The organism is Collinsella aerofaciens (assembly GCF_018785265.1).
Lineage (GTDB): Bacteria > Actinomycetota > Coriobacteriia > Coriobacteriales > Coriobacteriaceae > Collinsella > Collinsella aerofaciens_AI.
In genome coordinates this window covers 173,015-230,685 of record NZ_WQPK01000045.1, presented here as the reverse complement: position 1 = coordinate 230,685, position 57,671 = coordinate 173,015, and the positions used below count along the sequence as shown (strand labels likewise).

Below are 57,671 nucleotides of genomic sequence, written 5' to 3'. Positions count from 1 at the left end.
CCAACCCTTCGGCTTTGCCGAGACCTGGGTCTGCTTTGCCTTTGTGGGACTGTTCCTGAACATTGTCGATTCGTTCGTCAAACCGTTCCTCACGGTCATCTCGCTGCCGCTCACGATCATTACGCTGGGCATTTTCCAGCTTGTCGTCAACAGCTTTATGCTTGAGCTCGCGAGTTACCTGTCGGTCAACCTGCTGGGCGTCGGCATCTCCATCGCCAGCTTTGGATCGGCCTTTATGGGCAGCATCCTGGTGTCCATCACGCGCAGCATCCTCGACAGCATCGCCGAGGACTAAAACGGCCATTCCGGCCGTGTCCGTCTCAACAGCCCAAAACGAAGGCCGCCCATCGCAAAAATGGGCGGCCTTCTTATTTGCCAAGTCTCAAAGGGCGAGAAAATCTACCATTTCCACCCCGTCCCCAAATGCAGGTGTGGGTTAGATGACGTAGTCGTAGCCATGGTTGGGAGCGACAAGTTGATCGAGCGTCACACCGTCGAGGTAGTCGTTGATGAGCTTGTCCAGGTTCTTCCACACGTCGAGCGTGGGGCACTCATCCGAACGCGAGCAGCCCTTGCAGTCGCCATCCAGGCAGGCGACCGGCGCCAGACTGCCCTCGGTCAGGCGCAAGATCTCGCCCACCGTGTATTGCTCGGGCGGGCGCGTGAGCACATAGCCGCCGCCCTTGCCGCGCATGCCCGAGAGCATGTTGGCGCGCACGAGCGTAGCCAAAATGTTCTCGAGATATTTCTCGGAAATCCCCTGTCGCGCCGCGATCTCTTTGAGCGGGATGCGACCGGCTGCCTGGTGCTCGGCCAGATCGACCATAACGCGCAGGGCATATCTGCCCTTAGTAGAAACCAACATGTATAGTGCTGCCTTTCGGTCATTTAGTCCGTAGAAATTCTAGCCGAAATATTGGTTTTGAAAATACCCGTTCCGGTCAAGATGGTTAATCGACTCGTAATAATCTTCTATTTCCTATTGCGTTACTAGGCTTTACTGTCTACTATGCTTGCCAACAGCAAAACGAACAACCCATAAGGTTTGTGGGTTTCGCTGCTACACACACCGTAAAACCACACGGTATCCAGTCATTTGAACACTTTGGAGGTTCACCATGAGCAATGTTTACACGTCCATCGATCAGCTTATCGGCCACACTCCGCTTCTGGAGCTCACTCACTTTGAGGCCGATGAGGACCTCAAGGCCCGCGTGCTCGTCAAGCTGGAATACTTCAACCCCGCCGGCTCCGTCAAAGACCGCGTCGCCAAGAACATGATCGACGAGGCCGAGAAGGCCGGCAAGCTCGTGCGCGGCGGCGACTACACCATCATCGAGCCCACGAGTGGCAACACCGGCGTCGGCATCGCCTCGGTGGCGGCGGCTCGCGGCTACAAGGTGATCATCACCATGCCCGAGACTATGTCCGTCGAACGCCGCAAGCTTATGCAGGCATATGGCGCACAGCTCGTGCTCACCGACGGTTCCAAGGGCATGAAGGGCGCCATCGCCAAGGCCGAGGAACTGCAGAAGGAGACGCCAAACAGCATCATCGCCGGCCAGTTTGTGAACCCCGCCAACCCCGCCATCCACAAGGCCACGACCGGCCCCGAGATCTGGGATGACACCGACGGCGAGGTCGACATCTTCGTCGCCGGCGTTGGAACCGGCGGCACCGTGACCGGCGTGGGTGAGTTCCTTAAGGAGCAGAACCCCGAAATCAAGGTCGTCGCCGTCGAGCCCGCCACTTCCCCGGTGCTCTCCAAGGGCCAAGCCGGCCCGCACAAGATCCAGGGTATCGGCGCCGGTTTTGTGCCCGACGTCCTCGACACCCAGGTCTATGACGAGATCATCCCCGTCGAGAACGACGACGCCTTTGCGACCGGCCGCGCCGTGGGCCACAAGGAGGGCGTGCTCGTGGGCATTTCGTCCGGCGCCGCCGTGTGGGCCGCGCTGCAGCTGGCCAAGCGCCCCGAGAACGAGGGCAAGACCATCGTGGCCCTGCTCGCCGATACCGGTGAGCGCTACCTGTCCACGGCACTGTTCCAGGACTAGAGCCTGTCGCCCATAGGTTGAGCCCACGGACGAGCCGGTCTCCTCTCTCTCCCGGCAGTCTGAGCCCATCTCATTAGGGCGTCCCACAGGACGCCCGAACTTGCTACAATGTCTGCGGCGCGGAACCAGCCTCCCGCGCCGCTTTTCTTTTTTGGCCACATGCCACCAAGGAGAACCTCCCCATGCACAACAAGCGCGTGCTCGTCGCCATGAGTGGCGGCGTCGATTCCAGCGTGACCGCGTATCTGCTCAAAAGCCAGGGTTACGAATGTGTCGGCGCCACCATGCGCCTCACCTGCCCCGCGCCCGATCCCGTCACGAGCACGAGTAAGGTCGACCGCGACATCGCCGATGCAAAGGCCGTCGCCGAGCGCCTGGGGATACCCCACCATGTACTTAACCTGCAGCAGACCTTCGACCGCAATGTTATCGAGCGCTTCGTGACCGCCTATCAGGAGGGGCTGACGCCCAACCCATGCATCATCTGCAACCGCCACATTAAGTTTGGCGCATTGCTCGATGCAGCGCTCGATATGGGCTGCGACTACATCGCCACGGGCCACTATGCAAAGACGAGCCAGGCGCCCGACGGCACCTGGCAGCTGCATCGCGGCGAAGACCCCAAGAAGGACCAGAGCTACTTTTTGTATTCGCTCACGCAGGAGCGGCTGTCGCGCACAATCTTTCCGCTGGCCGGGCTGGACAAAGAGCGCGACGTGCGCCGCATTGCCGCCGAGCAGGGCTTCATCAACGCCAAGAAGGCCGAGAGCGAGGACATCTGCTTTATCGCGGACGGCGACTACGCGGGCTATATCGAGCGCCGCTGCGGACATGCCGCCGAGCCGGGCGATATTGTATGGCGCGACGGCAGCGTGGTCGGACGCCATAACGGTGCGTTGCGCTATACCATCGGCCAGCGCAAGGGCTTGGGCGTCGCGATGGCGCATCCCGTGTATGTGACGGGCGTCGACGCCGCCAACAACACCGTGCATCTGGGCGAGGCCGAGGACCTAACGGCCACAGCACTCACGGCCGACGACTGGATCTGGAGCGCCCCTGCCGACCGCATGGAGGCAGAACTCGATGCCGGCGGCATTCGCGTGGGCGCCAAGTACCGCTACCGTCAGAAAGACCAGGCAGCAACCCTTACGCGCGGCGAAGACGGGCAAATGCTGCTAACTTTTGACGAGCCGCAGCGCGCCATCGCCCCCGGCCAGGCTGTCGTCGTCTACCGCGGCGACGTCGTCCTCGGCGGCGGCACCGTTACGGCAGCCATCAGGTAGCCGCGGGATTATCGCCGCACGTGTCGAAGCACTCCAACAGCAGCATTCACCTCGATAACGCGACGCTCCAGGCCGCGGCGAATGGACTCGAGCCGACCCTCCGCCGTGGCCCACTTGCTCTGCGAAAGAATCATTATCGCTTCATCAACAAATCCGTTGAGCCGCGATGAGTCGAACCAATCGAGCGAGTCCGCAAGCGCCAGTTGGACGGAAGGATTGGGTCCAAACGGCTTAGCGGCAAACCCAAACTCCCCAGCTGCGAGCACAGCAGTTGGCACGTTATACCACAGACAGTTGCCGCTATCGAACAGCGGTGCATGCCTTATCTCCAAGGTATCGACATTGCGGATGATGCCGAAGTTTCGCCAATGGCGATCGCTGTTGGCCAAAAGGGCGTCGCAAACGATCATCTGCGACATAGACCTTCTCACGGCAACCTCGTCTGCTCCATGCTTACCAAGGAAGCGGCAGTACCGGTCGTACGTCGAGTTTCCTCGCTGGCCGCCAAGGGCGTTCTTAACGTAAACAGCCGGAACATATTCCTCGCGGCCGTCAAGAAAGTCGTCGCACAGACACACAGGGCCATCGAACATCCGCTCAACCGCATAAGGAACAAACTCACCCTCTGACAGCAAGCGACGATGTAGAGCCGTTGCAACCGCCTCGTTAAAGGGACGTTGATCGTCCATGCCGCATCCCTTGACCAGAACGCGAACGCCGTTGCGAATCATCCACGATTTAGGGAGCTCACCCTCGGACGTGTTATCCGGATTTTTAAGACCGATGCCTTCCAACCAACCCGAACGCTCTTCGGGCGCCGATCGCTCAAATTCGTTCTCGAAGTAATTGAGGTTTCGCCATTCGAGCCCGTCGCATTCTGCCGGCCGCAGCCAATAGCAATCCGAAAGCGAGAGGCCCAGGCACTGAACCGGCACCTCAACGCCGTTGACAATCCCCAGCTCGCGGTAGCGCGAGATAAGCCCAGGGCGAACATCGGGCACCGACCGATGCCCCCACCACGCGTTGAGCTCCCGCTTATTCACCGTTGGAGAAGAACTCGAGCATGTGCCAAACGGCATTCGTTGCGCATCGAGGACCTCGGCGATTTCGAAGGGAAACTCGCGCGTCGGATCAAATGAGACATGCGCGACCTCATGGTCGGCCGACATCAGCGTAAACTTGCGTCCCACATCGGCTGCAGGACGGCGCCCTCGTTTGCGGACCTTTTGATAGGCGATCGCAGAATTGTACTCGACCATCTTCCGACCGCCCACAATATCGCACGCAAGCGTCCCCGATGCGGCAAGTTGCGATATGCGGGCTTTTGTAACGCCCAGCAAGCGGGCCGCATCACCCATAGACAAGTACTCAGATGTATTCATATGCCGCATCACCTCGTTAAGTATTCCAAACGTAAAGTTAATTAGTTACATACAGCATAATACTAAACAGACTGAAGCGAAAAAAGGCCCGAGCAATCGGGCCTTAGAGCAATTGGTCAGCCGAGTCGCAAGCTGCTCCTCTAGCGTTGTACGTAGGCGCGGACCAGCTCGTAGGTATTGCGCACGCCGTCGATGTGGCTGCGCTCGTAGTTGTGGCTCGCGTACACGCCGGGGCCGATCAGACCATGGCGAATGTCGTAGCCGGCCGAGAGCGTGGCCTCAACGTCCGAGCCGTAATGCGGGTACACGTCGATGGCGTAATCGAGCTCCAGCTCGCGCGCGATATTGGACAGCGTGGTCACCAGATCGTAGTTGTAGGGGCCGCCCGAATCCTTGGCGCAAATCGACACCATGCGCTCGGTGCAGCCCAGGTCGTCGCCCACGCAGCCCATGTCCACGCTGATCATCTCGCGCGTGTCGGCCGGCACAAAGGCACCGCCATGGCCGACCTCCTCGTACACGGTAAAGAGCAGCGAAACCTTACGCGAAAGCGTCACCTCGCCAGCGGCGACGGCGCGGGCGAGACCCAGTAGAATCGCCGCGGACAGCTTGTCGTCAAGGAAGCGACTCTTGATGTAGCCGCTCTCCGTCACCGTGGTACGCGGATCCATAGCGATGATGTCGCCGGTCTGAATGCCCAGCTCAAGCACATCGTCCTTGCTGTCGACATTCTCATCGAGCAGGATTTCCATGTTCTTCTCGATGGTCTTGACCGGCTCGTCGGCCACATGCGCCGAAGGCTCGGTATTGAGGACCACGCCCGTGTACACATTGCCGTCGCGCGTGTAGACGGTGCAGTTCTCGCCATCGGCCGTAGACCACTGGTGCCCACCAAGCGTCGTGGGACGCAGGCGGCCATTGTCCTTAATGGAGCGCACCATGGCGCCCAGGGTGTCGACATGGCTCGCCAACACAAGCGGCTCGCCCTCGCCGCCAAGCTCAACGAGCACGTTACCCTTATTAGAACGCTCAGGCCCAAACCCCATATCGCGCAACGTTTCCATCAGATAATCAGTCGCCGCACGGGTATAGCCCGTCGGCGAAGCAATAGAAGTCAGTGTCTTAAGCTGTCCCGCGATATAGGAGAGCGTCTCCTCTAGAGAAGCATCGATTACAGAAGCCATGTGCATCCTTCCAAGCAAAACTAAGACCGAGTCCCGATTTTAACCGTTCTGCACGCGCAAGGCTCTGGGAGCCGAGCCACCTCCAGACGTCCTCGCGCCGATTTTGCGCACGCGCACGGCTTACAATCCCAATCTTGCATAAATCCTATCGGTATCTGCATAGAAATGAGGAGTCTTTTTGCTTCGTCTCAGGGTACCCCACCTTGGGCCGTGCAAAAAACGGAGTATTCAGCACCGTGGGCCCCAACGGCCCCATCACGAACGACAAAACGACGTGGTTACAGCAGTGTTGCAGGTCGTCGCAAAGCAAAAACTCAGTAACAACCCCCTCCACTCATCGATAGCCCGCCCACAATGGCTGTCGATGGGCGCCTGCGGGCCACTACGGGCCATTCAAAACGTTATGCATTTTTAAGAGCTTGCTGAATACTCCCAAAAATGCACGCTGGGAAGTGCACCACCTATCCGCAGCGGGCAGTACGCCTTGGTTTTGTCCGTCTCAGGGCATCGGCGCAGCACAAAAAGCCCCGCCGTGCGTAGCACGGCGGGGCCAGCGGCACGTCAAAAGACCATACACCTACGGGCGAAGGACCACCAAACTGGGCTAGGCAGCCGGGCAGATCTTCTTGAAGAGCTCGATGACGTCGTCGAGCGTTGCCTCGCGCGGGTTACCCGGGAAGCAGGCGTCGGCCATGGCGTCCTTGGCCAGAACCTCGATCTCGTCGGCCTTCATAGCCTCGCAGACGTGCGGGATATTCACGTCGGCGGAAAGCTGCTTGACGGCGGCGATAGCGGCGTCGGCAGCCTCGTCGGTGCTCATGCCCGTGGTGTCAACACCCATGGCAAGGGCAACCTTGGCCAGGCGCTCAGCGCAAACCGGCTTGTTGAACTCCATGGCGATCGGCAGCAGCATGGCGCAAGCGACGCCGTGCGGGGTGTCGTAGTGAGCAGACAGGGTGTGAGCCATTGCGTGGTCGATGCCCAGGCCAACGTTGGAGAAGCCCATGCCGGCGACATACTGGCCAAGGGCCATGCCCTCGCGGCCGGAGCCGGGCTGGCCGGACTTGGCCTCGGCGACGGAGTCACGCAGGTTCTCGCTGATCAGCTTAATAGCCTCAAAGTGGAACATGTCAGAGAGCTCCCAAGCACCCTTGGTGGTGTAGCCCTCGATGGCGTGGGTCAGAGCGTCCATACCAGTGGAAGCGGTCAGGCCGGCGGGCATGGAAGCCATCATGTCAGGATCGACGACGGCAACCTCGGGGGCGTCGTTGGTGTCGACGCACACGAACTTGCGGACGTTCTCGGGGTCGGTGATGACGTAGTTGATGGTCACCTCGGCGGCGGTACCGGCGGTCGTCGGCACGGCGATGGTGAACACGGCGTGGTTCTTAGTGGGAGCAACGCCCTCGAGGCTGCGGACATCGGCGAACTCGGGGTTGTTGATGATGATGCCGATGGCCTTGGCGGTGTCCATGGAGGAGCCACCACCGATGGTCACGATAGCGTCAGCATCGGCGGCCTTGAAGGCCTCGACGCCGTCCTTGACGTTCTGGATGGTGGGGTTGGGCTTAATCTCGGAGTAGAGGCTCCAAGCGATGCCGGCAGCGTCGAGCTCGTCGGTCACCTTGGCGGTAACGCCAAACTTGACCAGATCGGGGTCGGAGCAGACGAAGATCTTCTTGTAGCCGCGACGCTGGAGCTCGCCGGGGATCTCCTTAATGGCGCCGGAACCATGATAAGAGATGGTATTGAGAACGAAACGATTAGCCATTGATGGCCTCCCATCGTGTGCGGGGCACCCATTACGCCCCACGCTATGAGTCCCATCCTAACGCTTTTGAAACAAAAAACGCGTGAGAACGTCAAACTATTTAAAGCGTTTCAACAGATGATGAAAAATAATGCGGCAAAGGGACAGCCCCTTTGCCGCATTAGGTTACTTTCGGCAGCCCTCTTTCCAAGCCTCGGCCGCAACCTTCCAGCGTAAGCGCAAGTCGCGCTCGCGGTCGATGAACATGATGGCAAACGCGACAAACAGCAGCAAACTCGCCACGACGATGGCGTGCAGCCCCATGCGCTCAATACACCAGTTGCCCAACACGGCGCCAAACACAAAGATAAAGATCACGCCAAAGTACAGCAGGCCGTTTTCCAAAAAGCCACGCCTGTGGGTGATGATGTAATCGTCCACGTTTTGCAGCGCGTTGCGCAAGTTGCCGATGCACATGGTCGTAGCGATACCGTGACCGTGAATCTTGCGGAAGCTCTCGACCTGCATGCCGCAGGCAAACGAGGTGAGGCAGTTGGCGAGCAGGTTGAAATTGCCGCCCGGGATAAAGCTCACGCCCAGCAAGATGACGGCTTCAAAGAACACCGTCACTTGGCGCCAGTGAATCACGCTGCCAAACCGTTCGTGTACCAGGTCGGCAAGCATAATGCCCACGGCAAACGACACCACGGGGAAGAAATAGCGTCCCGCCAGCTGCCAGTTGCCCTCCGAGATGCTTACACCCACGAGCAGGATGTTGCCCGTCTGCGCGTTGGCGAAAACATGATCGCGCCCAATGTACGAATACACATCCATAAAGCCACCGGCAAGCGCCAAGATGATGCCCAGCTCAATAGACTCCGATATCTGTTTGGCACGCTGCATCGTCGTGCATCCTCCTTGTTGACGACTCTCTCGTGCGTTGGCGGAAACATAGCCGCCGTTCATACTGTAACCCATTGACAACATGGCGTGCGCGCGAGACGGGTTCTCCAACGCGCAGATACACAGTCTGGAAACAAACGGCGGGCGCGGCGACGCTCTCACTCACCAGCCCATGTACTCCCCCAGTCTTTTTAGCTCCGTCCCAAAAAGACTGGTTACAATTACGTGCAGCATACAGACACCGGGAGGGATCGTGGCAAAAAAGCCTCAGCACGCTCAGAACAGCCAACGCGGACAGCAGGGCAAACAGGGCCAGCAGCAAAAGCGCGGCGGCAAGGCGCAGGCCACGGTCACCCGCGCCAAGCATTCCCAAGCGACGCCCGCCCGCCCCTGGCGTCCGGGCCGCGATAAATTCCTCCCCGTCAGTCGTGCCGACATGGATGCGCGCGGCTGGGACCAGTGCGACTTTGTCTACATCTGCGGCGATGCCTATGTGGACCATCCCAGCTTTGGCATGGCCATCATCAGCCGCGTACTCGACGCGCACGGCTACAAGGTGGGCATCATCTGCCAACCCGACTGGACCGACCCCGCCAGCATCACTGTGCTCGGCGAGCCGCGCCTGGGCTTTTTGGTCAGTGCCGGCAACATGGACTCCATGGTCAACCACTATTCGGTGACCAAACACCGCCGCCACACCGACGCCTATACCCCCGGTGGCGAGGAGGGGCGCCGTCCCAACCGAGCCGTCACGGTCTACGGCAACCTCATCCGCCAGACGTTTAAGGACGCCCCCATCATCATCGGCGGCATCGAGGCAAGCCTGCGCCGCCTGGCCCACTACGACTACTGGCAGGATAAGCTCAAGCGCTCGGTGCTGCTCGACTCGGGCGCCGACATCCTCATCTACGGTATGGGCGAGCACGCGATTGTCGAGATTGCCGACGCGCTCGACGCGGGGCTGCCCATCGATCAAATCACCTATATCAACGGCACCGTCTACCGCACAGGCTCGCTCGACGAGGTCTACGACTACGACCTGCTACCCAGCTGGGACGACCTTACCGCCGACAAGCTCAACTACGCACGCAGCTTTAACGTGCAACAGCAGAATATGGACCCCATCACCGGACATCGCCTGGTAGAGCCCTATCCCAACAGCGTCTATGTGGTGCAGAACCCGCCGTCGGCGACGTTGACGACCGATGAGATGGACGAGGTGGCCGAGCTCCCCTACGCACGCGATTGGCATCCCGACTACGACGCGGCGGGCGGCGTGCCGGCCTTTGCCGAGATCAAGTTTTCAATCAGCTCCAACCGCGGGTGCTTTGGTGAATGCTCGTTTTGCGCCCTCACCTTCCACCAGGGCCGCGTACTGCAGATGCGCAGCCACGACTCGATCATGCGCGAGGCAGAGCTGCTCACGCGCGATCCCGAGTTTAAGGGCTACATCAACGACGTGGGTGGACCGACGGCCAACTTTAGCCGCCCCGCCTGCGACAAGCAGCTCAAGCACGGCGTGTGCAAGAACAAGCGCTGCCTGTGGCCGAGCGTGTGCAAGAACATGGTGGTCGACGAGAGCGGCTACACACAGTTGTTGCGCGACCTGCGCCAGCTGCCGGGCGTCAAGAAGGTCTTCGTGCGCAGCGGCATCCGCTTTGACTACACCATGGCCGATGCCTCGGACGAGTTTTTTCGCGAGCTGCTGGAACACCATGTCTCGGGCCAGCTGCGCGTAGCGCCCGAGCACGTGAGCGACGCGGTACTGTCCGTGATGGGCAAGCCGAGCCGAACCGTCTACGACGCGTTCTGCCGTAAATTTGAACGCCTGAACCGCGAATACGGACTCAAGCAGTATGTGGTGCCGTATCTGATCTCGAGCCACCCCGGCTCGACCATGAAGGAAGCCGTGGACCTTGCCGAAGCCGTGCGCGACATGGGCTACATGCCCGAGCAGGTGCAGGACTTCTACCCCACACCGTCCACCATGTCGACGTGCATGTACTACACCGGCGTGGATCCGCGCACCATGAAGCCAATCTACGTGGCGCGCGACCCGCATGAGAAGGCCATGCAGCGCGCGCTCATCCAGTATCGCAAGCCCGAGAACTACAAGCTGGTACGCGAGGCGCTGGAAAAGGCTGGCCGTCGCGACCTGATCGGCTACACCAAGCATTGCCTGATTCGCCCCGTGCCGCCACGCCCGGGCGAGACATCGGCCAGCGGCGGGCACGGCACTGGCAAGAAGGGCGGTAAGGCCCACGGCGGCGTCGCCGGCAAGGGACCCAAAGGCAGCAAGGGCCACGGCGGTATGTCCCGCGCGCAGAACACCGCAGGCCGCAACCGTGCAGCTCAGGGGCGTCAGGGCGCCAACGGCGGCGGCCGCCGCAACTAGGGCAGCGGTGCGCTCGCTGCGTCCATCCCACACGCGTGGCGCAGTGAGCGCATCGCCTCCACGAGGATGATGCCGGCGATGGCAACCGTGACCGCCACGTTGAACGGCGTGTTCACAAACCAGAGCAACGTCATGAGATACGACCCGGCGTTAAAGGCAAAATGCAGCAGGATCGTGTAGCGGAGCTTTCCGGTCGTCACGAGCACCCAACCAAAGATGAGGCCGGCGACACCCGCATAACAGCCCTGCACCCAGTTCATGTGCATAAAGCCGAAGACCGCCGCCTGCAGCACGATTGCCGCGGCGACACCCCAGGTGCTCGGAGCCGCCCAGGGCACCATGGCAGCGTCTTGCGCGTTTGCGCGGCGCCGGCGTTTCCAGAGCGGACGGCACTGTGGATTAAACGCGCGCAGCGAAAACTCAAAGATGACGCCGCGCACCAGGAGCTCTTCGCAAAACGGCGCGCCGAGCACCGTGGTCAGGACGGCAAGAAGGCTGGTATCGCCCATGCCTGTTTCCTCGACAAGCTCGCTGTAATCGGCCGCCGCCTCGGGCAACAGCGACAGCACAGCGTCGGTCACGTAGCCAACGACCACCTGCAGGGCAAGGCCGATCACGATAACGCAGGCGATGCGCCTCCATGCTTTGTCTGCTCCCCCGCCAAGCGGGCGCTCGCCCTGCCAGCGCGCCATGAAGGAGCGGGGCCACAGATAGCGCCACCACAGCAGCGCCATCAAAAACGATGCCGTCTGCGCGGCGGCTTGAAACCATTGAATATCGAGGTTGTCAATCGGGAAACCCGTCAGCTCCGACACGATGTCCAGCGCGGAGAACAAAACCATGCTCAGGGCAATATCGGCAGCAACAACACCAAAACAGGCAAGCGCCCACGCTATCGCATTGAGCATGCCAACCTCCTCCTTCGGTGGCTAGTCATTTAAGAACGTCCCCAACGACTAGTCATTGGGGACGTTCTTCAACGACTAGCTGTTGGGGACAGTCTTTGCCAAAGGCCCCGTTGGGCGAAATGTCGAACGGAAAGGTGCCGCAGCGATTGAACGCGGCGATAAACATGCGGATGGCGTTGGACGGCGTAGTGCCCACGAGCTGAGTTGCAGCCGCGAAGGCTGCCTTCTCCTCGGGCAAGACCTTCGCGACTACGGGGGTCATGTGTTCTGCCATGGCGCTTCCTTTTTGAAACGACGGTGGTGCGGATAGATGCGGGCCACGCGGCTGGGCGACGGGCTGTGAAGGCAACCCGATTGGCCCGCATCCGGAGTTTGTTTCTGCGGCGTTGGTATTACTTAGTAATCTTAAGTATTACCACGCAGATAGAATACCACACCCAACCCCATAGGGACGGAGAAAAACGAATCATTTTGTTGCTGAGTTAGTATTTAGAGCGTGATGATGTCCGAGATATTGAGGGCCTGAGCGTCGGCGCCGTCGTGTGTGGCGAGCAAGAGCGTACGGCTGTCGAGCAGGTCGAGCACGACCTTGGTCGTCGCATCGCGCGCAGCGGTATCTAGACCGGTAAAGGGCTCGTCAAGAATCACCGCGTCGCCCGGACACAGCAGGGCTCGGGCGATTTCGACGCGACGGCGCTGCCCACCCGAAAGCTCGGCCACGCACGCATTCGCATCGATTCCCGGCACCAGCAGGCGCAACAAGGCAGCGGCACTCGAGGCGTCCACGTGTGCATCGGCGCATACCAGCACGTTATCCAGCGCCGAGGCGGATTCGACCAAGCGTGCATCCTGAAACACCATCGAGCACGGCGCGCACTCCCCCGCTGCCAGGGCAAGCAGCGTCGACTTGCCCACACCCGAGGCCCCCATCACGCAGGCACGCCCACCGGCGGGCACGCGAAGCACCAGTCCGTCGAGTGCCGGCGCCCAGGGCGCGCGATCGCCCACGGCAAGCGCAAGCTCCGCTGCAGTGCCACCGCTCGCAGCCCCCGCACACCCGCGCAGTCCATGCCCATGCGCCCGCACGGCCGCGCGCCACGCCACGGGTCCCGAAACCCGCAGCAGCCACACCAGCACGCGCTCACACGCCCACGAGGCGGCAACGACCAGCACGGTCCACGCCAGCAGGTCAGCCGTCTCAATCAAAAGCTTTGCCTGATAGATGCGCTCGCCCACGGTGCCCGCCGCCATGCCGATCAGCTCGGCCGCCACGCCGGCCTTCCAGCTCATGCCAATCACGGCGCGGGCGCACGAAAGCACAAACGGCAGCACCTCGCGCCAGGTATGGACGCAAAACAGGCGCCAGCCGCGCACGCCATGCAGACGGAACATCTGCTCCAGCGGTTTATTCACCTGGGCCAGCCCCTCGGCCAGCGAGAAATACACGCCCGGCAGCGCCATCAAAAAGACGGCGGCGATGCTCACGCGCGCCGACCCCAGCCAAATAAGTAGCAGGACCACTACGCAGGCGACCGGCGTCGCCTTTACAAACGACAGCGCCGGAGCCACCAGGCGCGCAAACGCCCGCGAACGTGACGAAATCCCGGCAAGTACGCCACCACACACCGCGGCAAGCGCCAGCCCACCCAGTATCCGCGCGCCCGAGCCCGCCAAAATCGCCCAGGCACCGCCATCGCACACCAGGCGCAGCAGCGCCAAGGCAACAGCACCCGGCCCCGGCAAGATCAGCGGCTGCGCCACCAGCGCCGCCACCAGCATCCACACGGCAAGCCAAAAGGCGGCAACGGCACCTGCTGCCGCCACCGCCTTCATACGCTCTGTCATTTGTTGAGCAAACGCACGCACGAGCTACTCCATGTAGTAGAAATCGTCAGCCGGGAGCTTGCCGCCCACGGCACTCGCGTCCGCATCGGCCAGCACCTGCAGGTACCCACCGAGCGCCGCCTTCATATCCTTCCCCGTCTGGCACACAAGCATGCACCCGGGAATCGCCTTTTCGGCAATCGTGGCGTTATCCACGATGCCTGCATCGACCACGGCCTGCACCCAGTCCGCCGGCGCCGCGTTCACGGCCTTCACGCTCGCCGCATGGCAGCTCAAGAATTCCGCCACGGCCTCGGGATGCTCCTCGGCAAAGGCACGGCGTACCACGGTCACACCCGTCAGCAGGCGCGAGCCCGTGTCACCTGCCAGCTCGTCCCACGCATCGGTCAGGCTCACCGGTGCCGACAGCTTGCCCTCGCTCTTGGCGATGGCAGCGGTCTTGAACGGCTCGGGCAGCACGCCCACGGCGGACGGGTCGGCAAGCAGGGCCGACAGCACCTCGGTGGGCTCGCTCTTAAACTCGAGCGTCACCTGACCGGTCAGGCCCGCGCGCTCCAGCAGGTAGTTCATGACGTACTCCGGCGTGGTGCCCTTGCCCGTCATATAGACGGTGTGGCCCGCCAGATCGCCAAACGAGGCCACACTTGCGTCGCCCGTCACCACGCTCAGCACGCCAAGCGTATTGATATCAATGACCTGTACCGCACCCTCGGTCTTGTTGTAGAGAACGCTCGCCACGTTGGCGGGTACCAAGGCAATGTCGACATCGCCCTGAATCACCTTGGGCACGATCTCGTCGGCGGCAGTGTTGATCGCAAAGTCGAACTCATTGTCTGTCTCGCCATCGGCTGCCTGGTCCATAAACTGCACCAGACCGATCGACGTCGGACCCTTGAGCGAGGCGACGTGCACCTCGACCGGCTCTGCGGCAGCACCGGCGCCGTCCGTGGCAACCGAGCCCGCGGCGGACCCGGCACCGGCAGCCCCGCCGCCACAGCCCGCGAGCGCAAGTGACAGGGCGCCCGCGGCGAGCGCCGAGGCAAACCCCCGGCGCGACATCTCAACATCAAACGCGCGCATCGCTAGCATGTCCCCTCGTTAGGCATCGACCAGGCATGATGGTCGGTATGCAGCAACTCCTCGGCCAGCGGCGAGAGCGGCGCGCCCAAAAACTCGCGGTAGCACGCCTGGACATCGGGATTCTCGTGCGAGAAACGAATGTCCGCCTTCGCATCCAGGCTCCACAGCACCTGGCCACGCTCAGCCGCCAGCTCGCAGCCGTCGTGGATGGGCTGACCGCCGCCACCGACGCAGCCGCCCGGGCACGCCATGACCTCAACAAAGTCATATCTCACACGGCCGTCGCGAATCGCGTCGAGCAGACGGGCGGCGTTGCCCAGCCCGTGCGCCACGGCGACGCGCACCTTGGTACCGTCGATATCGGCCACGGCCTCCTTCCAGCCCTCGAGTCCGCGCACGTCAGTGAAGAAGTCGGCATCCGGGTTCTTGCCCGTCACCAGGTAATATGCCGAGCGCACGGCGGCCTCCATCACGCCGCCCGTGGCGCCAAAGATCACACCCGCGCCTGTGCCAAAGCCCAGCGGCGTATCGAGCGGCCCCTCAACCAGCGTGTCCACGCTCACGTGGCTCGCGCGGATCATGCGCACCATCTCGCGCACCGTCAGCGCAACGTCCACATCGGGTGCGCCGCCCTCGCCCACCATGCTCGGCAGCGCGCACTCGGCCTTCTTGGCCGTGCACGGCATAACGGACACCACGAACAGGCGCTCGGGCTCCACGCCCAGCACCTTGGCGTAGTAGGTCTTGGCAATAGCGCCGAACATCTGCTGCGGCGACTTGGACGTAGACAGGCTGTCGACAAACTCCGGATAGCGCGCCTTCACAAAGCGCACCCAACCCGGGCAGCAGCTCGTAAACATGGGCCAGCCGCGGCTGTCACCCTCGCCCTTGGCGGCGGCGCCCAAGCGCTCGAGCAGCTCGGAGCCCTCCTCCATAATGGTGAGATCGGCCGAGAAATCGGTGTCGAACACGTACTCAAAGCCAACGCGACGCAGCGCGCAAGCCAGGCGCTCAACGGTGGCCTCCTCGCGCGGAATGCCGAGTTCCTCGCCCCAGGCGCTGCGCACGGCAGGCGCGATCTGCACCAGCACGATCTTGTCGGGATTAGCGAGCGCGTCGAACACGGTCTCGGTATCGTCGCGCTCGCGCAGTGCGCCCGTCGGACAATGCGTAACGCACTGGCCGCACGCGACGCAATCGGTCTTGCCGATCGGCGCGCGCCCGCGGGTACCCACAGCGGTATGCGTGGCGCGGTTGGTCAGGTCCCAAATCCCTAGGCCCTGCACGCTCTCGCACACCTTGATGCAGCGCATGCATTTAATGCACTTGTCGTTTTCGCGGATGATGGGAAAATCGAAATCCCAGCCCTCGCCCGCCAAATGCCTTTGATACGGCAGATAGAAAATGCCCAGGTCGTTGGCGATGGTCTGTAGGTTGCAGTTGCCGCTGCGCACGCAGCTCGTGCACTGCGAATCGTGCTGAGACAGCAGCAGCTGCACGTTGGTGCGACGGGCCTCGCGGGCCTTGGGGCTGTTGGTGTGGACCACCATGCCGTCGAGCACGTAGTTGTTGCAGGCTGCGACCAGCTGATCGCAGCCCTCAACCTCGACCACGCACACGCGGCAGCCGCCAATCTCGTTTAGATCGCGCAGGTAGCACAGGGTGGGAATCTGAATGCCGACGGACTTGGCCGCATCCAGGATCGTGGTGTGCTCGGGCACCACGACTTCGCAGTTATCGATAATGAGCCTGACCATGTTGTGCGCTCCGTTTTCGCTGTAGTCGCCGACAGTGGTTTTGTTGAGCTCTACCATTCCAGGTTCCTCCCTCCGCGGAACGCACCAAAGCCAAAGTGGTCGCAACGCAGGCAGCGACTCGCCTCTTGGCGTGCCTCCTCCTCGGTAAGGCCCTGTTCGACCAGATTCCAATCGTGAATGCGCTCGCCGGCCTCGCGCTCGCCCAGCTCGCAGCGGCCGCACTCGTGCTTGCCCTTAAATTGCACGGTCGGCAGCTCCACGTCGAGCTTAATCTTGTGGTCGAAGCCCAGGTAGTGGTCGATATTTGCCGAAGCCACGCGGCCGGCGTTGATAGCACGGATGACGGTGGCGGGGCCGGTCTGGCAGTCGCCGCCGCTAAAGAGGCCATCGAAGTTGGGCACGGCGCCGTCCGAATCGGTGACGACGCGACCCCACTTGCAGGCGATGCCCATGTCCTCAAACGGCTTGGAGTCGATGTCCTGACCAATGGCCACGAACACGCGCTCGCAGGGGATGACCTGCTCGGGCGTGGCGGCGGCACGCGGGGCCGGGCGCCCACGGCGGGGCTCGCCGATAATCTGCGGCTGCACGCGCAGGCCCCTCACACGACCGTCCTCGCCCGTCTCGATGGCGAGCGGGGCCGTCAGCTCCAGCACCTCGCAGCCCTCGGCCTGGGCACCGGCGATCTCGGCGTCCTGGGCCGTCATATCGCAGATGCGGCGGCGGTAGACGATGCTTACCTTTTCGGCGCCGCAGCGCACGGCAGAGCGGGCCACGTCCATGGCCACGTTGCCGCCGCCGATAACGCACACGCGCTGGCCGCTCAGGTCGGGCAGCGCGTCGTCACCGATGGCGCGCAGCATCTTGACGGCCGACTCCACGCCGGGAGCCTCTTCGCCCGGAAGGCCGAGCTTCTTGTCGCTGTGGGCACCGATGGCCAGGTAGACGGCATCGAACTCGTCGCACAGGCGAGCGAGCTCCTCGCCGTTCACGGAGTGGTCGAGCTCCACGTCGATACCGACGCTCAAGATCCAGTCGATCTCGGCCTGCAGGCGCTCGCGCGGCAGACGGTAGCTGGGAATGCCATAGCGCAGCATGCCGCCCAGGTGGTGGCGCTGCTCAAAAATGGTCACCTTGTGGCCCATCACGGCCAGGTAGTAAGCGCAGGAAAGACCGGCCGGGCCGCCGCCGATCACAGCGACGCGCTTACCGGTGTTGTCCACTACATGCGGCTTGTGGTCGTTGAGGTCGCTGTGCTCAACGGCAAAGCGCTTAAGAGCAAGGATATTCATGGGGTCGTCGACCATACCGCGGCGGCAGTGCATCTCGCAGGGATGCTCGCACACCAAGCCGCAGACGAGCGGCAGCGGGTTGTTCTTGCGGATGACCTTGACGGCATCGGCATAGCGGCCGGCCTCGACGAGCGAGATATAACCGGGAATGTCGACGTGCGCCGGGCAGCCAGAAACGCACGGGACGCGGGCCTCGCGGTCAAAGCCGCAGGAGTGCTCGCGGATGTGATGCTCAAAATCGTCGCGGAAGCCGCGAATGGCCGTGAGCGCCATGGCGCCGGCCTCGTAGCCGATGGCGCAGTCGCTCGAAAGGTAGATGGTGCGGGCCGTGCGCTCAATCAGATTGAGCGTGGACTCATCGGCACGCCCTTCGAGCACATCAGCGAGCAGGTCGCTCAGCGCGCTCAGGCCCACGCGACAGGGCGTGCACTTGCCGCAGCTCTGGGTGGAGCACAGGTTGACGAGCGCTGCCGTAAACTCAACGGGACACGGAGCGAGCGAACTCACCGCCAGACGACGTCCGAGCGCATCGTGCAGGTCGTCCATGACGGCCTGAGCGTGGCTGCGTTCCATAACATGCAGTCGAGCCATAAGATCCCCTCTCACATGGCAACCCGGAGGCGAGGCCGGGCGAAATTGCTACACGCACAACACTGACCTAAAAAGTTGTGAGGTCTCCATACGGTTCGGCAGGCGGTATAAAATGTCACCCTCAGCGGTGAAAAAGAACATTACCGCAGATAAATGCCATATTTGATAAAACGCGTTACCAAATGACAATGCCCCGCCCACGCAATCACGTGGACGGGGCATTGATCATGGTATGCGGCCAGCGACCCTGTTGCTTTTACTTAAGCTCGGGCCAGTAACCCTTGTTGGCCTCGATCATGTCGTCGAGAACTTCCTTGGCGACCTTCATCGAAGGTACGGTCTTGTTCAGCGTAAAGGCCTTGAGCGCCTTCTCATACGAACCCTCGATCGTAGCCTCGACCACGAGCTTCTCGGAGTTCAGCTGCTGCATCATGAGGCCCTGCTGGAACAGAGGAATGTTGTCGCGGCTGATGACCTCGGGGCCGTTCTTGCCAATGTAGGCAGGCAGCTCGACCATAGCGTCGTAGGGCATGTTGGGGATAGCGCCCTTGTTCTCGCAAATGACCAGGAAGCGCTGCTTGGTGTCGTTCTTCAGAGCGATGGCCAGGTCGGCAATCCAGTCGCCGTGGCTGCCCGCATAGAACGTGCTCTCGTCGATCTCGCCCGTCTTCTCGTAGTGGTCGATGCCGTCGAAGAGGTTCTTCTCGCGCGTCTCCTCAACCTCGTTCGCGCGGGTGCGCTCGGGGTTGGAATGCTCGACGAACTCCTTCTGCTGCAGGTAGTAGTTCAGATACGTGTTGGGCAGGTACTCCGGGAAGCACTCCATGATCTCGTACTCGCCCTTCCAGACGTAGTACCAGCTGCCCTTGGTGTGACGGTTCTGCTCGGGGTGCTCGTCAGTGGCCTCCTCGGGCTTCTTTGCCATGAGCGAGCCCATACCCTTGAGGTAGGAATCGGGCAGCAGAATCTCATGCTCCTTGATGTACTCGCGCAGCTGCGGGAGCACCTCCTCGCCCTTGTGGCGGATCGAGGTGAACCAACCAAAGTGGTTGAGGCCAAAGTAATCGTACTCGACATCCTTCTTCTCGATATCGAGCGCGGCGCAAACCACGTCGATAATCGCGATCGGCATGTCGCAGATGTTGATGATGCGAGCGTTGGGGCGCAGCACGCGGCAGCCCTCGGAGACGATGGCGGCAGGGTTGGAGTAGTTGAGAATCCAGTAGTCCTTCTTGGCGTACTTCTCAACGTCATCGATCAGCTCGACCATGGGGAAGATGGTGCGCATGCCGTAGGCAAGACCGCCGCAACCGCAAGTCTCCTGACCCACGCAGCCGTGACGCAGCGGAATCTTCTCGTCCTGCTCGCGCATGGCGTAGCCGCCCACGCGCATCTGGGCAAACACGAAGCTCGCGTCGGTAAAAGCCGTCTTCTTGTCGGTGGTCACCGTGAGCTTGATGTCCAGGCCGAGGTCCTCGTGCAAAATCCAGTCCACGAGCACGCCGATCTTGCGCTGGCGCTCCTCGTTGATGTCGTACAGACGAATCTCGTCAACGTCGAGCTCGTCCTTGCGCAGGGCGATTGACTTGACGATGCCGGGGGTAAAGGTGGATCCGCCACCACACAGAGTAATGATCATTGTTTACTGCTCCTTCTCAATTGCGTTTTCGACCTTGTCGCGCATCTCGGCGACCTTCATGCCAAAGATGATCTGGATATTATTGCCGTTGCGGTTGATGCCGCTGTTGGGCACGTGGTTGATGAGGTCCTCATTGATGAGGTCCGGGTTCTTAACGTTCACGCGGAGACGCGTAAAGCAGTTCTCGAGCTCCTCGATGTTGTCCTTGCCACCAAGACCTGCGACCAGGTCGGCAATACCTGCATCGACGCCCTCTGCGGGAGCCGCGGCAACAGCGCCCTGCTTCACCGCAACAGATGCGGCGGCCTCGCCCTCGGCAACGGACTCGGCGAGCTCGGACTCCTCCTCGCGACCAGGCGTGTGGAGGTTGAGCTTCTTAATAAGGAAGGTGAAGAGGAAGAAGTACAGAGCGGCGTTAACGACTCCAAGCACCAGCATAACCGGCCAGTTGGTCTTGTCGACACCGAGGACCAGGTTGGAAACCACGATGTTGATGATGCCGCCTGCAGTCGAAGCGGGCACGGAGAGGACCTTGAGCAGGACCAGGAAGATGCCGGAAAGAACCGAGTGAACGACAAAGAGCACGGGAGCGGCAAAGACAAAGAGGAAGTCCATGGGCTCGGTCACGCAGGAGAGCACGGCGGTGATGATCAGCGGGATGATAACGGCCTTGGTCTTGTCCTTGTTCCCCTTGTAAGCAGTGAAGATAAAGGCGAGACCGATACCGATGTAGGGCCACAGGTTGTTGAAGGTATAGCTGTTGAAGTAGGTGCTATCGGAGAAGGGCTGACCCGTCATTGCCATCTCGGCAACACGGATGGGATAGGCGCCGGCGATAACCTGATCACCCAGTGTAAGGGTGCCGCCCACATCGGAGAACTGGAACGGGGTGTAGATGAGGTGGTGCAGATCGGTGGGAACGAGCAGCTTGTTGAGCATGCCGTAGATAAAGAGGCCGATGTTGCCCGACGCCTTAATGATGCCGGCAACTGAGGAGATGGCACCCTGAACCGGAGGCCAAACGATGCAGAAGCCAGCGCCCATGATCCAGGAGATGATGATCATGATCAGGAACGGGAAGCGAACGCCCGAGAACATCGAAAGGGCAATGGGGAACTGCTTATTCGAGTACTTGTTGAACACGGCACCGGTGATGCAACCGAGAATAATGCCGCCGAACACGCCGGTATCGAGCACCTGAATGCCCATAACGGTGGCCTGGCCGGTTCCGGTAAGACCGAGCATGCCGCTCGCATCGGCAAGAGAGCCGGTGGCGTTGAGCACGATGTTGTTAGCCTGCAGGAACAGGAAGAACGACATCAGGGCAATCAGCGAAGCATGGCCCTTGTTCTTCTTTGCCATGGCGCCGGCGATGCCCACGCAGAACAGAATCGAGAGGTTGTTGATGATAAACATCAGCGACTGATAGACAACGGCGCCCACAAGCTGGAACGGACCGGAGCCCAGTACGGGGACCAAAGCGCAGATGGTCTTGTTGGTCAGAATGATGCCCACGATGAGCAGGATGCCGGCAACCGAGAGATACATCATCGGCTGAACGATCGACTTCGCGAACACCTCCAACGGCGCTTTGAAATTGAACTTCTTTTTTGCGGTCATAGCGGTACTCCCCTTCCTTTTCCGCAAATTAAGACAGATGTGCCCTGGACAAGACCGTGAGCCTTGCCTTATATCAATCGATGTGTGGGCACGTTATGCCTAGAGACCAGGTTCTCCAAGCAGGTTAACAATGTGATATGCGAGATAACTCTTCTCAGCATCGGTAACGACAACGTTATAGGTAGACGACAAGTGGGCGGCTATGGCGTCCGCGCACGAGAATGCGCAGGGATACGCCGTTTCATCGATTCGGAACAGCGCGTCTCCGTTGATTTGCCCTGCCGTAGGATCGAGCGCTCGCTGTGCGAAAAACTGCAGGTGACGAACGAAACGTTCGTAAGGCAGCGAGGTGTCATCGAGAGTCGTAGCATAGCGCTTGGAAACAATCGCGAGCACGTCGCGAACAAGCTGGACCGAAACAATCAAACGATCGGAGCGTTGCGGCATGGTGGCGTTGACGATATGCAGCGTAATAAAACCCTGCTCTTCTTCGCTCATCTGGATGCCCATATACTCCTTGATAATCTGCAGCGCACGGCCCGCAAGCGCATACTCCTTGCGATAGAATTGCTGGATCTCGAGCAGCAACGGATTCTCACAGGAGACGCCCTTGCGCTCACGCTCCAAAGCAAGGCTGATATGGTCTGCGAGAGCAATGAGAATCTTGTCGTTGATATCAACATTGAGCTCTCGACGGAGCATCTGAACGATGTCCTCGGAAATCACGAGGTTGACGGTGGGGATGGACTCCAAAAGATGTGCCAAGCGGTCAATCGTACGCGAATCCTGAGAAGTTCCCTCCTGCAACGCGTAGGTCTTTTCGACCGACGTCTCATCGATGGCATCGCCGGCATGGCGACCAAAGCAGAGGCCTCGACCGATGACGATGAGCTCGGAGCCATCGTCCGAAGTGACCATTGCGACGTTGTTGTTAAAAACTCGCTTGATAACCACGGTACCCACCACAAGAATTTACTCGGAAAGCCAGACGACAGGCTCTTTAACAGCAACAGGGCCGGAAGCATGCTCGCGAAGAGTCGAGTTCTCCGAACGCTCGCACACGATAACGAAGACCGTGGGATCAAAGCCGGCAGCGCGAACCACGTCGAAATCGACCTCGACGAGGGGCTGGCCCGCGTCGACATGGTCACCCTGGGCAACAAGCGCATGGAAGCCCTTGCCCTCAAGTTTAACAGTGTCGATTCCGATATGCAGCATCACCTGAGCAGAGCTGTCGTCGGACATGATGCCCAGCGCGTGCTCAGTCGGAAACAGCGCCGCGACGGTGCCGGAAACAGGAGCGCACACCGTTCCCTCTTGGGGAACCACGGCAACGCCATCGCCCACCGCACGGCTGCTAAAAGCGGGGTCATTGGTATTTTCTAGATGAACAAGCTCGCCGGAAACGGGAGCGAGGATTTCGAACTCGGAAGCCGCAGTCGTCTGCTTATCCGAGCCACCCATTAGGCGAGAAAAGAAACCCATGGTGGCATGTCCCTTCATAATTATAGCCCAACCAAAATCAAGCGAATGCATCCATAGAGACACACCCGTTCAAAGACTTTGGTTAGGCCCACGTCCGAGGGACTCGGTAACCTTCCGCATTTCTTTTTACGTGAGCTATTGTAGACAAGCCCAAAGCCGGAACAATCATTATGACCGGCGAACGGTATTTTTTCTCCGATAAACGGTATTTATGCGGTACTTAGGGACGTTCCTTTTCTGCCGGCACTCGGGGACACTCCTCACTCTGGTGCATTGGGGACAGGTTTGTTTGCACCAGGTTGGTGCAGATTAACCTGGTCCCATTGCACCAATTTCGTATGCGCTAGATAAAGAGCTCGCATTCCTTCCGCACGACGCAAACCTTGCTCAGCATCTGGGAAACAGCGGATAGCTTGTTGGGATCAGCCTTACGAGCACCTCGCGGACATACGGCAATGCAGCGCATGCAGGAGATGCACGCCTCGCCAGCTGCTCGTTTGGGGTCACCCTTGTCGATAGCACAAACGGGGCACGCCGCGGCGCATGCACCGCAGGAAACGCAATCCTCTGTTGCCTCGGGTGCCATGCGGTGACCTCCAGCTTGTTTATAAGGACGATTGCCGGGGATAGAGGGCTCGGACGCATCCTCAGCCAACAGCTTTTGCTGAATTTGCTGAGCAAACTCAGCAAGCTGCGCCGCATCCTGCGCATCCGGACGACCGGCAGCAAACTGTCGCGCAATGGAATGTTCTGCAATGGCCGCAACTGCCGCGATCACCCGGAATCCCGCATGCTTCGCAACGTCCTCCAGCTCTACGAGCGTGTCCTCAAACGCGCGGTTTCCGTAGACGCACACCAGAACGGCCCGCGCTCCGTTGCCGTGAACCATGCCCAACCGGTCAGCCACCACAGCCGGGATTCTACCGGCATACGCCGGCACAGAGATTACGGCCACGTCGTCCTCAGTCATCGAGACAGCGCTGAAATCTAGCCCGCTATCGGTCAGATCGACGGTAACGGTATTCTTGTCCAGTGCCCCGGCCACAAGGCCAGACACCTTCTGCGTTCCACCCGTCGGACTAAACACAATTTCGAATACGCTCATCGAGACACCCTCCCCCTACGTCTGGCAACGCGTCAAGCCGTTTTCACATCCAGCCAGAGTATACGGCACGTGGGATCCCCATTTTGGTGCATCAAACACCCCAATGCACCAACCCTACGCTGTCTGCCTCTTCGTTTTGTATAAATTACGGTACAGATTGTATATATTTACGGGATACCGCTGTGTTCTCCTGAGGTACCCCATCCTAGCCCGTGCAAAAAACGGAGTATTCTGCAACGTAACCACGCCAGCACCGCCGCGGGTGGGCAAAACTGTAGGGCGCCGTATCATTCTAAGTCCCGATATGGCGAGAATGACGCGCCCCTGCTCCGGAAAACGGCGAAATCTGACTCAGAACGCTCGCCAGGGATATCCGAAGGCCACCGTTGGCGACGTCGGATCATATGCAGACAACTCGAACTGCAGAATACTCCAAAAAATGCACGGCGCACCCCATGGGACCCATTGCCGCATGGCAGAAAACAGGTCCACGGCATCCTCTAGATGCATTCCCGAGGAAATCACATTTGAACTAGCGATCGGATACGACAAACAAAAAGGGCCCCGAGCGTAGTTGCTCGGGACCCTTGGTTCACCTCGCTCTAGCGGGCGATGCGTATGTTACTTGCGCTTGCCGCCGCCGTCACCGGGGCGACGGGAGCTGCCGCCGCGCTTGCCGCCACGGCTGTTGCCATAGCTGCCACGGTTATCGCGACCGCCGGCACGGCCGCCACGGGAGCCGGCCTGGTTGCCACCACGAGCGCCACGATAGCCGCCACGACGCTCCTCGCGGGTATCGTCGTAGTTGCGCCAGTCATCGCGACGATCGCGGCTGGCACGCGGGTCACGACGATCGCGCGACTCGTTAGAACGACCAGCGCCGCCGCGGCCGCCATTGCCGCGAGCACCCTCGCGACGCTCGCCGCCGCGGCTACCGCGCTCTTCAAAGCGCTTGCCGCCACGGGACTCACCGCCACGGGCAGCACGCTCACCACGACCCTCGCCGCCGCGACGCTCATCACGGCCACCGCGCTCGCCATCACGACCGGAACGACAGCGGTCGCCCGAACCGCGCTTGCCACCGCGCGAACCGCGGCCCTCGTCCTCGCGCTCGACACGACGACGGCCACCGCGATCCTCATCCTCGCGACGACGGCGATGTGCCTCACCCTGGAACTGCTTGGCACGACGCTCGGCACGGTTACCGCGCGCAGGCTGCTCAGCGGCACCAGCACCAGCGCGCTCCTCGGCAGCCACCTCGCGAGCCACGCTCTCAACAGCCTCGTCCACGCGAGCCTGAACGCCCTCGCGCACGCGGGTCTTGCCGCTGCGCTTGGGACGGCTCGGACGCTCGCCGTCGCTGCGGCGCTCGTCGCGACCGCGGTTGGAACGGCCGGCCACGTCGCCGTAATCATCGCCGTTGCGCTTGCCGTCGCGACGCGCCTGCTCAAGCTTCTTCTTGCTCTTGGACTTGCCGCGCTTAGTCTTCTTCTTCACCTTAAAGGCCGCAGGGTCGCGCTCGGGATCAACCGCAGGCGGGTTGGGACCCACATGCAGGTCGCCGGCCTCGTAGATGTCGGCAGTCTTGTCCATGAGCTTCTCGATCTCGTAGAACTCGTCGACGTCCTGCTCAGTCACAAACGTAATGGCCCAGCCCAGCTCGCCGGCGCGGCCCGTACGGCCAATGCGGTGGATATAGTCGGTCGGCTCGGCCGGCACGTCAAAGTTCACGACGTAGCGCACGTCGCTAATGTCGATGCCGCGGGCGAGAACATCGGTTGCCACCAGCACGTCGACGGTGCCGTCGCGGAAGGCAGAAAGCGCGCGCTCGCGCTGGGCCTGGCTACGGTTGCCGTGAATCGCGGCGGCCTTGATGCCCTTGCGCTCCAGACGACGGCAGCAGCTGTCGGCGCGGTGCTTGGTGCGCATAAAGACGATGGTGCGCTCCGGGCCCTCCTTCTTGAGAAACTCGGGCAACAGGTTGTTCTTGGCCTCGATGGACACCGGGAACACAAACTGGTCGACGGTGTCGGCGGTCGACGTGGCCGGCGCGATCTCCACGCGGGCCGGGTCGCTCACCAGGTCGGTGATCTCGCCCACGGCCTCCTCGTCGAGGGTCGCCGAGAACAGCAGCGTCTGGCGCTCGGCCGGCGTCTCGCGCACAATGCGGCGGACGGCGGGCAAAAAGCCCATGTCGAGCATGCGGTCGGCCTCGTCGAGCACCAGCACCTTGACCTCGTTCAGGTGGCAGGCGCCCTGCTCGATCAGGTCGACCAGACGGCCCGGCGTGGCGACCAGGATATCGCAGCCGTACTTGAGTGCCGCGGTCTGCGGCTTGTAGCTCACGCCACCCACGACGGTCACGGCGACATGGCCGGTGACGTCGGCGATCTTGCTTGCGACCTCGTCGATCTGCTGGGCAAGCTCGCGCGTGGGGGTGATGACGAGCATCACGGGGCCGCGGCCGTTGCCCTCGGGCTTCTTGGCACCGCGACGGCGGTTGCGGCCGCCGCGCTCGCGCACGGGCTTGGGCGGAGCGATGTGCTCCAGATTGTTCATGGTCGGCAGCAAAAAGGCGGCCGTCTTGCCGGTGCCGGTCTGGGCGGCGGCAAGCAGGTCGCGGCCCTCGAGCACCACGGGGATCGAGCCGGCCTGCACGGGCGTCGGCGCCGTGTAGCCCAGGTTCTCGATAGCACGGAGCATCTCGTCGGAGAGGCCCAGTTCGTCAAAGGCGGGCAGGCTCTCGGTAGCGGACTCGACGGCCTGGGCAGCATTTGCCTCGTCGGCGGCATCGAAGGCAGCCTGGGTCATGACCTCGCGGGTCTCGTCCAGAATCTCGGCGTCGGTGACGTCGGATACAGAATTACGCATATGTTGTTGTTCCTTATCTGCACGCGTCATGAGCGCGGCATGCGGCCGCGCGGGCGTGCTTGGTAGTGCGCTAATACATACAAAAACGGGTGCGCACAGAGAGGACGTTGCTCAGCACGCTGGCGATCGCTTTGGCAGCCCTGTCACGCGCCGTCCAGACGCAGCAGCTCTAAGCGATGGAGCAGATTCGCCGCCGGTTAGTATACCCGTGCTTCGCATGCCCCCACGTAAACCACAGATGACGAGGCGGACGGGGTGGGCCCGGCTGATTGTCTCAATCTGTAACATCTACAGGGCAAATCTTCCTCTACGTGTTACAGATCGAGACAAACGGTCGACACGGTTCACGAGCGTCTCAATCTGTAACAGTTACCGAGTAAAATCGCTCCTAATTGTTATAGAACAAGACAGAGGGGGATTTCCGTTCAGTCCAAACCAAATCTCTCGCTCTTCCTGCAATTTCGAACATGTGGCCTATAATGTTGCTTTGGTTACGCTATATATTGCGCAGCCATTTAATACGTCGCCCACCGGGGGCCATTAATTCCTATCGCCATATTGGCTAGGAAGCAATCAAAGGAGGTATCCGTGGCAGCAGAGACGCCTTGCTCGGTCCTCTATAACGATATTCGCTCGTTCGGCGGTCTTAAACATCTCGAGATCGCCCGAATGCTCATCAATGGAAACTCTTATCTCGGCAGTACCCTGCTCGAGAAATGCTCTTCCAACCGCTCGTATCTCACCCGTTACATCGTCCATCGCAAGCCTGACCAGTGCGCGCCCTCCATCTACAGCGACTTTACCGTCACCACGCTCAACCTTTCCTCGGCAATCTGCAGCAAGCTCGGCGGCGGCGAGTCCGCCTATCGGGCAATCGCCGAGCACTATCGCGGTCCGGCCGCCAACGAAATGATGTCGGCTCTCACCAGCTACAAGCTGGACAGCCGCCTATATGCAAATGCCCTCAATCGCATCGACAACTTTGACGGCAATGCCGTGCGCGAGAAAAGCACGCTTTACCTTATGCTCTTTGTGGCAACGGGGGCGCTCGCCGATCCCGTTCAGGGCGTGGCCACCGTCGAGCGCTTTTGCGACAGCAAGACGGGCGAGCACTTTGGCACCACCGAAACTACCGTCGGACGTGGCTTTATGAGCAGCCTGGAGCAGCCGCGCACCGTCGCCCCCAACCTCGGTCTGCTCAGAACCCATGCCGACAACTGCGCCGACATGCAAATCCATCCCCTCACACGCGATCCGCACGGCACCGTGATTGGTTCTCTGCCCAAAACCTCGCCCAGCATCACCGATGTGGGCGCCGACGCATCGCGCGAGCATCTTCGCATTTGGCTTGAGGGTGAGCACTGGTACGCCCAGGGCCTTGGATCGACCAACGGCACGGTGCTCGAATCGGGCGCGCGCGACGGCGATATTGTGATTGAGCCGCCGCGCGACCAACGCGAGCCCGGCAAGATCTATCCCCCCGTGGAAATCGCCAACAGCGACAGACTTCATTTGGGTCTCTATACGACATTCCTTGTCATTGTGGACTAGCGCGGACGGCGATCGAAAGACGGTCGCCGTCCGTCTTTCGTCTTCTACCTTCTGCGTCGTAAACGACAATGCACAGCGGTATACGTGGGCAGTGCGGCTATCATGGTACTTTACCGATATCCGCACTGCTCACGTATACGTGCGGCAACCCATGCCAGACAAAGGAACGCCATGGATACTACCGATAGCGCCTATGGCGACAAACTCATCCGTCTCGATACGTTCGATACCGCCGTGGCGGTCGACCCCAGCGCCGAGGACGACGCCAAGCGTCGGTTTATGACGCTTATTCTCCAGACGGCCCACCGCAACAACGGCAACATCGGGCACGTGCTGCGCGCGACCAACACGAGCGGCGAGGTCTTTGCCGTCAAGCTACTCAAGGACAACGCCATCCTTTCCGGCCAAGCCCCCGACCGCTCCGCCGAGCAATCGGCAGCGCACCTGGCCAACACCGCTGCGCTGTTCGAGGAGTACCGTCATCTGTGTACCGTCTCGCACCTGCGCGGATTTCCGCGCGTCTATGGCTACGGATCGTGCGAGGATGACCCGCTCATCCTCATGGAGTGGGTCGAGGGCACCTCGCTCAAGCAGGCGCTGCCCCTGCTTCCGCACGACGCCTCGGGCGGGCTGACCACCCAGATGGTCGCCGCCGTCGGAAACGCCGTGCTTCGTGCGCTCTTGATGACCCAAGGCCTCGTGAATCCGGTCATTCATCGCGACCTGTCGCCTGCCAATATCATGTTCCGCACCACCAGCCGAACGCTCGAGCAGCAGATTGCCGATTGCTCCTTTGACCCCTGCCTCATCGACATGGGCTCCGCGACCATGGCTCTCGGCGACGACACGATCACCCGGCGCGCCGACATCTGGCGCCTTGCCACGCCCGCATACGCCGCGCCCGAGATGCTCACGCAGGATATCGAAGGCATCGCGGCCCTTCGCCGTTCGCCGGCAATCGACGTCTATGCGCTTTCGAGCATTTTGTACCAGCTCTACAGCGGTCGCAAACCGTTTGACTTTGAGTCGACGGACGCCGCTGCAACCGGCTCGTTCTATCTCGTAAAGACCAAGACCAAGCCGGCACCGCTCGAGCCGCGCTGCGAGGGCGATGAAGCGCTTGTCCAAATCATCATGAAAGGCATCTCGGTCGAACAGGGCGATCGCCCTACCGAGCAGCAGATGCTCGAGGTGCTCTCGACATACCTCCCCGCTGCAGAATCTGAGGACCGCGAGGGCGCGGGCAATGACGCCGTAATCGACATCGACTCCGGTACGCACCTTAAGGTCAACGTCGCCGGCGAGCGAGCGCGAGAGATTCTAGAGCAGGCCCGGCACGATGCCATGACCCGCCGCCGCTTTATTATCGGTGGCGTTGTCGCAGCCGTTGCGGGGCTCGGCGTTATCGGGGCGGCAACCCATGGCTTTGGCATCCCCGACTACCTGGACGGCATCCGCAGTTCACTTGACGACTACACTTGGGATCAGCTGCAGGAGATTTCGCTCAAGATTAAGGCCACCGAGACCCGTAGCGAGGCACGCGAGATTGCCAGGCGCTATCATCTGCTCGATGCCGATGGGCATATCCCCTATCCGTGTACCAAGCGTGTCACGCTCACCAACGGGCTGCAGGTTGGCGCGCAGCTTGTGGGCATCCGCCACGATGAGCTTCTGGACGGGACGGGCAAGGCCGGATTGACGTTTATGTTCGATGCGGGTATTGCCGAGCGCAACGCTGCGGCTGAACCGCCGAGCGCCGGCTGGGCAGATTGCGAGCTGCGAGAATGGCTCGACGGCGACGGCCTTAAGCTGCTGCCCAATGAGCTACGCGCGCTCATTAAAGGTGTCAAGAAGGTCTCGAACAATGTGGGCGCTGCCAACAGCGCGGCGTGTCTGAGCGAGTTGCCCGCGACCCTTTGGCTGCCCGCCATGGTCGAACTGTGCGGTGTGCAGCCGCCCGATTCGTTTGCCGAGGACTATCACTACCTGGCAGACATCTACAACGGCGAGGGCAAGGAGTATCAGCTCTTCCGCGAGCTCAAGGTGAGCCCGTATTCCACGAACGAGACGATGGTCCGCCAGTGGAAAGGCAAGGACACCTGTTGGTGGGAGCGCACGGTGAGCCCCGACACATCGGAGAGCGAAGGCACGCTCTATATGAACCGCGTGGGGCACGACGGCGACGTCTTTATGTACGCCACCCCCGCGGACAAGCCAAACAAACGAACCTGCGTGATCCCCGGATTCTGTATCTAGGCGGCGGGCGTCTTGCCATGACGGGACCCACCCCGGCAATTGTCTCGTTCTGTAACACTAGCTCGGCAGATGCAGGTCTAGATGTTACAAAACGAGACAAACCCCAACCCCGCGAGACAACATCTCAATCTGTAACAGTAAGGGGTCAAAAACCTCTCTAGATGTTACAAATCGAGACATTTGAGTTGACCACAGACGCTCTGTCTCGATCTGTAACAACTAGGGCCCAATTATCGGTCTTACTGTTACAGATCGAGATGTTCGGGTTGCCCTCTAATGGTTTGTCTCGATCTGTAACAGTTACTCGACAAAAACGGGTCTAGTTGTTACAGATTGAGACATTAGACCGGCTACGGTCCGCCGACCTGGCTATCACCTCGACCAATAATAGAATGACATACATTTCTTTCTGTACTGGACACCCCCAGGGGGTATGGGTGTATAGTATCAGCAGGTTAACAATTCCAACACCGAACCACAGAAAGGAGAAGCCATGGCTCAAGATAAGTTCGACGTGGGCGGCATGACATGCGCCGCTTGCCAGGCGCATGTGGATCGCGCCGTGAGCAAACTCGACGGCGTCCAAAGCGTCGCGGTCAATCTGCTCGCCGGTTCCATGATGGTGGACTATGACCCCGTGCAAGTCTCCCCCGACGATATCTGCACCGCCGTCGACCGTGCGGGTTACTCGGCCTCGCCCGTCGATGAGGGCACCGGCGCCGCCGGCTCAAACGGCAGCGCGCAAGCCAGGTCCGGCGCCGCCCATATGGAGTCGCCGACCAAAAAGCTGGAGGCCACTGCCTCCGCCATGCGCACCCGCCTCATCATCTCGATCATCTTCCTCATCCCGCTGTTCTACATAGGCATGGGGCACATGCTCGGTTGGCCACTGCCCGGCGTCTTCACCGACCACACCCACAGCATGACGCTCGCGCTCACCGAGCTCGTCTTGCTCATCCCCATCGTCTATGTCAACGACGCGTACTTTATCAACGGCTTCAAGTCGCTCGCGCACGGCGCGCCTACCATGGACGCCCTTATTGCCGTGGGCGCCACCGCCTCCATCGCCTGGTCGCTCTACGCCATGTTCATCATGGCCGACCAGCTGGCCGCCGGGCAGGTGCACGAGGCAATGATGACGAGCATGGACAACCTGTATTTTGAGAGCGCCGGCACGATCCTGTCGCTCGTCACCGTGGGCAAATATCTCGAGACACGCAGCAAATCCAAGACCGGCGGCGCCATCGAGGCGCTGATCGACCTGGCACCCAAGACCGCGACCGTCGTGGCAGAGGACGGCAGCGAGGCCACCGTCGACGTCGACAGTATCCTTCCCGGCCAGGTCCTGCGCGTGCGCCCCGGAGAGTCCATCCCCGTTGACGGCGTGGTGCTCGAGGGCAGCTCGGCTGTGGACGAGAGCGCGCTCACCGGCGAATCCATTCCCGTGGAGAAGACCGCCGGCGACACTGTCAACGCGGCCACGGTCAACCGCACGGGCTCGTTTACCTTCCGCGCCACGCGTGTGGGCGCCGACACGTCGCTCGCCAAGATTATCCAGCTCGTCGAGGATGCCAACGCCACCAAGGCGCCCATCGCCCGCATGGCCGACAAGGTCGCCGGTGTGTTTGTTCCCGTGGTGTTTGCGATCTCGGCCGTGACTTTTGTGGCATGGATGGTTTTGACTGGAAGTATCAACGAAGCGCTTACCTCCGCCGTCGCCGTGCTGGTGATCAGCTGCCCGTGCGCGCTGGGCCTGGCCACGCCCGTCGCCATTATGGTCGGCACCGGCAAGGGCGCCGAGATGGGCATTCTGTTTAAGAGCGCCGAGGCGCTGGAGAACCTGCGCAGCGTGGGCACCGTGGTGCTCGACAAGACGGGCACGGTCACCCGCGGCAAGCCTGCCGTGACCGATATCGTGGTAGCCACGCGCGCTGACGGATCGCCCGCCATGAGCGAAAAGGCGCTGCTCAAGCTGGCCGCTGCGCTGGAGCGCTCAAGCGAGCACCCGCTGGCCGAGGCGATTATGGCCGAGTGCGAGACACGCGGGATCGTCGCGCGCATGGTCGAGGACTTTGCCGCCGTGCCCGGACGAGGCGTTACGGCGCGCGAGGGGCAGAATGTCATCGCCGCCGGTAACGTGCACCTGATGAACGAGCTAGGCGCGAAGGTTCCCGCCGGCCTTGCCGAACAGTTCGCCGCCGAGGGCAAAACGCCGCTGTTCTTTGCCAAGAACAGCGAGCTTGTCGGTACCATCGCCGTGGCTGATGAGGTCAAAGAGACGAGCGCCGAGGCCATCGCCGCGCTCCGCAAGCTCGGCGTCGACGTGCGCATGCTCACCGGCGACAACCGCGTGACGGCCGAGGCCATCGCCCGCCGCGTGGGGCTGAGCCGCGAGCAGGTCATCGCGGACGTGCTGCCCGCCGACAAGGAGCGCCACGTGCGCGAACTGCAGGATGCGGGCGGCAAGGTCGCCATGGTGGGCGACGGCATCAATGACTCCCCCGCTCTGGCGCGCGCCGACGTGGGCCTTGCGATCGGCACCGGTGCCGACATCGCCAAAGAAGGGGCAGATGTGGTACTCATGCGCAGCGACCTTATGGACGTCGCCCGCGCCATCGAGCTTTCGCGCGCCACGATCCGCAACATCAAGCAGGACCTGTTCTGGGCACTGTTCTACAACGGCATCGGCATTCCGCTGGCGGCGGGCGTGTTCTTCCCGCTCACCGGCTGGCAACTCTCGCCGATGTTCGGCGCCGCAGCCATGAGCCTGTCGAGCGTATGCGTCGTAAGCAACGCGCTGCGCCTGAAATCCTTTAAGCCCAAAGTGGCAAAATAGGATCACTATTAAGTCCATTTAGAACGGGTTTTCCAGGTGCCCGAGATTGACCTGAAAGAGGAGCGACGCGTACTTTGGTACGCGAGCGACGGCTTGAAGGTCAAGGTCGGGTGCCTGGGAAAGCCGACACAACAGAGAGGAATACCCATGCGATACACAATCAAGACTTCCGGCCTTATGTGCGGCCACTGCGACGCTACCGTCGAGACGGCACTGCTCAACGTTGCCGGTGTGACCGACGCCGATGCCGATCACGAGACTCAGACCGTACAGGTGGAGTGCGCCGACACCGTAACCGCCGAGCAGCTCGCCGCCGCCGTCGAGGCTGCGGGCGAGAAGTTCCACGCCCTATCCGTGACCGCCGCGTAGCAGACGCCGCCTACTCAATCCTCAGAAGTTGCGGTGAAATACGGACTGTTGAGCCGCCCTAGGCCTTTAAACAGTCCGTATTTCACCGCAACTGACGGGGGCATCCGGAAGATCGACCAGAAACGAGGACCCGCCATGATGGCAGACCACAAATCGGTGACCCGCATGCTCAAGACGGCACGCGGCCAGATCGACGGCATCTTGCGGATGGTCGAGGAGGACCGCTACTGCGTCGATATTTCCACGCAACTCATGGCAACGCAGGCGCTCATCGCCCGCATCAACGCCGACGTGCTCAAGGCGCATATCGAGGGCTGCGTCGCCTCGGCCATCGAATCGGGCGACGAAGACCTCAAAGCCGCCAAGCTCGCCGAGATCGAACGCGTCGTCGACAAGCTATCCAAGTAATTGGGGCATTGGGGACAAACTTCTTTGCACCGTCTTGGTGTTCCGGGGACAGGCACGTTTGCATCACCTTGGTGCAGATTAACCTGTCCCCCTTGCTCTAAATCGGGTATAAAGGCGTGCAGCATATCGAACGAAAGGCAATTTGCATGAATGACTTTATGAAAGGCCGCAATGGCGCCGATGAGCTCACCATCGTGATGGGTTTTGCCGGCATCGTCATCGCAATGATCGGATCGATAGTCCGCATCCAGTGGCTCAGCTGGATTGCCATCGCCGTAATCGTGATTGGCGTGCTGCGCGGCCTGTCCAAAAACGTCGACGCCCGCCGCAAGGAGAACGCGGCCTTTGTCACCGCGACCGCGAACGTCCCCGGCCTGGGCAAGTTCGTCGCCAGCTTGGGCGGTGGAACTGCTGCTGCCAGCACCTCGCGCGCAGCTGGAACAAGCAAGGAAGACTTTGAGCGTGCCAAGCGCACGGCCAAGAAGATGTGGAAGGGCCGCAAAACCACGGCATATCTCAAGTGCCCCAACTGCGGCCAGATGCTCTCCGTCCCCAAGGGCAAAGGCAAGATTCGCGTCACCTGCCCCAAGTGCCACGCCAAGATGGAAACGCGCTCCTAGCCGCTACACCATAGGACAAAATAAAAGCCGAGACCTCGTATTGAGACCTCGGCTTTTTGTATGCGGCAACGGAGCTGTCCCTTTGTCACATCTACGCCACGCCGTCGCGGGCAAGCTCCTCGGCAAGCGCTTCGGCAGGCATGGCCATAATCGCGTCGAGCTCGGCGTCCACCTCGGGAATACGCTTCACCTTGAGCTTGCGTACCAGATCGCCACGACACATCACGTGTACCGGCTCACGCAGAGCGCACAGGTCATCGAGCGGGTTCTCACGCGTCACCAGGATATCGGCGGCCTTGCCGCACTCGATTGTGCCAGTCTCGCCGCCCAGCCCCAGCAGCTCGGCATTAACCTGCGTGGCTGTATGCAGTGCAAAGGCGTTGCTCACGCCGACATACTTGGCAAAATAGGCCACCTCGCGCCACATGTCGTACTGCGTCACGAACGGGCAGCTCGAGTCCGTACCCAGCCCCACCTTAACGCCAGCATCCAGCGCGGCGCGGGCGCTCTCGATGATGCCCGAGCACACGATGTCGCCGTTCTTCTTTTGCGTATCGGTCGAATGGGTCTTTTTCGGGTCGAGCAATACAAACGGCAGCGCCGGGCTGATAGTGCAGGTAACACTGGGCGCACGCCCCTCGAGCTGCGTGCCCGCGGCGCCACGGTACAGCTCCAGAATCTCGGGCGTCAACGGAGCGCCGTGCTCAATCGTATCAACGCCGGCCTCAAGCGCGGCCTTCACGCCCTCGGTACTCTCGACATGAGCCATAACCGGAAGGCCCATATCGTGCGCCGCCTTGCACGCCGCCGCGGCAACCTCCACCGGCATACGCAGCACGCCCGGCTCGCCCACCTCGGTCGCATCGAACACGCCGCCCGTCACGAACAGCTTAATGACGTCGGCACCGCGCGCATACAGGTCGCGCACCTGTTCGGCCGCCTCGGCGGGACTGTTGGCCACCTGGGCGAACAAGCCCGCACCATGGCCGCCCGGAACCGTGACGCCCGTTCCCGGCGCCACCAGACGCGGACCCTGATACTTGCCGGCATCGATAGCATCGCGCACTGCGATGTCGGCAAACAGCGGGTCGCCTGCACCGCGCACCGTGGTCACGCCGCTTGCCAGCTGCTGTTGGGCGCTGCCTTTGAGGATGTGGCGCACGATGGCGCGGCCCACGGGATTATCGAGCTTCTTCATCAGCGCGCCCGCATCGCCCGCCGAAACCGGCTTGCCCGAGCCGCACAGATGCACATGCATATTGATGAGGCCCGGCATGAGATACGCACCTGCCAGGTCGATGACCTCGGCGCCTGCAGGCGCCTGCGCCACAGCACTCGGCCCCATCCACGTGATGACACCGCGCTCAACGACCACGGCCATGTCGGGTTGCGGCTCCATATGCTCCGAACCGTCCAGAATGGTCGCATTGATAAACAACGTAGAACGATCAGCAGACGCCATATCGAGCTCCTTCCTCACGATTAACTTGAACATTTGTCCATTATCACCTAATGCAGCGACCTAAAGTCGAACATATCGGTTAACGGAGGGACGAGAGAGATGCGAGGGCAAACGGAGACAACGTGGCAATGCTCCGGCCGTGTCGACGAAACATCTCGATCTGCAACAGGTACGGGGGCTTTGGGTCCCTTACCGTTACAGATCAAGACATTCTTTCAACCCCGTCGGTCTATATCTCAATCTGTAACAGTTAGACCGTGTTTTGACGGCTAGATGTTACAGATTGAGACAAAGTCAGGGGCAGCAGAGCGACACCAGTCACATCCCCTACTCCCACTCCTGCTCGTAGATGTTGAGCGACTTTACGTACCGCCCCTGGGCGCCCATGATGTCGCGGACCAGACGCAAGAAGAAACTGATGCACGAGGTGTCAAAGCCATCCTGCAGGTCCTCCGGATGCACCGCACCAGGCCCATCGACCGCCGTGTCACTCAGGCGTGCGATGTCATACAGATAGAGTTGTCCCGCCGTCAGCCAGACATCGTCGACGCAGGCGAGGCGCACCGCAATCGCTCCGTCGCTCCAATGCTCCTTTTGCACGATATGCGGATCGTAGACGTCAAAGCGACGGTCGGTGCGTGTGTCCTTCAGCGCGACCATACCAGTCGCAGGATCCTTGTCCAAAATGCCAAAGCGCGAGAAATACTGCGTGTCGCATACCTGCTCGAGCCGCTTGAGCGAGGCAGGCGAAAGCGATGCCGGCGGCTCATCAACATACAGCTCGAGCAGCGTCTTGCCATGGCGATAGGGGCGCTCGAAGAGCAGCCAATCGGTAAATGCCATGTTGTAGGCCATGATTTCGTTTTGGGAAGGCTCGGTGCAATAGCCGAGCCACGGGTCGACAATGATCTCGAACTGCTCGCGCGCCGGCTCCAAAAATTGGAACTTCCGCAGCATCCAAAAATGGGCCATGTCGGCAATATCGTTGCCAACGGCTTCGGCCAGATGCGCTCGGTCTAAAACGTGGTCAGTCACGGCATCCTCCTCAAACTGATGAACCTCAATTTGAGCTTACGAGGAGGGTGGGCAGCCACTGTCAGCACGGACAAAATAGGCCTCCGGCTGCAAACCAACTGCTGACCAAACACTTGACGGGATGCTTGACCGAAAATGCGCACCGTAATAAAACCGCAGGTAAACATAGACGGCCAACCCGCCCTTTTGAGCCATATGCCCACAGCCACCACAGAAACAACAGGTGACCACAGCTCAAAAAGACGCCGAATGGACACTCGCGCGTCGACAAACGAACAAATCGGTCGCAAACCCGCAAGGGGTGTCCCTGGGTGCCGACACATAAGGAACGTCCCCGGCTGCCGGCACTTGGGGACGTTCCTTTTGGGCCGGCCGTTGGGGACAGCCCTTGACGATTCAATTGTGAACAGCCGCCTTACAGCTCCAGCGCCTCGGCGACTTCGGCTGCGCAGGCCAGGGCATCGGCCATGGCGTTCACAACGAGCGAGCTGCCGTTGCGGGCATCACCCGCCACATACACCGGCGCGGTATCCGCGGCGACACCCTCCGTGCGAGCCGCGAGGTGCGAGCCCTCGGCAGCCATCACCGGCAGCGGACGGCCAGCGGCAGCAACAGGCACGCCAACGGCGTTGAACACGCCATGCTCGGGACCCGTAAAGCCGCAGGCGATGAGCACCAGCTGCGCCGGCACCTCGTGCTCGGAGTCTGCGATGCGCTCGGGCTTACCGGCCGACCAGTCCAGATCGACCACGCGCAGACCCGCAGCCGCGCCCTTCTTGTCCAGCAGCACCTCGAGCGTATCCACGCCCCAGGCACGCATCTCGCCACCCATCGCAGCGATAGCCTCCTGCTGGCCGTAGTCGGTCTTCTTAACGTTGGGCCACTGCAGCCAGGGGTTGCTCGCCGCGCGCTTATCGGGCGCAGCCGGCAAGAACTCAAACTGGCGCACGCTGCGCGCGCCCTGGCGCACCGCGGTACCCACGCAGTCGTTGCCGGTATCGCCACCGCCAATGACCACAACGTCCAGGCCGTACGCGTTCACCGCGGGCTCGCCGCCATCGAGTACCGAGACGGTCGAAGCCGTCAGGTAGTCCACCGCGTACACCACGCCCGGAGCATCCACGTTCGCAGCCGAAAGACCGCGGGGCGCACGAGCGCCGGCAGCCACCACGACGGCATCAAAGTCATCGAGTTTGGCGGCAACCTTGGGATCGTTCACATCGGCACCCAGCTCAAACACAATGCCTAGCTCGCGCATGAGCGCCACGCGACGCTCGACCACGGACTTCTCGAGCTTCATGTTGGGAATGCCGTACATGAGCAGACCGCCCGGGCGGTCATCGCGCTCAAACACCGTCACGCGGGCGCCCCGACGCGCAAGCTCCCATGCCGCCACCAGGCCAGCAGGACCGGAGCCCACCACGGCGACCGTGGGCGCATCCTCCCCTGCCGGCTCAAAGCGATGCGGACCGCCGTTCGCCCATTCGTGGTCGCTAATCGCGCGTTCGTTATCGTGAATCGTCGTGGGCTGGCCGTCGACCGAACCCAGGTTGCACGCGGCCTCGCACAGCGCCGGGCACACGCGGCTCGTGAACTCGGGCATGGGCGAGGTAAGCGACAGACGCTCGGCAGCCTCGTCCCAGCGGCCGCGGTACACCAGCTCATTCCACTCGGGAATCAAGTTGTGCAGCGGGCAGCCGCTCGGACGCGCCTTGCCAAAGCTCGCGCCCATCTGGCAAAACGCCACGCCGCACATCATGCAGCGGCTCGCCTGGGCGCGACGTGCGTCGTCATCGAGCTCCACGTACAGCGGATCAAAATCATGGCTGCGCTCCTCCACGGGGCGCAGCTCGTGGGTCACGCGATCGATATCAAGAAAGGCACCGGGCTTACCCATGGCACTTACGCCTCCTTCTTGGTCGAAGCAACAGAGCTGGCGGTGGCGGGCGCAGTACCAGCGACACCACCCGCCACATCAAAGCGAGCGACATCCGCGGCGCTCGCGCGACCGGTCACGATGTCAAACGCCAACTCCTCGGCCTGCGCATGCGTCTTGCCCACGGCCTCGGCGGCGGCGACAATCGCCAGCACGCGCTCGTACTCGGTTGGAATGACCTTCACAAAGTGCTTGCTCATCGTCTCAAAGCTGTAGAGCAGCTTAATGCCGCGCGGGCTCTGCGTCGCGTCCACGTGCTCTTGGATGAGCGCACGAATCTGCGCCAGCTCGCCGGCCGTCGGGGCCTTGAGCTCAACGCTCTCGTGGTTCACGCGGGCATCGAGCGTGCCGTACTGATCGAAGACATAAGCCACGCCGCCCGTCATGCCGGCAGCGAAGTTCTGTCCGACCTCGCCCAAGATAAGCGCCAGACCGCCCGTCATGTACTCGCAGCCATGGTTGCCGCAGCCCTCAACCACCACGGTGGCACCGGAGTTGCGTACGCCAAAGCGCTGGCCTGCCAGGCCGTTAATGAAGCCGCGGCCGCTCGTGGCGCCAAAGAACGCAACGTTGCCCACGATGATGTTCTCATCGAACTTGTAGGTCGCATGCGGGTTGGGGCGCACCGACACCTCGCCGCCCGAAAGGCCCTTGCCAAAGTAGTCGTTGGCGTCGCCGCACACGTTGAGCGTAATGCCGCGCGGCAGGAAGGCGCCAAAGCTCTGACCGGCCGAACCATCGCAATCGATGGTGATGGAGCCGGCGGGCAGGCCCTCGGGATGCGCCTTGGTCACCGCGTTGCCCAAGATGGTGCCCACGCAGCGGTTGACGTTGGCGATATCGGCGCGGAAGCGAATCGGACGCAGGTGCGCACGGGCATCGGCCGTATAGGGCACAAACAACGTGGAGTCGAGCGTCTTTTCGAGCTCGCTGTCCGCAGCCATCTGGGGCAGGAAGTGACGGCCGTCGGCACCCGGGATGTGGGCACCAAACTCACAGGTCGCGCTCGCCAGCACGGGCGACAGATCCAGCAGGTTAGCCTTGCGGTTGCCCGGGACCTCAATCTGGCGCAAGCACTCGGGATGGCCGACCATCTCGTCGACGGTGCGGAAGCCCAGGCTCGCCATGACCTCGCGCAGTTGCTCGGCAACAAAGAGCATAAAGTGCTCAACGTGCTCGGGCTTGCCGCGGAAGCCGCGACGCAGGCGGCAGTTTTGCGTAGCGATGCCGGCCGGGCAGGTGTCCTGCTGGCAGTCGCGCTGCATGAGGCAGCCCATCGAGATGAGCGGCATGGTCGCAAAGCCAAACTCCTCGGCGCCCAACAGGCAGGCGACGGCAACATCGGTGCCGTCCATGAGCTTGCCGTCGGCCTCGAGCACCACGCGCGAGCGCAGGCCGTTTTGCAGCAGCGTCTGCTGGGCCTCGGCAAGGCCAAGCTCCAGCGGCAGGCCCGCATGCCAGATGGAATCGCGCGCCGCGGCACCCGAGCCGCCGTTATGGCCGCTGATCAAGATCTTGTCGGCAGCGCCCTTGGCCACACCGGTGGCGATGGTGCCGACACCGGCCTCGCTGACCAGCTTGACCGACACGCGTGCGCCGGGGTTGGCGTTCTTAAGGTCAAAGATCAGCTCTGCCAGGTCCTCGATAGAGTAAATATCGTGGTGCGGCGGGGGCGAGATCAGGCCGATGCCGGGCGTGGACTGACGGACCTCGGCGATCCAGGGGTAGACCTTCTTGCCGGGCAGGTGGCCGCCCTCGCCGGGCTTGGCGCCCTGGGCCATCTTGATCTGAATCTCGAAGGCGCTGCACAGGTAGCGGCTCGTCACGCCAAAGCGCGCGCTTGCCACCTGCTTGATGGCGGAGTTCTTGGAGTCACCGTTAGCCAGCGGGGTCTCGCGGCGCGGATCCTCGCCGCCCTCGCCGGAGTTGGAACGGCCGTGCAGGCGGTTCATGGCGATGGCCATGCACTCGTGTGCCTCTTTGCTGATGGAACCGTACGACATGGCGCCGGTGTTAAAGCGGCGGACGATGTTGAGCGCGGGCTCCACCTCGTCGAGCGAAACCGGCGTGCGACCGTTGGCATTAAAGTCCAGCAGGTCACGCAGACGCACGGCACGGCCGGTGCGGTGCAGGCGGGCGCTGTACTCCTTAAAGGTGTCGTAGTTGTCCTCACGGCAGGCGGTCTGCAGCAGGTAGACGGTCTGGGGGTCGATCAGGTGATCCTCGCCACCGAGCGGGCGCCACTTGGTCAGGCCCAGCGTAGGCAGTTGATCGGGAGCCGGACTCTTAAGGATGGCGAGTGCGGCATCATAGCGCTCATTTTGCTCGCGCTCAACGTCCTCGACACCCATACCGCCCACACGGCTCACCGTGCCGGCGAAGTACGCGTTGACGAACTCCGGCGTAAAGCCAACGGCCTCGAAGATCTGCGCGGAGTGGTAGCTCTGAACCGTAGAGATGCCCATTTTGGACATGATGGAGACGATACCGGCGGTCGCAGCCTTGTTGTAGTTGGCGATGCCCTGCTCGGCCGTCACGTCCAGGTCGCCGCGTGCCGCCAGATTGCGGATGCACGCATGCGCGTTGTACGGGTAGATGCCGCTTGCGGAGTAGCCCACCAGCGCCGCAAAGTCGTGCGGAGACACGGCATCGCCGCACTCCACCACGATATCGGCAAAGGTGCGCACGCCGGCACGGATCAGGTGGTTGTGCACGCAGCCCACGGCGAGCAGCGACGGCACGGGCACCTCGCCCGCCCCGGCGCGATCGCTCAGCACCACGATGTTCACACCGTCGCGGACCGTAGCCTCAACGTCCTCGGCAAGCTGCTTGAGCGCAGCCTGCAGCGCGCCCTCGCCGGCATCGCGGCGGTAGACGGCACGGAAGCGACGAGTCTTAAAGCCCACGCGGTCGATGGCGCAGATACGCTCGAACTCCTCCTCGTTGAGCAACGGGCGCTCCAGGCGCACCAGCTGGCAGGCCGTACGGGAGTCCTCGAGCAAGTTGCCGTGGTTGCCCAGGTAGAGCGTTGTCGAAGTGACCATATGCTCGCGCAGGGCGTCGATCGGCGGGTTCGTGACCTGGGCGAACAGCTGATAGAAGTAGTCAAAGAACGAGCGCGTCTTCTTGGACAGGCAGGCCAGCGGCGCATCGATACCCATCGAGGCGAGCGGCGCCTTGCCCTGCTGGGCCATGGGACGCACGACTTCGTCAACATCATCCCAGTGATACCCGAGCTTGGCCATGCGCACGGCGGCGGGCACCTCGGTATCCTCGGCGGGCGTTGCCGCGGCAGGCCTATCGAGCGCGTCGACGGTCAGCGTCTCCTCGGCAATCCAGTCGCGGTAAGGCTTTTCCTTGGCATAGCGGGCGCGCAGCTCGTCGTTGTAGATGACGCGGCCGCGGGCAAAGTCGACCTCGAGCATCTGGCCCGGCCCCAGGCAGCCGCTCGTCAGGATGTTCTCGGGGCTTACCTCGATGGTGCCCACCTCGCTTGCCAGCATAAAGCGACCGTCGCGCGTCACATAGTAGCGGGCGGGACGCAGGCCGTTACGGTCGAGGGCGGCACCCAGCGTGCGACCGTCGGTAAAGGCGATGGCCGCCGGGCCATCCCACGGCTCCATGAGCATGGACTGGTAGGCGTCGTAGGCGCGGCGCTCCTCACTCAGACTGTCGTTGTGGTCCCACGGCTCGGGCAGCAACATGGACGCGGCACGCGTGAGCGGGCGACCGTTCATGACCAGGAACTCAAGCACATTGTCCAGAATCGCGGAATCGGAGCCTTCGCGGTTGATGATGGGCATCACGCGCTCAAGATCGTGCTGCAGCACGGGGCTGTACAGGTTGGGTTCGCGGGCGCGGATCCAGTTGACGTTGCCCTTGAGGGTGTTGATCTCGCCGTTGTGGATGATAAAACGGTTGGGGTGCGCGCGTTCCCAGCTGGGCGTGGTGTTGGTGGAGTAGCGCGAGTGGACGAGCGCCACGGCCGTCTTGACGGCGGCGTCGTTGAGATCGATGAAGAAGCGGCGCATCTGCGTGGCGACCAGCATGCCCTTGTACACGATGGTGCGCGAGCTCATGGAGCACACGTAGAAGATCTTGTCGCGCAGGGCGAACTCGGCGTCGGCCTTCTTTTCGATGGTGCGGCGGCACACATACAGACGGCGCTCGAAGGCGTCGCCCGCCGGCGTGTCGTCGGGGCGGCCCAGAAAGGCCTGCAGGATGGTAGGCATGCAGGCGCGGGCCGTCTCACCCAGGTCGTGCGGGTCGACGGGCACCTCGCGCCAAAAGAGCAGCGGCACGCCGGCCTCGGCGCAGCCCTCCTCAAACGCGCGACGGGCATCCTCCACGCCCTTGTCGTCCTGCGGGAAGAACAGCATGGCCACGCCATAGTCGCCCTCTGCCGGCAGAATCTGGCCGCACTTTTGAGCCTCTTTACGGAAAAAGTGATGCGGAACCTGGAACAGGATGCCGGCGCCGTCGCCGGTGTTCTTCTCGAGTCCGGTGCCGCCGCGGTACTCCAAGTTGACCAGAATGGACAGCGCGTCGTCCAGAATCTGGTGATGGCGCTCGCCGTTGATATCGGCAAGCGCGCCGATGCCACACGCATCGTGGTCGAATTCGGGGCGATAAAGGCCCTGCTGCTGAGCGGAATCTGCCTGCATCGCGATCCTCCCCTAGGTGTTAGACAGTCAGTTGACTAGGCATACTAGGTGCATCGCCGGCCCGTTGTGTTTCCCGCCCGTTTCGAAACAATCGCGTAACGCACGCCCTACGAGTGGACACCGCCGACCTCAAGGACGACAACAAGGGCCCCAGGTTCGGCCCGTCAGCCCACCGCTTCAAACATCTCAATCTGTAACACGAAGGGCCGATTTTGGCGGTCAGCTGTTACAGATCGAGATTTCCCATAGGACCATTTCTTCCTGTCTTGATCTGTAACACCTAGACCCAATTTCCATCCCTAGTTGTTACAGATCAAGACATTTCGGCAACTCCCTTTCACCATCCTATTCAAATACAACAATTTTGTTAGTCTTGGTTAACTTTTTAGCCTAAAACGGGTATCCTTTGCGGCGTCAAGCAAACGGTACGCGCGTCGTGCCACATTAAGGAGGCCTCTATGGCAAACCAGACAGACCGGCAAACGATGAAACTCGTCCTTATCCGCCACGGAGAGTCGGAGTGGAACAAACTCAACCTGTTCACCGGCTGGACCGATGTCGAGCTCACCGACACGGGCCGCGAAGAGGCAGCGGCAGGCGGCCGCGCCCTCAAAGAAGCGGGCTTCGACTTTGACGTCTGCTACACTTCGCGCCTCAAGCGCGCGATCCACACCCTCAACATCGTGCTCGGCCAGATGGATCGCGAGTGGCTGCCCGTCATCAAATCCTGGAAGCTCAACGAGCGCCACTACGGAGCGTTGCAGGGTCTCAACAAGGCCGATGCCGCAGCGGAGCACGGCGACGAGCAGGTGCTCATCTGGCGCCGCTCCTTCGATGTCTGCCCGCCGGCGCTCGAGCCGGGCGACAGTCGCGATCCCCACACCCAGGAACAATACCGTGATGTCGCACCCGATCAGCTGCCCTATACCGAGTGCCTCAAGGACACGATAGCCCGCGCCTGGCCTTATTTCGAAGACAAGATTCGCCCCCAGATGCTCGCCGGCAAGCGCGTACTCATCGCCGCACACGGCAACTCCCTGCGCTCACTCGTCATGAAGCTCGAGCACCTCACGCCCGAGGAGATCCTCAAGGTCAACATCCCCACCGGCGTGCCGCTCGTTTACACCTTCGACACCGATTTCAACGTCCTCGACAAGCGCTACATCGGCGATCCGGCGACCATCGCCGCCAAGATCGACGCCGTGGCCAATCAGGGCAAAGCGCACAAGTAGCCTCAACCCAAACCCAGGGCGCAGCGCCGCGCAACCCAAGTGCAGTGCCGCGCCACCCCAACGTAGGAACCAGCCATGCTCAACCATCTCAAACAACAATTTGGCTCGCACCGCACCGGAGGCCACGGAGGCCTAGACATTGCGCGGCATATCGGCCCCGGGCTGCTCGTGACCGTCGGCTTTATCGATCCGGGCAACTGGGCCTCAAATATGGCCGCGGGCTCGCAATTTGGCTACGCGCTGCTGTGGGTGGTCACGCTGTCCACGATTATGCTCATCGTGTTGCAGCACAACGCTGCACACCTGGGTATCGCAACGGGCGCCTGTCTTGCCGAAGCCACGACACGTTACCTTCCCCGCTTCGTTGGGCGCACGGTGCTTGCCAGCGCCTATCTCGCGACCATCGCCACCGCCATGGCCGAAGTCCTGGGCGGTGCGATCGCGCTCCAGATGCTCTTTGGGCTGCCCGTGCGCGCGGGCTGCGTCATCGTGGCGGCAGTATCGATGGCGATGCTCATGACGAACTCCTACAAGCGTGCCGAGCGCTGGATCATCGCCTTCGTCGGCGTGGTAGGACTCTCGTTTTTGGCCGAGCTTGCGCTAGTCAAAGTCGACTGGCCGCAAGTCGCCGCAAGCTGGATCACGCCCAGTATGCCCACTGGCTCTGCCGCGATTATCGTGAGTGTCCTGGGTGCGGTCGTTATGCCCCACAACCTTTTTCTGCACTCCGAGGTCATCCAATCCATGCACTTCGAAGGCCAAGGCGAGCAAGTTATCGAGGAACGTCTGCGCTACGAGCTCTTCGACACGCTCTTTTCGATGGGCGTGGGCTGGGCAATCAACTCGGCCATGGTCATCCTGGCCGCAACGACCTTCTTTGCGCACAGCATTGTCGTAGACGACCTCGCCGTCGCAGCGGCCACGCTCTCCCCCATCTTGGGCCCGGCGAGCTCGACCATCTTTGCGGTAGCGCTGCTGTTCGCGGGACTATCGAGCAGCGTGACAGCGGGCATGGCGGCGGGAACCATCACCGCGGGCATGTTCGACGAGGAATACGACATCCACGACCGACATTCCTCGATCGGGGTAGCGGCCTGTTTCGCCGGCGCAGTGGCGGCGTGTCTGGTCATCCCAAATCCTTTTGAAGGTCTCATCTGGAGTCAGGCACTGCTGTCGCTTCAGCTGCCGATCACGGTCTTCGTACTTATACGACTCACCAGTTCGCGCCGCGTCATGGGCAAATACGCCAACTCGCGCCCGCTCAACGCGTTGCTCGTAGGGATCGGTGCCATCGTGACGGCGCTCGACATCGTGCTGCTAACGGGGATGTAATGGAACGGCGTGACTGTCCAGATATAACGTCTCGATCTGTAACATCTAGGCCCGCTTTTGATGTCTAGATGTTACAGATCGAGATCATTCCGAGGGAAAGCTCCGTTTGTCTCAATCTGTAACAAGTGGACCCAATTTCCGCGCCCAGATGTTACAGATCGAGATATTTCTTCAGCCCCAACCTTTTGTCTCAATCTGTAACAGATAGACCCGTTTTGAGCCGCCACATGTTACAGATTGAGACAAACAGTCGGCCGGACTCACAACAGACAGGAGCGGCTAACAGCAGCCGTGATCCCTTGGGGACGGAGGAAAAGGGCCCCGGCCGAGAATTCGACCGGGGCCCTTGGACAGAGCTATATTCGGCTTTCGCCGTGTGCCTGCGAGCTACTCCTCGACGAGCTCAAACTGATCGGGACCGACGCCGCACACCGGGCACACGTAGTCCTCGGGCAGCTCGGGCGTGTCGACCTCAACCTCGTAACCGCAAACGACGCACACAAACTTATACGTCTTCTTCTCCTCAGCCATGATGTTCTCCTCTCGAACGCGACTGGTGATGTACTTCGTTTATTAGTATAGGTTCTCAATAACATAATGCAAGTATTTTTAAAACATTTCTAGCCTTGATACGAGGACGCCTTCGGAGGCGTCTTGCCCTTCAGAACCTTATGGTAGTAATCGTAGGTGAGCGGCGTCTCGTCGCTCAGGCGCTCGGCATCCTCGACCTCGCCGATAAACAATAGATGCGTGCCCACATCCACAGTATCGATCAAACGGCAGCTAAACAGCGCTGCCGCGTGCTCGGGCACATAGGGCATGCCCAGAGTCGTCTCGCGGGTCTCGTATTTGGCAAACTTGTCATAATCGCTGCTGGTGCGGAACCCAAAGTTACCGATGTAGAGCATGTCGGCCGTCTGGTCGATCACGGTCAGCGCAAAGGCCTTGGCCGCGGTAATGACGTCCGAGGTGACGTTGTCCTTGTTCACGGCAACCGAAATTCGCGGCGGCATGGACGTCACCTGCACCGCAGTGTTGATGACGCAGCCGGCGCGCAGTCCGTCTGCCGCGGCGCTCACCACGTACAGACCGCTCGGCATGGTAAAGAACGCAGTTTTGTCCATAACGATCACTCCCCTAACCCGGGTTGGAACCTCATGAATGTATGTACCCACAAAAAAAGGCGGCACCCATAACGGACGCCGCCTTTGAGACATATGTGTCAGAACAGTAAGAAAGATGAGACGCCCGCAGTTGCGGTGAAATAGGGACTGAATAGCCCCTCAAACAGGCAAAACAGTCCGTATTCCACCGCAACTTATGAAGGGTGGTCAGCGATTGCGCTCTTTGAGGGCGCGGTCGATCTCGCGTTGGACATCACGCTTGGCCATGTCCTCGCGCTTGTCGTAGAGCTTCTTGCCGCGACCCAGACCCAGCAGCAGCTTTACGCGGCCGTCGGTATTAAAGTAGAGCTCCAACGGAACCAGCGCATAACCACGGTTGCGAAGTTTGCCGTCAAGAAAGTCGATCTCCTTGCGGTGCAGCAGCAGACGACGCCGACGGTCGGGATCGCGATTCCACACGCCACCATGGCTATAAGGGTGGATATGCAGTCCGACGAGCCAGCACTCGCCGCCACGAATCAGCGCAAAAGTGTCAGTGATCTGACAGGCGCGCTCGCGAATCGACTTGACCTCGGTGCCACTCAGTTCAATACCGCATTCGAACGTCTCATCGATAAAGTATTCGTGATGCGCCGAGCGATTCTTGGAAATGAGCTTGCGCTCGCGCTTACTGGGCATCGCCGGCCTCCTTGGCGCCATCGGCGTTTGAGCCCGCAGCCTCGCGCTTTGCCTTGCGCTCGGCATTGAGCTCGGCATCGCTCTCGCGCACCAGTTTAATAATCGCCGCGCAGGCCTCCTCGCCCACCAAGTCGCGAGCACGCACCGTCAGGCGCGTCGCCTCCTGCTTGTCGCCGTCGCTTGCAGCATCGGTCGCGCACATAATCAGGCAGATGGCAATCTCAGCCGAAGGCGAGGTCGGAACGCCTTGCAGGGCCAGTTCACCCATCACGTGCTCGTCGCTCTCATCAGCGGCATCCGGATAGGTGGTATGGATCTTGTTGAGCAGGCGCGTCGTATGCGCATCGTTGGGCGCCAGGCGCAGCGCCAGACGCGCGCAGCCCACGGCAGCCGAAACGTTCTCGGTCTCGGGCTCCAAGAAATACTGACCTAGATTGGCGTAAGCGCGGGCGGCGCACTTGCCATCGCTTGCACGCTCCAGCACCGAGAACGAGAGCGATGCCCATTCCTGCTTGTCCTCGAGTGCGCGGAACAGCTCGGCCAAATCCAAGCGATAGTTGCAGTTCATGGGGTCCCAACGCACAGCCTGCATCAGGGCATTACGAGCGCTCACATAATCCTGCTGGCGAATGTAGGCAAACGCCATATCAGAGTACAGGCGGTCAAACGGCACCTCGACCTGCACGAGCTCGCGCGGATCCTTCTCCACGCGGCGATAGGCCAAGCGCTCAAACTTGCTATCGAAGCTAAAGTATTGACGCTTCTCCTCCGTCTTGCACTCAGCATCAATATACTCCTCGGCGAGCTCCACCAGACGCTCCAGCAGCGGCGTCGCCGTAGCCAGGTCGCCCTGCGCCAGATAGTTCTCGGCATACGTGATGTCTTGCAAGCTGATGGGCAGATCCATGGCTACTCCTCGATCTGAGCGAAACACGGCAGGCGCCGTATATACGGTCAATACACAAAACCCGGGTCTCTTACGAGGCCCGGGCGTTCAATTTTGGTAGCCCGTACCAGATTCGAACTGGTGATCTCCGCCTTGAGAGGGCGGCGTCCTAAACCGCTAGACGAACGGGCCATATGTAGCAAATGCAATGGCTGGGATGGAGGGAGTCGAACCCCCATTGACGGAACCAGAATCCGCTGTCCTGCCATTAGACGACATCCCAATGACTGCATCGCTGCGCTCGGCTGTGCCTTTGCGCAAGAAAGAAATATACGGGAAGTCCCGCCGTGACGCAAGCCCTAATTTTGACTTTTTTGAAATTCAGTCAAATACGGCCAACACGTGAAGGACCTGTGAAGCACCAGCAACACCTACGGCGTCAAAGCCCGTAAAACATCCCACATCTACCGCTGGTAGATTACAACAATGCAGCGCTCACGGCTGATGGCACAATCGAACCGTCATCATTGCACGGATATCGAGGTGCCATGGACGAAGAGCTTGATTACCTATGGGAGACCCTGGGCCTCGAGATCACTGCCGACCTCTGGCCCGAACGGGACAAAATCCATCCCACACTGCGCCCCGCCATCACGGTGGTGCAGGCAAAATACCGCCGTGCATCCTTTTTGATCATGCGGATGTCATGGCACGCGGGACTCCCCGACCTTAAGCGAATCCAGGCAAGCCTCGTCGAGCTGTCCGGCATGCCGACCGTCATATCCGAGGCGCACCTGGAGCAGCGCCAGCGCGAGCGACTGCAACAGCAGCGGATTCCCTTTATCTGCCCCGGCGTTCAGGCATATCTGCCCTTTATGGACGAGGAGTACTGGAGCGGCAAGCCCAACAAGCACGTAAAGATCTACGATCCGCACGAATGGGCACAGCTTGAGGATTAGCGCATATGCCCGCCAACCGGAAAGCTCATCCCGAAATTTACGTCCAGAACGGGACGCGCTTTCCCCTAGAGGCCCCAAACGGAAACCGTATCCCAGATTTCGCGCCCAAACTGGGATACGGTTTCCGCTAGCCCCTTCAACCGGAAACTGCGTCCCGGAATCCGAGCTTAAAACGGGACGCACTTTCCGCAGCCACTACAGCAGCACCTCGGTCCAGGCCGCTTCCTTAAACCCGGGAATCACAAAGTCGTCGCCCACCAGCAGCGGACGCTTGACCAGCATGCCGTCGGTCGCCAGCAGCTCGTAGCACTCCCGATCCGTCATGCCCGCATCCAAACGCGCCTTCAGGCCCAGCTTTCGATATTTCATGCCCGACGAATTAAAGAAGCGCCGCACCGGCAGCCCCGAATGAGCAATCCAGGTCGCAAGCTCATCAGCCGCGGGATTGTCCAAAACGATATCGCGGTCGATATACTCTACCCCATGTTCGTCCAGCCATGCCTTGGCCTTCTTACAGGTCGAGCACTTGGGGTATTCAACAAACAGTACTGCCATGATGGTCTCCCTCCGTCGAGATGTCCTGCCGCGCCCGCATCACCCTACCGACGAAGCGCGTTCATGCCGATATTGTAGCCAGATGTCGAGCACAGGGCACACACCGCCTCAGACTGCTAGCCCCGTTTCGCGTGTGCACCGATGGGACGGGCAGACCGACGCGCCAGCGCGGCCACGAGCAATACCAACAGCATGGCGGTGACATAGCCCGCAGCATCGAATCCTAAATCGATAACGTCGAAATGCCTGCCGGGAACAAAGATCTTATGTACCTGATCGCCAACGGAGCAGGCGGCGCAAAAGAGCAATACGGGCACGCAACGGGAGCATACGCTCCACGGACGCCTGGAAAAGCAAACCACGACCACGGAGGCGAATAATCCGACGAAGAAAAACTCTACGGTATGGGCAACGCGACGGACGTTCGTGCCCACCCACATGCGAATGGAAGCAAGTCGGCCAGACCGGACATTCGAGGCAGCCGAATCGGTGCCCCCGGTCATTCCGTTCTCCGTCTGGGCTTCACCCGTGGCATCGGCAGCCTGAACGCCCGTAGCCTGACCCTCCACCACACGCGCGGTGGACTCGCTCAGCAACGACGTCTCCACCGCATTTTGCTCCGTCAGCACCCAGATGCCCACCAGCGTTGCAGCGAACAGAACGATCGCGGTCCATCCGATTATTTGTTTTACGCGCGCCAAGGGCCAACCTCCTTTTTTTGAATATCAGCGAGTGTAGCCCCAAATGACATCGTCACCGTATCAAAATTTGAATTGCAACAGGAAGCGACAAAGCGACGCAAACCCCTACCCCGCCTCGCGCATCCAGCGATCGAACGTCCCCACGCACACGCCCAGGCACTTTGCTGCCTGGCTGCGGGTAATATCGCCCGCCTCATAGCTATCGCGCACCAGCTCAAACTGAGGAGGGCACGGCTTGCGAGGTCGACCGAAACGGACCCCTCGCGCCCGCGCCGCTGCAATTCCCTCCGCCTGGCGGCGATGGATATTCTCGCGCTCCACCTGCGCCACGTAGCTCAGCAGTTGCAGCACAATATCGGCAATCAGGGTGTTGGTCACATCCGGCGCGCCGCTGGCCCTGACGCGCGTGTCAAGCAATGGCATGTCCAACACCACAATGGCAACCCCGAGCTCCTTGGTAATGCGTCGCCATTCCTCAAGAATCTCGGAGTAATTACGACCAAGTCGGTCGATAGAAAGCACCACCAGTACGTCCCCGTCTCCCAGGACGTGCAGCAGCTCGCGATAACGCGGTCGATCGAAGTCCTTGCCGCTCGCATGGTCGGCATAAATATTCGCCGAGCCCACGCCATAGGCGCCCAGCGCATCCAGCTGCCGATTAAGGTTCTGATCGCGCGAACTCACCCGCGCATAACCGTACACCGTCGCCATCTCATCCCCGCTTTCTTGTAAACCTGCCAAAAAGGGACAGGTTTATTTTGGTAGGTTTTACCTCTCAAATAGCAGGTAAGCGGGCGGCCGAGCAGACGGCAAGGTAGCCACGATTCAAATGCGGAGGGCGGTCCCAAAAGGCCGCCCTCCGCTCCCCCACCATCAGTCGGGATTTGGCTAATGGATAAGCTTGAAGTCCAAGTGCCCACGCGTGGTATTGACGCGCGAGACCTCGATGATCACGCGCTGCCCCAGCTCGTAACGGGTGCCCGTGTCGGCACCCGTGAGCGTTAGCGCGTCCTCGTCGAACTCGAACCACTCGTTGCCCAGGCTCTTGATCGAAACCAAGCCTTCGACCTGCGTCAGGTCCAAGCGCACAAAGAGGCCCATGCTGCTAACCCACGAGACGGTTCCGGCATAGCGCTCGCCTAGACGGTCCTCATAGTACTGGGCAATCTTGATCTTTTGCGTCGCATGGCTGGCGGCATCTGCCGCGCGCTCGGCATCGCTGCATGCGCGGCAGATCTGCGGCAGAATGCGCGGCAGCGACTCGCGTCCCTTGCCGATCAGCCGCGACGTACGGACCAAGGCGTCCTTGCCGCCGAGCTGCTCATAGGCCAACTGCAGCTTGAGTACGCGGTGCACCACCAGATCGGGGTAGCGACGGATGGGACTCGTAAAGTGGCAGTAGCACGGCGCGGCGAGCGCAAAGTGGCCCTCGTTGCGCGGCTTGTACAGCGCGCGCTGCATGCTGCGCAGAAGCAGCGTGTTGACGAGCGGTGCGTTTGCCGTACCGGCGGCAGCATCAACTGCAGCCTGCAGCTCATCGGGACTCCCCAGGGCAATACCGGCAGCACGGCGATCGTCGATGATGCCTAGCTGCGCCAGCGCAACGGCGGCACCGTGCAGGCTATCGGGGCTCGGATCCTCATGCACGCGATAGCAGGCCTCGATATCACGGTCCGCCAGCCACTCTGCAACGCACTCGTTGGCGAGCAGCATGGCTTCCTCGATAAGCGACGTGGCACACGAACGCTCACGCGCCACAATCTGCACGGGCACTCCGTCCTCATCCAATAGAGCGCGAATCTCGGCCGTGTCAAAATCGACTGAGCCGCGGGCGCGACGAATACGACGGCGAAGTTCGGCGAGTTCGTTGGCGGCGACAAGGAAATCGCCGAGGTCGATGTTGTAGCCGCGGGCAGTCTCCTCGCACGCAAGACCGCGCTCAAGCGCTTCCTCGCGCGAGGCCTCGGCAGCCGCAACATCCTCGGCTGCACCCTCCAGCACCGAATACTCAACCGCGCCGGCACGCACCAGCAGCGCCTCGGCGCCGTCATAGTCCATACGCACACGCGAGCGAATCACGCTGGGATACGGATCGTAATGCCGCACGCGACCCTGCGCATCGAGCTCGATATCGACGGTAAACGCAAGACGGTCCTCGTCAGGGCGAAGCGAGCACAGGTCACAGGACAGGCGTTCGGGCAGCATGGGAAGCACGCGATCGGCCAGATACACCGATGTCGTACGATGGCGAGCCTCAAGATCGATATGCCCGTCCCAAGCCACATAGTGTGAAACGTCGGCGATATGCACACCCAGCTTGTAGCCACCCTCGGGCGTGCGCTCCAACGAAATGGCATCGTCAAAGTCGCGCGCGTCGACCGGGTCGATCGTGATGACAAAGCGGTCGCGCAGATCACGTCGGAGCGGATCTTTGAGCGCCGCGGTCACATCGAGCGAAAGGCCCTCGGCCTCGGCCAGCGCTGCCTCGGGATAACTATCGGTATAGCCATAACGCGCCATTACGTATTGAACGCCCAGGTCGGGCGCGTCATCGCCGCCAATGCGGCGCTCAATCGTCACGGTGCCCGATTCCAGGCGCGTCGGATAGGTCAGAATGCGTGCGACAACGGCGTCACCCGGGTGGACACCCAGGCGCTCAGCCGAGGTATCCTCGGGCAGAATGAAGAAGTCTGCCTTCAGGCGCGAATCGAGCGGCTCGATAACACCGAGCGGACCGGCGGTCTGGTACGTGCCCACCACGCTTATGGCTGCGCGCTCAACTACGCCCTCGATCACGGCGCGACGCTCGCCATGCGGGCTGTTCTTAATGCTCACGGCAACGGTATCGCCGTCCATGATCTCACGCTTGCCGCGACCCATGACCTTGTAGTCGCCATTCTCGGTTATGACATAGGCACTGTGCTCATGGAGCTGCACGCGCCCGGTCAGGCTCGGACGGCGTTCGCTGCGCACCGGCCCGCGCTTATTGCGAGCTCCACGCTTATGCTTGTTATTGCGCCCCATGGCGCCTCCTTGCTATCGATTGCGAACTCCAAAGAGTCTACCCAAATGATTCGCTTTCCTGCCGTCCCCTAGGAATCAAAAAACGGGCCGCCCCATAAGAGACGACCCGTTGGAAGGGATGAATTCCAGGCATGCCTACACGCGCAGGTAGCGACGCATGGCGATGGCAGAACCAAAGAGGCCGATAATCACGCCGACCAGAATCAGCGCAGCATAGGTCACCAGGTAGTACTGCATCGGCAGGGCAAACGACATCCAGCCGATGCTCTCCTGCAGACGCGGAATCATCAGGTTGCGCAGCAGCTCCAGAACGCCGATGGAAAGCAGCGAGCCCAAAATGGCCTGCAGCACGCCCTCGGTGATAAACGGGCCGCGAATGAAGCCGTTGCTGGCGCCGACCAGACGCATAATCGCAATCTCACGACGACGCGCCGTGATGGACAGGCGAATCGTGTTGTTGATGAAGATGAATGCGATAAAGGTCAGAAGGCCAACGAGCACCACGGCGGCGATGCGGATGTAGTTGGTCACCTGGAACAGGCGGCTCACTTCCTCCTGGCCGTACAGCACGCTCGCGTTGACGTCGCCGTCATCCGCGATCTTCTGGAAATCGGCATCCTTCTTGAGCTTCTCTGCCGTGCTCTCGACCTTGGACGGATCGTCCATCTCAATAGCAAAGGAAGCCGGCAGCGGGTTCTGGCCATCGAGCGCGCTCATGGTGGCGTCGGCGTTGCCCGACATCTTGCTCGTATACTCGGCCAGCGCGTCATCCTTGTCCTTATAGGTCACGGACTTGACGTTATTCCACGTCTTAAGTTCGGCCTCAAAAGCCTGAACATCGGCCTGATCGGCATCATCACTAATGAACGCGTTGATGACAACCTGATCCTCGACGGTGCCGATCACGGAGTTCAGCATCGCGGAGCCCATGATAAACAGGCCGATGATAAACAGCGAAAGGAAGATCGTGATGACGGCGCCGAGCGAGGTAGTCCAGTTACGGAAGAAGTGGCTGATTGCCTCTTTGAAGGAGTAGCCCACGTTAGTTGGTGCCATAGTTGCCGTAACCTCCCCTCTCCTGGTCGCGGATAACGTGGCCGCCCTCGAGGGCGATCACGCGACGGTGCATGCTATCGACCATCTCGCGGTCGTGCGTGGCGACGATCACGGTAGTGCCGGTGCGGTTAATACGCTCGAGCAGCTTCATGATGCCCAGCGAGATCGCCGGGTCGAGGTTACCCGTGGGCTCGTCGCAGATCAGCAGCGGCGGACGGTTGACCATAGCGCGGGCGACGGCAACGCGCTGCTGCTCGCCACCGGAAAGCTGGTCGGGCAGCGAGTCCATCTGATCGGCCAGACCGACCAGACGCAGCACCTCGGGCACCTGGCTGCGAATGACGCCCTTGGGCTTGCCGATGCACTGCAGGGCAAACGCCACGTTTTCGTAGGCGGTCTTTTGCGGCAGAAGCTTAAAGTCCTGGAACACAGCGCCAATCTGGCGGCGCAGGAACGGAACCTTGCGGTTCTTGATCTTCATGAGGTCCTGACCGGCAACCAGGATGCGGCCGCTCGTCGGCTTGACGTCGCGGTTGAGCGTCGACAGCAGCGTGGTCTTACCCGAGCCGGAGTGACCGACCAGGAAGACGAACTCGCCCGGATAGATCTCGATGTTGATGTCGTCGAGTGCAGGCTTGTTGGGCTGTGCCGGATAGATCTTGGTGACATGCTCCATAAGGATGACGGGCTCGACACCGGCCTGCTTGGCCATCTTCTTGCGGCTGGCCTGCGGATCGATGGGCGCAAACACCGACGTAAAATCGGGGTTGTTGAGCGCGTTATCGAGGCTTGCGACCTCGGCTGCCTGATCGCTCTCGACCACCGGGGCAGCAGGCTGCGTGGGGTCGGGAATAGCGGCAAAGAGACCAGACTGCGCAGGCTGAGGAGCCGGCGTCGCAGGGGCCATGGGGTCGGGAATGCCGGCCATGGTAGGCTGCGGCGCGGCGGCGCCAGCCTGAGGCTGCTCCACGCGAGCGGTCACGGCCTGAACGGGCTCAAAACCCGCCGCGCCGGAAAGTGCGACATCGCTGGTTGGATTGTAGGCAAAGGGATCGGATGCCGGCTGTGCCTGATCTGCCGGCTGAGCGGGGGCCTGAGCAACAGGCTGGCCCTCTGAATCCGGAGTGGCGAAACGACTGCCCTGGACGTCTGCCTGCGTCTTGGGGGCATCATCGCCCGCACCGGAGGTACGGAAGTGGTTACCCACTGGTGCTCCTTATCGTCGTGCGTTTAAACTACATGAGCGCTTTATATTTTAGCAGTATTAGCTTTGCTGCACATAAGAAGCATGGCGTGCTTAGGGATCCCGTCGGCCGGGCACAGGGTTACTCTCCAAATCGTCCTCGGACATGTCGGAGCCCCCGCTGCGCGCTTCGCGCGGCAGGGGCTCCTCCGTCCTGCGGAAAGATTTGGAGAGTAACCCTGTGCCCGGCCTGCGATAACTAAGGGGTCGCCGCGTTTATCTTGGGGTGCTGCATATACAACGCTGGAAGGGTCTGAATTGCGCTTTGTCGATATATGCCCTTTTCCCTGATGGGACCGTGCTTGAGGGGCGTCTTCATGAGTTGCGGTGAAATAGGGACTGTTGAGCCTTTAAGCTGGCAAAACAGTCCTTATTTCACCGCGACTGAAACAGGGGCGCTCTCCAAGAGAGCGCCCCTGCCGGGCTTCCATAGTACTGGCGAAACAGTTTTATAGTTCTGGCAAAGCAGTCCTTGAGATCCGCCTTGCCTTATGCCAAGAACTCCTTGGTGGTCGCCACGATGTTGGCGGCGTCCAGGCCGTACTTGTGCAGGAGCTCGGCACCCGGGCCGGACTCACCGAAGGTGTCGTTGACGCC

At 61.2% G+C, this 57,671-nt stretch carries 44 protein-coding genes, 2 tRNA genes and 1 pseudogene (2 of these 47 running past the window's edge); 13 read left to right on the top strand and 34 right to left on the bottom strand.

From position 1 onward, the window contains the following. A protein-coding gene (locus GPK42_RS08455) for a phage holin family protein (RefSeq protein WP_035137358.1) crosses the window boundary here: on the top strand, positions 1-295 show its 3' portion. The gene continues 71 nt to the left of window position 1, outside the view; the window shows 295 of its 366 coding nt (coding positions 72-366); its start codon lies off the left edge, out of view; it ends in the stop codon at positions 293-295. 141 nt (positions 296-436) lie between these two features. Here GPK42_RS08455 and GPK42_RS08450 read toward each other — a convergent pair whose 3' ends face one another. Beyond that, entirely contained in the window at positions 437-865 is a 429-nt protein-coding gene (locus GPK42_RS08450; protein WP_022094857.1) for an RrF2 family transcriptional regulator, read from the bottom strand. Positions 866-1,118: 253 nt separating this feature from the next. Here GPK42_RS08450 and cysK point away from each other — a divergent pair, with 253 nt between their 5' ends. After that, entirely contained in the window at positions 1,119-2,057 is a 939-nt protein-coding gene (gene cysK / locus GPK42_RS08445) for a cysteine synthase A (RefSeq protein WP_055310201.1), read from the top strand. Between the two features lie 179 nt (positions 2,058-2,236). Beyond that, positions 2,237-3,340, top strand: a pseudogene (gene mnmA, locus GPK42_RS08440) (tRNA 2-thiouridine(34) synthase MnmA); the annotation flags it as partial. An 8-nt stretch (positions 3,341-3,348) separates the two neighbouring features. Here the strand turns inward: mnmA and GPK42_RS08435 are convergent. The 4 genes from GPK42_RS08435 to GPK42_RS08420 form a co-directional block, all read right to left on the bottom strand. Then, entirely contained in the window at positions 3,349-4,722 is a 1,374-nt protein-coding gene (locus tag GPK42_RS08435; protein WP_215694773.1) for a HipA domain-containing protein, read from the bottom strand. Between the two features lie 140 nt (positions 4,723-4,862). Next, positions 4,863-5,906 (bottom strand): M42 family metallopeptidase, encoded by a 1,044-nt coding sequence (locus tag GPK42_RS08430; protein ID WP_215694772.1) that lies wholly within the window; start codon positions 5,904-5,906, stop codon positions 4,863-4,865. Positions 5,907-6,510: 604 nt separating this feature from the next. Beyond that, positions 6,511-7,677 (bottom strand): lactaldehyde reductase, encoded by a 1,167-nt coding sequence (gene fucO, locus GPK42_RS08425; protein WP_215694771.1) that lies wholly within the window; start codon positions 7,675-7,677, stop codon positions 6,511-6,513. 165 nt (positions 7,678-7,842) lie between these two features. Continuing rightward, entirely contained in the window at positions 7,843-8,559 is a 717-nt protein-coding gene (locus tag GPK42_RS08420) for a YoaK family protein (RefSeq protein ID WP_215694770.1), read from the bottom strand. A gap of 253 nt (positions 8,560-8,812) precedes the next feature. Here GPK42_RS08420 and GPK42_RS08415 point away from each other — a divergent pair, with 253 nt between their 5' ends. Next, complete coding sequence (locus GPK42_RS08415; RefSeq protein WP_338404352.1) at positions 8,813-10,954, top strand: YgiQ family radical SAM protein; 2,142 nt, start codon at positions 8,813-8,815, stop codon at positions 10,952-10,954. On the opposite strand, the gene GPK42_RS08410 is transcribed toward GPK42_RS08415, so the two are convergent. From GPK42_RS08410 to GPK42_RS08355, 12 genes are all read right to left on the bottom strand, one after another. Beyond that, positions 10,951-11,862 (bottom strand): CPBP family intramembrane glutamic endopeptidase, encoded by a 912-nt coding sequence (locus GPK42_RS08410; protein WP_215694768.1) that lies wholly within the window; start codon positions 11,860-11,862, stop codon positions 10,951-10,953. The genes GPK42_RS08415 and GPK42_RS08410 overlap by 4 nt on opposite strands. 52 nt (positions 11,863-11,914) lie before the next feature. Further along, positions 11,915-12,136, bottom strand: coding sequence for a type II toxin-antitoxin system RelB/DinJ family antitoxin (locus tag GPK42_RS08405; protein ID WP_117757910.1), 222 nt, complete (start codon positions 12,134-12,136; stop codon positions 11,915-11,917). A gap of 215 nt (positions 12,137-12,351) precedes the next feature. Then, positions 12,352-13,728 carry an ATP-binding cassette domain-containing protein gene (locus tag GPK42_RS08400; protein ID WP_215694767.1) on the bottom strand — a complete coding sequence of 459 codons (1,377 nt, stop codon included), beginning with the start codon at positions 13,726-13,728 and terminating at the stop codon, positions 12,352-12,354. A 3-nt stretch (positions 13,729-13,731) separates the two neighbouring features. Further along, entirely contained in the window at positions 13,732-14,796 is a 1,065-nt protein-coding gene (locus tag GPK42_RS08395) for an ABC transporter substrate-binding protein (RefSeq protein WP_252200218.1), read from the bottom strand. Next, positions 14,790-16,601: a [FeFe] hydrogenase, group A gene (locus GPK42_RS08390; RefSeq protein ID WP_275950437.1), complete on the bottom strand. Its 1,812-nt coding sequence runs from the start codon at positions 16,599-16,601 to the stop codon at positions 14,790-14,792. The genes GPK42_RS08395 and GPK42_RS08390 overlap by 7 nt, the downstream gene beginning before the upstream one ends. Beyond that, positions 16,595-18,427: an NAD(P)-binding protein gene (locus GPK42_RS08385; protein ID WP_215694766.1), complete on the bottom strand. Its 1,833-nt coding sequence runs from the start codon at positions 18,425-18,427 to the stop codon at positions 16,595-16,597. Before GPK42_RS08385 ends, GPK42_RS08390 begins: the two co-directional genes overlap by 7 nt. Before the next feature lie 256 nt (positions 18,428-18,683). Then, positions 18,684-20,066 carry a 6-phospho-alpha-glucosidase gene (locus GPK42_RS08380; RefSeq protein WP_215694765.1) on the bottom strand — a complete coding sequence of 461 codons (1,383 nt, stop codon included), beginning with the start codon at positions 20,064-20,066 and terminating at the stop codon, positions 18,684-18,686. 3 nt (positions 20,067-20,069) lie between these two features. Next, complete coding sequence (locus GPK42_RS08375; protein ID WP_215694764.1) at positions 20,070-21,686, bottom strand: PTS transporter subunit EIIC; 1,617 nt, start codon at positions 21,684-21,686, stop codon at positions 20,070-20,072. A 99-nt stretch (positions 21,687-21,785) separates the two neighbouring features. Then, the gene (locus GPK42_RS10180) at positions 21,786-22,640 is read right to left on the bottom strand and encodes a PRD domain-containing protein (protein WP_338404351.1); all 855 of its coding nucleotides are present in this window, start codon (positions 22,638-22,640) and stop codon (positions 21,786-21,788) included. Positions 22,641-22,658: 18 nt separating this feature from the next. Next, positions 22,659-23,171, bottom strand: a complete 513-nt coding sequence (locus tag GPK42_RS08365) for a PTS sugar transporter subunit IIA (RefSeq protein WP_215694763.1) — start codon at positions 23,169-23,171, stop codon at positions 22,659-22,661. A gap of 343 nt (positions 23,172-23,514) precedes the next feature. Next, positions 23,515-24,276, bottom strand: a complete 762-nt coding sequence (locus tag GPK42_RS08360; protein ID WP_215694762.1) for a ferredoxin family protein — start codon at positions 24,274-24,276, stop codon at positions 23,515-23,517. A gap of 621 nt (positions 24,277-24,897) precedes the next feature. Then, on the bottom strand, positions 24,898-27,147 hold the full coding sequence (locus tag GPK42_RS08355; RefSeq protein WP_215694761.1) for a DEAD/DEAH box helicase: 2,250 nt from the start codon (positions 27,145-27,147) through the stop codon (positions 24,898-24,900). Positions 27,148-27,735: 588 nt separating this feature from the next. Between GPK42_RS08355 and GPK42_RS10175 the strand changes: the two genes are divergently transcribed. The 6 genes from GPK42_RS10175 to GPK42_RS08325 all read left to right on the top strand — a co-directional run bounded on the left by GPK42_RS10175 (position 27,736) and on the right by GPK42_RS08325 (position 35,187). Beyond that, entirely contained in the window at positions 27,736-28,698 is a 963-nt protein-coding gene (locus GPK42_RS10175; RefSeq protein ID WP_195544336.1) for an FHA domain-containing protein, read from the top strand. Positions 28,699-28,869: 171 nt separating this feature from the next. Next, positions 28,870-30,954 carry a protein kinase domain-containing protein gene (locus GPK42_RS08345; protein ID WP_215694760.1) on the top strand — a complete coding sequence of 695 codons (2,085 nt, stop codon included), beginning with the start codon at positions 28,870-28,872 and terminating at the stop codon, positions 30,952-30,954. A gap of 493 nt (positions 30,955-31,447) precedes the next feature. Continuing rightward, the gene (locus tag GPK42_RS08340) at positions 31,448-33,790 is read left to right on the top strand and encodes a heavy metal translocating P-type ATPase (protein ID WP_215694759.1); all 2,343 of its coding nucleotides are present in this window, start codon (positions 31,448-31,450) and stop codon (positions 33,788-33,790) included. A gap of 147 nt (positions 33,791-33,937) precedes the next feature. Then, positions 33,938-34,159, top strand: coding sequence for a heavy-metal-associated domain-containing protein (locus GPK42_RS08335; RefSeq protein WP_055310331.1), 222 nt, complete (start codon positions 33,938-33,940; stop codon positions 34,157-34,159). A 135-nt stretch (positions 34,160-34,294) separates the two neighbouring features. After that, positions 34,295-34,567, top strand: coding sequence for a metal-sensing transcriptional repressor (locus tag GPK42_RS08330; protein WP_215694758.1), 273 nt, complete (start codon positions 34,295-34,297; stop codon positions 34,565-34,567). A 146-nt stretch (positions 34,568-34,713) separates the two neighbouring features. Then, complete coding sequence (locus tag GPK42_RS08325; protein ID WP_215694757.1) at positions 34,714-35,187, top strand: hypothetical protein; 474 nt, start codon at positions 34,714-34,716, stop codon at positions 35,185-35,187. Positions 35,188-35,278: 91 nt separating this feature from the next. Here GPK42_RS08325 and GPK42_RS08320 read toward each other — a convergent pair whose 3' ends face one another. From GPK42_RS08320 to gltB, 4 genes are all read right to left on the bottom strand, one after another. After that, a complete protein-coding gene (locus GPK42_RS08320; RefSeq protein ID WP_252200216.1) occupies positions 35,279-36,649 on the bottom strand; it encodes an amidohydrolase family protein in 1,371 nt (456 codons plus the stop codon). Between the two features lie 327 nt (positions 36,650-36,976). Next, the gene (locus tag GPK42_RS08315; RefSeq protein ID WP_148332042.1) at positions 36,977-37,684 is read right to left on the bottom strand and encodes a hypothetical protein; all 708 of its coding nucleotides are present in this window, start codon (positions 37,682-37,684) and stop codon (positions 36,977-36,979) included. A 415-nt stretch (positions 37,685-38,099) separates the two neighbouring features. After that, positions 38,100-39,581 (bottom strand): glutamate synthase subunit beta, encoded by a 1,482-nt coding sequence (locus tag GPK42_RS08310; protein ID WP_215694755.1) that lies wholly within the window; start codon positions 39,579-39,581, stop codon positions 38,100-38,102. A gap of 5 nt (positions 39,582-39,586) precedes the next feature. Continuing rightward, a complete protein-coding gene (gltB, locus tag GPK42_RS08305; RefSeq protein ID WP_215694754.1) occupies positions 39,587-44,284 on the bottom strand; it encodes a glutamate synthase large subunit in 4,698 nt (1,565 codons plus the stop codon). Between the two features lie 458 nt (positions 44,285-44,742). Between gltB and gpmA the strand changes: the two genes are divergently transcribed. Together gpmA and GPK42_RS08295 are read left to right on the top strand one after the other, a co-directional pair. Then, positions 44,743-45,516: a 2,3-diphosphoglycerate-dependent phosphoglycerate mutase gene (gene gpmA, locus GPK42_RS08300; RefSeq protein ID WP_215694753.1), complete on the top strand. Its 774-nt coding sequence runs from the start codon at positions 44,743-44,745 to the stop codon at positions 45,514-45,516. Positions 45,517-45,591: 75 nt separating this feature from the next. After that, the gene (locus tag GPK42_RS08295) at positions 45,592-46,848 is read left to right on the top strand and encodes an Nramp family divalent metal transporter (protein ID WP_215694752.1); all 1,257 of its coding nucleotides are present in this window, start codon (positions 45,592-45,594) and stop codon (positions 46,846-46,848) included. A gap of 387 nt (positions 46,849-47,235) precedes the next feature. On the opposite strand, the gene GPK42_RS08290 is transcribed toward GPK42_RS08295, so the two are convergent. From GPK42_RS08290 to GPK42_RS08265, 6 genes are all read right to left on the bottom strand, one after another. Beyond that, positions 47,236-47,379 (bottom strand): rubredoxin-like domain-containing protein, encoded by a 144-nt coding sequence (locus GPK42_RS08290; RefSeq protein WP_055251878.1) that lies wholly within the window; start codon positions 47,377-47,379, stop codon positions 47,236-47,238. A gap of 89 nt (positions 47,380-47,468) precedes the next feature. Next, the gene (locus GPK42_RS08285; protein WP_215694751.1) at positions 47,469-47,972 is read right to left on the bottom strand and encodes a flavin reductase family protein; all 504 of its coding nucleotides are present in this window, start codon (positions 47,970-47,972) and stop codon (positions 47,469-47,471) included. Between the two features lie 207 nt (positions 47,973-48,179). Beyond that, positions 48,180-48,650 carry an SsrA-binding protein SmpB gene (gene smpB, locus GPK42_RS08280; protein ID WP_006235325.1) on the bottom strand — a complete coding sequence of 157 codons (471 nt, stop codon included), beginning with the start codon at positions 48,648-48,650 and terminating at the stop codon, positions 48,180-48,182. After that, on the bottom strand, positions 48,640-49,557 hold the full coding sequence (locus tag GPK42_RS08275; protein ID WP_215694750.1) for a tetratricopeptide repeat protein: 918 nt from the start codon (positions 49,555-49,557) through the stop codon (positions 48,640-48,642). The genes smpB and GPK42_RS08275 overlap by 11 nt, the downstream gene beginning before the upstream one ends. Positions 49,558-49,651: 94 nt before the next feature. Beyond that, a tRNA-Glu gene (locus GPK42_RS08270) sits at positions 49,652-49,728 on the bottom strand. 17 nt (positions 49,729-49,745) lie between these two features. Beyond that, a tRNA-Gln gene (locus GPK42_RS08265) sits at positions 49,746-49,819 on the bottom strand. A gap of 265 nt (positions 49,820-50,084) precedes the next feature. On the opposite strand from GPK42_RS08265, the gene GPK42_RS08260 reads away from it, so the two are divergent. Continuing rightward, positions 50,085-50,495 (top strand): hypothetical protein, encoded by a 411-nt coding sequence (locus tag GPK42_RS08260; protein WP_215694749.1) that lies wholly within the window; start codon positions 50,085-50,087, stop codon positions 50,493-50,495. A gap of 195 nt (positions 50,496-50,690) precedes the next feature. On the opposite strand, the gene GPK42_RS08255 is transcribed toward GPK42_RS08260, so the two are convergent. The 7 genes from GPK42_RS08255 to GPK42_RS08225 all read right to left on the bottom strand — a co-directional run. Continuing rightward, the gene (locus GPK42_RS08255) at positions 50,691-51,050 is read right to left on the bottom strand and encodes an arsenate reductase family protein (RefSeq protein WP_215694748.1); all 360 of its coding nucleotides are present in this window, start codon (positions 51,048-51,050) and stop codon (positions 50,691-50,693) included. Between the two features lie 116 nt (positions 51,051-51,166). Then, complete coding sequence (locus tag GPK42_RS08250) at positions 51,167-51,751, bottom strand: VanZ family protein (RefSeq protein WP_215694747.1); 585 nt, start codon at positions 51,749-51,751, stop codon at positions 51,167-51,169. Positions 51,752-51,856: 105 nt separating this feature from the next. Beyond that, the gene (locus GPK42_RS08245; protein WP_035137411.1) at positions 51,857-52,462 is read right to left on the bottom strand and encodes a recombinase family protein; all 606 of its coding nucleotides are present in this window, start codon (positions 52,460-52,462) and stop codon (positions 51,857-51,859) included. A gap of 177 nt (positions 52,463-52,639) precedes the next feature. Continuing rightward, positions 52,640-54,775: a ribonuclease R family protein gene (locus tag GPK42_RS08240; RefSeq protein ID WP_215694746.1), complete on the bottom strand. Its 2,136-nt coding sequence runs from the start codon at positions 54,773-54,775 to the stop codon at positions 52,640-52,642. Positions 54,776-54,910: 135 nt separating this feature from the next. Beyond that, on the bottom strand, positions 54,911-55,831 hold the full coding sequence (gene ftsX, locus GPK42_RS08235) for a permease-like cell division protein FtsX (RefSeq protein ID WP_006235311.1): 921 nt from the start codon (positions 55,829-55,831) through the stop codon (positions 54,911-54,913). Next, the gene (gene ftsE / locus GPK42_RS08230) at positions 55,818-57,038 is read right to left on the bottom strand and encodes a cell division ATP-binding protein FtsE (RefSeq protein ID WP_215694745.1); all 1,221 of its coding nucleotides are present in this window, start codon (positions 57,036-57,038) and stop codon (positions 55,818-55,820) included. The genes ftsX and ftsE overlap by 14 nt, the downstream gene beginning before the upstream one ends. Positions 57,039-57,563: 525 nt before the next feature. Next, positions 57,564-57,671, bottom strand: the end of a protein-coding gene (locus tag GPK42_RS08225) for a transketolase family protein (protein WP_215694744.1). It continues 834 nt past the right edge of the window; 108 of the gene's 942 nt are visible here — the last part of the coding sequence; its start codon lies beyond the right edge, outside the window; its stop codon occupies positions 57,564-57,566.

Coding starts and splice junctions, on each gene's coding strand:
- GPK42_RS08330 (WP_215694758.1), top strand. CDS start 34,295: ATGATGGCAGACCACAAATCGGTGACCCGCATGCTCAAGACGGCACGC.
- GPK42_RS08260 (WP_215694749.1), top strand. CDS start 50,085: ATGGACGAAGAGCTTGATTACCTATGGGAGACCCTGGGCCTCGAGATC.
- GPK42_RS08435 (WP_215694773.1), bottom strand. CDS start 4,722: ATGAATACATCTGAGTACTTGTCTATGGGTGATGCGGCCCGCTTGCTG.
- gltB (WP_215694754.1), bottom strand. CDS start 44,284: ATGCAGGCAGATTCCGCTCAGCAGCAGGGCCTTTATCGCCCCGAATTC.
- GPK42_RS08255 (WP_215694748.1), bottom strand. CDS start 51,050: ATGGCAGTACTGTTTGTTGAATACCCCAAGTGCTCGACCTGTAAGAAG.
- GPK42_RS08310 (WP_215694755.1), bottom strand. CDS start 39,581: ATGGGTAAGCCCGGTGCCTTTCTTGATATCGATCGCGTGACCCACGAG.
- GPK42_RS08290 (WP_055251878.1), bottom strand. CDS start 47,379: ATGGCTGAGGAGAAGAAGACGTATAAGTTTGTGTGCGTCGTTTGCGGT.
- GPK42_RS08335 (WP_055310331.1), top strand. CDS start 33,938: ATGCGATACACAATCAAGACTTCCGGCCTTATGTGCGGCCACTGCGAC.
- GPK42_RS08355 (WP_215694761.1), bottom strand. CDS start 27,147: ATGCGTAATTCTGTATCCGACGTCACCGACGCCGAGATTCTGGACGAG.
- GPK42_RS08420 (WP_215694770.1), bottom strand. CDS start 8,559: ATGCAGCGTGCCAAACAGATATCGGAGTCTATTGAGCTGGGCATCATC.
- GPK42_RS08375 (WP_215694764.1), bottom strand. CDS start 21,686: ATGACCGCAAAAAAGAAGTTCAATTTCAAAGCGCCGTTGGAGGTGTTC.
- GPK42_RS08360 (WP_215694762.1), bottom strand. CDS start 24,276: ATGAGCGTATTCGAAATTGTGTTTAGTCCGACGGGTGGAACGCAGAAG.
- GPK42_RS08275 (WP_215694750.1), bottom strand. CDS start 49,557: ATGGATCTGCCCATCAGCTTGCAAGACATCACGTATGCCGAGAACTAT.
- GPK42_RS08320 (WP_252200216.1), bottom strand. CDS start 36,649: ATGGCGTCTGCTGATCGTTCTACGTTGTTTATCAATGCGACCATTCTG.
- cysK (WP_055310201.1), top strand. CDS start 1,119: ATGAGCAATGTTTACACGTCCATCGATCAGCTTATCGGCCACACTCCG.
- GPK42_RS08430 (WP_215694772.1), bottom strand. CDS start 5,906: ATGGCTTCTGTAATCGATGCTTCTCTAGAGGAGACGCTCTCCTATATC.
- GPK42_RS08345 (WP_215694760.1), top strand. CDS start 28,870: ATGGATACTACCGATAGCGCCTATGGCGACAAACTCATCCGTCTCGAT.
- GPK42_RS08395 (WP_252200218.1), bottom strand. CDS start 14,796: ATGCTAGCGATGCGCGCGTTTGATGTTGAGATGTCGCGCCGGGGGTTT.
- smpB (WP_006235325.1), bottom strand. CDS start 48,650: ATGCCCAGTAAGCGCGAGCGCAAGCTCATTTCCAAGAATCGCTCGGCG.
- gpmA (WP_215694753.1), top strand. CDS start 44,743: ATGGCAAACCAGACAGACCGGCAAACGATGAAACTCGTCCTTATCCGC.
- GPK42_RS08450 (WP_022094857.1), bottom strand. CDS start 865: ATGTTGGTTTCTACTAAGGGCAGATATGCCCTGCGCGTTATGGTCGAT.
- fucO (WP_215694771.1), bottom strand. CDS start 7,677: ATGGCTAATCGTTTCGTTCTCAATACCATCTCTTATCATGGTTCCGGC.
- GPK42_RS08390 (WP_275950437.1), bottom strand. CDS start 16,601: ATGGTAGAGCTCAACAAAACCACTGTCGGCGACTACAGCGAAAACGGA.
- GPK42_RS08405 (WP_117757910.1), bottom strand. CDS start 12,136: ATGGCAGAACACATGACCCCCGTAGTCGCGAAGGTCTTGCCCGAGGAG.
- GPK42_RS08380 (WP_215694765.1), bottom strand. CDS start 20,066: ATGATCATTACTCTGTGTGGTGGCGGATCCACCTTTACCCCCGGCATC.
- GPK42_RS08245 (WP_035137411.1), bottom strand. CDS start 52,462: ATGGCGACGGTGTACGGTTATGCGCGGGTGAGTTCGCGCGATCAGAAC.
- GPK42_RS08295 (WP_215694752.1), top strand. CDS start 45,592: ATGCTCAACCATCTCAAACAACAATTTGGCTCGCACCGCACCGGAGGC.
- GPK42_RS08285 (WP_215694751.1), bottom strand. CDS start 47,972: ATGGACAAAACTGCGTTCTTTACCATGCCGAGCGGTCTGTACGTGGTG.
- ftsX (WP_006235311.1), bottom strand. CDS start 55,831: ATGGCACCAACTAACGTGGGCTACTCCTTCAAAGAGGCAATCAGCCAC.
- GPK42_RS08325 (WP_215694757.1), top strand. CDS start 34,714: ATGAATGACTTTATGAAAGGCCGCAATGGCGCCGATGAGCTCACCATC.
- GPK42_RS08340 (WP_215694759.1), top strand. CDS start 31,448: ATGGCTCAAGATAAGTTCGACGTGGGCGGCATGACATGCGCCGCTTGC.
- GPK42_RS08385 (WP_215694766.1), bottom strand. CDS start 18,427: ATGGCTCGACTGCATGTTATGGAACGCAGCCACGCTCAGGCCGTCATG.
- GPK42_RS08365 (WP_215694763.1), bottom strand. CDS start 23,171: ATGGGTTTCTTTTCTCGCCTAATGGGTGGCTCGGATAAGCAGACGACT.
- GPK42_RS08410 (WP_215694768.1), bottom strand. CDS start 11,862: ATGCTCAATGCGATAGCGTGGGCGCTTGCCTGTTTTGGTGTTGTTGCT.
- GPK42_RS08240 (WP_215694746.1), bottom strand. CDS start 54,775: ATGGGGCGCAATAACAAGCATAAGCGTGGAGCTCGCAATAAGCGCGGG.